This is a genomic window from Bradyrhizobium sp. Ses1 (genome assembly GCF_059512365.1).
On sequence record NZ_JCAMOQ010000009.1, the window covers coordinates 57275 to 112970 of the forward strand.

At 63.4% G+C, this 55696-nt stretch carries 59 protein-coding genes (2 of these 59 cut by a window edge); 35 read left to right on the top strand and 24 right to left on the bottom strand.

The window, feature by feature from the left end:
- The 5 genes in view from AC5ZG5_RS13440 to AC5ZG5_RS13460 are tightly spaced (at most 37 nt apart) and all read left to right on the top strand, a layout consistent with a single transcriptional unit that may run on beyond the window.
- Nucleotides 1-260: the end of an ABC transporter ATP-binding protein gene (locus AC5ZG5_RS13440; protein WP_456642622.1), read on the top strand. It extends 547 nt beyond the left edge of the window; 260 of the gene's 807 nt are visible here — the last part of the coding sequence; its start codon lies off the left edge, out of view; its stop codon occupies nt 258-260.
- A gap of 8 nt (nt 261-268) precedes the next feature.
- Nucleotides 269-1069 carry an ABC transporter permease gene (locus tag AC5ZG5_RS13445; RefSeq protein ID WP_456642621.1) on the top strand — a complete coding sequence of 267 codons (801 nt, stop codon included), beginning with the start codon at nt 269-271 and terminating at the stop codon, nt 1067-1069.
- 11 nt (nt 1070-1080) lie between these two features.
- Nucleotides 1081-1746, top strand: a complete 666-nt coding sequence (locus tag AC5ZG5_RS13450; RefSeq protein WP_456642620.1) for a polysaccharide deacetylase family protein — start codon at nt 1081-1083, stop codon at nt 1744-1746.
- Nucleotides 1743-2612, top strand: coding sequence for a fumarylacetoacetate hydrolase family protein (locus AC5ZG5_RS13455; RefSeq protein ID WP_456642619.1), 870 nt, complete (start codon nt 1743-1745; stop codon nt 2610-2612). Before AC5ZG5_RS13450 ends, AC5ZG5_RS13455 begins: the two co-directional genes overlap by 4 nt.
- Before the next feature lie 37 nt (nt 2613-2649).
- A complete protein-coding gene (locus AC5ZG5_RS13460; protein WP_130224984.1) occupies nt 2650-3696 on the top strand; it encodes a uroporphyrinogen decarboxylase family protein in 1047 nt (348 codons plus the stop codon).
- A 163-nt stretch (nt 3697-3859) separates the two neighbouring features.
- Here the strand turns inward: AC5ZG5_RS13460 and AC5ZG5_RS13465 are convergent, their stop codons facing one another.
- From AC5ZG5_RS13465 to AC5ZG5_RS13500, 8 genes are all read right to left on the bottom strand, one after another.
- Nucleotides 3860-4732 (bottom strand): DUF2778 domain-containing protein, encoded by an 873-nt coding sequence (locus AC5ZG5_RS13465; protein ID WP_456642618.1) that lies wholly within the window; start codon nt 4730-4732, stop codon nt 3860-3862.
- Between the two features lie 313 nt (nt 4733-5045).
- A complete protein-coding gene (locus AC5ZG5_RS13470; protein ID WP_496138687.1) occupies nt 5046-5747 on the bottom strand; it encodes a branched-chain amino acid ABC transporter ATP-binding protein in 702 nt (233 codons plus the stop codon).
- On the bottom strand, nt 5740-6474 hold the full coding sequence (locus AC5ZG5_RS13475; protein WP_130576801.1) for an ABC transporter ATP-binding protein: 735 nt from the start codon (nt 6472-6474) through the stop codon (nt 5740-5742). The genes AC5ZG5_RS13470 and AC5ZG5_RS13475 overlap by 8 nt, the downstream gene beginning before the upstream one ends.
- Nucleotides 6461-7555, bottom strand: a complete 1095-nt coding sequence (locus AC5ZG5_RS13480) for a branched-chain amino acid ABC transporter permease (RefSeq protein WP_456642616.1) — start codon at nt 7553-7555, stop codon at nt 6461-6463. Before AC5ZG5_RS13480 ends, AC5ZG5_RS13475 begins: the two co-directional genes overlap by 14 nt.
- A 7-nt stretch (nt 7556-7562) precedes the next feature.
- Nucleotides 7563-8783, bottom strand: a complete 1221-nt coding sequence (locus AC5ZG5_RS13485) for a substrate-binding protein (protein ID WP_208821288.1) — start codon at nt 8781-8783, stop codon at nt 7563-7565.
- Nucleotides 8784-8787: 4 nt separating this feature from the next.
- Nucleotides 8788-9645, bottom strand: a complete 858-nt coding sequence (locus AC5ZG5_RS13490; RefSeq protein ID WP_456642615.1) for a branched-chain amino acid ABC transporter permease — start codon at nt 9643-9645, stop codon at nt 8788-8790.
- Between the two features lie 36 nt (nt 9646-9681).
- On the bottom strand, nt 9682-11196 hold the full coding sequence (locus tag AC5ZG5_RS13495) for an amidase (RefSeq protein WP_456642614.1): 1515 nt from the start codon (nt 11194-11196) through the stop codon (nt 9682-9684).
- A gap of 158 nt (nt 11197-11354) precedes the next feature.
- Nucleotides 11355-12533 carry a substrate-binding domain-containing protein gene (locus tag AC5ZG5_RS13500; RefSeq protein WP_456642613.1) on the bottom strand — a complete coding sequence of 393 codons (1179 nt, stop codon included), beginning with the start codon at nt 12531-12533 and terminating at the stop codon, nt 11355-11357.
- Nucleotides 12534-12719: 186 nt separating this feature from the next.
- Here AC5ZG5_RS13500 and AC5ZG5_RS13505 point away from each other — a divergent pair, with 186 nt between their 5' ends.
- Complete coding sequence (locus tag AC5ZG5_RS13505; protein WP_456642657.1) at nt 12720-13163, top strand: MarR family winged helix-turn-helix transcriptional regulator; 444 nt, start codon at nt 12720-12722, stop codon at nt 13161-13163.
- A gap of 146 nt (nt 13164-13309) precedes the next feature.
- Here the strand turns inward: AC5ZG5_RS13505 and AC5ZG5_RS13510 are convergent, their stop codons facing one another.
- From AC5ZG5_RS13510 to AC5ZG5_RS13525, 4 genes are all read right to left on the bottom strand, one after another.
- On the bottom strand, nt 13310-13735 hold the full coding sequence (locus AC5ZG5_RS13510) for a DOPA 4,5-dioxygenase family protein (RefSeq protein ID WP_245474619.1): 426 nt from the start codon (nt 13733-13735) through the stop codon (nt 13310-13312).
- Between the two features lie 243 nt (nt 13736-13978).
- Complete coding sequence (locus tag AC5ZG5_RS13515; RefSeq protein ID WP_456642656.1) at nt 13979-15118, bottom strand: PepSY-associated TM helix domain-containing protein; 1140 nt, start codon at nt 15116-15118, stop codon at nt 13979-13981.
- Nucleotides 15119-15130: 12 nt separating this feature from the next.
- Complete coding sequence (locus AC5ZG5_RS13520) at nt 15131-17389, bottom strand: TonB-dependent siderophore receptor (RefSeq protein WP_456642612.1); 2259 nt, start codon at nt 17387-17389, stop codon at nt 15131-15133.
- Between the two features lie 174 nt (nt 17390-17563).
- Complete coding sequence (locus AC5ZG5_RS13525) at nt 17564-18796, bottom strand: amidohydrolase family protein (RefSeq protein ID WP_456642611.1); 1233 nt, start codon at nt 18794-18796, stop codon at nt 17564-17566.
- A 179-nt stretch (nt 18797-18975) separates the two neighbouring features.
- On the opposite strand from AC5ZG5_RS13525, the gene AC5ZG5_RS13530 reads away from it, so the two are divergent.
- From AC5ZG5_RS13530 to AC5ZG5_RS13540, 3 genes are all read left to right on the top strand, one after another.
- Nucleotides 18976-19845, top strand: coding sequence for a S1C family serine protease (locus tag AC5ZG5_RS13530; protein ID WP_456642610.1), 870 nt, complete (start codon nt 18976-18978; stop codon nt 19843-19845).
- Nucleotides 19842-20216, top strand: a complete 375-nt coding sequence (locus AC5ZG5_RS13535) for a response regulator transcription factor (RefSeq protein WP_130224997.1) — start codon at nt 19842-19844, stop codon at nt 20214-20216. The genes AC5ZG5_RS13530 and AC5ZG5_RS13535 overlap by 4 nt, the downstream gene beginning before the upstream one ends.
- Before the next feature lie 1150 nt (nt 20217-21366).
- Nucleotides 21367-21741 (top strand): YkvA family protein, encoded by a 375-nt coding sequence (locus tag AC5ZG5_RS13540; protein WP_130229612.1) that lies wholly within the window; start codon nt 21367-21369, stop codon nt 21739-21741.
- Here AC5ZG5_RS13540 and AC5ZG5_RS13545 read toward each other — a convergent pair.
- Nucleotides 21738-24176 carry a TonB-dependent receptor gene (locus AC5ZG5_RS13545; RefSeq protein WP_456642609.1) on the bottom strand — a complete coding sequence of 813 codons (2439 nt, stop codon included), beginning with the start codon at nt 24174-24176 and terminating at the stop codon, nt 21738-21740. The two genes, AC5ZG5_RS13540 and AC5ZG5_RS13545, sit on opposite strands and share 4 nt — an antisense overlap.
- Before the next feature lie 506 nt (nt 24177-24682).
- On the opposite strand from AC5ZG5_RS13545, the gene AC5ZG5_RS13550 reads away from it, so the two are divergent.
- The 3 genes from AC5ZG5_RS13550 to AC5ZG5_RS13560 are packed head-to-tail and all read left to right on the top strand — an operon-like array spanning nt 24683 to nt 27469.
- A complete protein-coding gene (locus AC5ZG5_RS13550) occupies nt 24683-25309 on the top strand; it encodes a nitroreductase family protein (RefSeq protein WP_456642608.1) in 627 nt (208 codons plus the stop codon).
- Complete coding sequence (locus AC5ZG5_RS13555) at nt 25306-25896, top strand: cysteine dioxygenase family protein (protein WP_456642607.1); 591 nt, start codon at nt 25306-25308, stop codon at nt 25894-25896. The genes AC5ZG5_RS13550 and AC5ZG5_RS13555 overlap by 4 nt, the downstream gene beginning before the upstream one ends.
- Nucleotides 25853-27469, top strand: coding sequence for a rhodanese-like domain-containing protein (locus AC5ZG5_RS13560; RefSeq protein WP_456642606.1), 1617 nt, complete (start codon nt 25853-25855; stop codon nt 27467-27469). The genes AC5ZG5_RS13555 and AC5ZG5_RS13560 overlap by 44 nt, the downstream gene beginning before the upstream one ends.
- Before the next feature lie 236 nt (nt 27470-27705).
- Here AC5ZG5_RS13560 and AC5ZG5_RS13565 read toward each other — a convergent pair whose 3' ends face one another.
- Complete coding sequence (locus AC5ZG5_RS13565; protein ID WP_456642605.1) at nt 27706-29073, bottom strand: histidine kinase; 1368 nt, start codon at nt 29071-29073, stop codon at nt 27706-27708.
- A 192-nt stretch (nt 29074-29265) separates the two neighbouring features.
- On the opposite strand from AC5ZG5_RS13565, the gene AC5ZG5_RS13570 reads away from it, so the two are divergent.
- The 8 genes from AC5ZG5_RS13570 (at nt 29266) to AC5ZG5_RS13605 (ending at nt 35883) form a co-directional block, all read left to right on the top strand.
- Nucleotides 29266-29886, top strand: a complete 621-nt coding sequence (locus tag AC5ZG5_RS13570) for a response regulator transcription factor (protein ID WP_130229615.1) — start codon at nt 29266-29268, stop codon at nt 29884-29886.
- A gap of 87 nt (nt 29887-29973) precedes the next feature.
- On the top strand, nt 29974-30819 hold the full coding sequence (fghA, locus tag AC5ZG5_RS13575; RefSeq protein ID WP_456642604.1) for an S-formylglutathione hydrolase: 846 nt from the start codon (nt 29974-29976) through the stop codon (nt 30817-30819).
- 202 nt (nt 30820-31021) lie between these two features.
- Entirely contained in the window at nt 31022-32203 is a 1182-nt protein-coding gene (locus AC5ZG5_RS13580; RefSeq protein ID WP_456642603.1) for an ABC transporter substrate-binding protein, read from the top strand.
- Between the two features lie 14 nt (nt 32204-32217).
- Complete coding sequence (locus tag AC5ZG5_RS13585; RefSeq protein WP_456642602.1) at nt 32218-33189, top strand: YVTN family beta-propeller repeat protein; 972 nt, start codon at nt 32218-32220, stop codon at nt 33187-33189.
- A gap of 41 nt (nt 33190-33230) precedes the next feature.
- Complete coding sequence (locus tag AC5ZG5_RS13590) at nt 33231-34007, top strand: ABC transporter ATP-binding protein (RefSeq protein ID WP_456642655.1); 777 nt, start codon at nt 33231-33233, stop codon at nt 34005-34007.
- On the top strand, nt 34004-34852 hold the full coding sequence (locus tag AC5ZG5_RS13595) for an ABC transporter permease (RefSeq protein ID WP_130229619.1): 849 nt from the start codon (nt 34004-34006) through the stop codon (nt 34850-34852). The genes AC5ZG5_RS13590 and AC5ZG5_RS13595 overlap by 4 nt, the downstream gene beginning before the upstream one ends.
- Complete coding sequence (locus AC5ZG5_RS13600; protein ID WP_456642600.1) at nt 34849-35463, top strand: hypothetical protein; 615 nt, start codon at nt 34849-34851, stop codon at nt 35461-35463. Before AC5ZG5_RS13595 ends, AC5ZG5_RS13600 begins: the two co-directional genes overlap by 4 nt.
- 126 nt (nt 35464-35589) lie before the next feature.
- On the top strand, nt 35590-35883 hold the full coding sequence (locus AC5ZG5_RS13605; protein WP_028162629.1) for a copper-binding protein: 294 nt from the start codon (nt 35590-35592) through the stop codon (nt 35881-35883).
- A 67-nt stretch (nt 35884-35950) separates the two neighbouring features.
- Here the strand turns inward: AC5ZG5_RS13605 and AC5ZG5_RS13610 are convergent, their stop codons facing one another.
- Together AC5ZG5_RS13610 and AC5ZG5_RS13615 are read right to left on the bottom strand one after the other, a co-directional pair.
- Nucleotides 35951-36514: a PQQ-dependent catabolism-associated CXXCW motif protein gene (locus tag AC5ZG5_RS13610; protein ID WP_456642599.1), complete on the bottom strand. Its 564-nt coding sequence runs from the start codon at nt 36512-36514 to the stop codon at nt 35951-35953.
- On the bottom strand, nt 36511-37395 hold the full coding sequence (locus AC5ZG5_RS13615) for a substrate-binding domain-containing protein (protein WP_130229622.1): 885 nt from the start codon (nt 37393-37395) through the stop codon (nt 36511-36513). Before AC5ZG5_RS13615 ends, AC5ZG5_RS13610 begins: the two co-directional genes overlap by 4 nt.
- A 163-nt stretch (nt 37396-37558) precedes the next feature.
- Here AC5ZG5_RS13615 and AC5ZG5_RS13620 point away from each other — a divergent pair, with 163 nt between their 5' ends.
- Both AC5ZG5_RS13620 and AC5ZG5_RS13625 read left to right on the top strand, forming a co-directional pair.
- On the top strand, nt 37559-38485 hold the full coding sequence (locus tag AC5ZG5_RS13620) for a quinoprotein relay system zinc metallohydrolase 2 (protein ID WP_456642598.1): 927 nt from the start codon (nt 37559-37561) through the stop codon (nt 38483-38485).
- A 59-nt stretch (nt 38486-38544) separates the two neighbouring features.
- Nucleotides 38545-39375: a quinoprotein dehydrogenase-associated SoxYZ-like carrier gene (locus tag AC5ZG5_RS13625; protein ID WP_456642597.1), complete on the top strand. Its 831-nt coding sequence runs from the start codon at nt 38545-38547 to the stop codon at nt 39373-39375.
- A 6-nt stretch (nt 39376-39381) separates the two neighbouring features.
- On the opposite strand, the gene AC5ZG5_RS13630 is transcribed toward AC5ZG5_RS13625, so the two are convergent.
- Nucleotides 39382-39741 (bottom strand): hypothetical protein, encoded by a 360-nt coding sequence (locus AC5ZG5_RS13630; protein WP_028162634.1) that lies wholly within the window; start codon nt 39739-39741, stop codon nt 39382-39384.
- Between the two features lie 84 nt (nt 39742-39825).
- On the opposite strand from AC5ZG5_RS13630, the gene AC5ZG5_RS13635 reads away from it, so the two are divergent.
- The 4 genes from AC5ZG5_RS13635 to AC5ZG5_RS13650 are packed head-to-tail and all read left to right on the top strand — an operon-like array spanning nt 39826 to nt 42651.
- Nucleotides 39826-40803: an ABC transporter substrate-binding protein gene (locus AC5ZG5_RS13635; RefSeq protein ID WP_456642596.1), complete on the top strand. Its 978-nt coding sequence runs from the start codon at nt 39826-39828 to the stop codon at nt 40801-40803.
- Nucleotides 40804-40806: 3 nt separating this feature from the next.
- The gene (locus tag AC5ZG5_RS13640; protein ID WP_028162636.1) at nt 40807-41544 is read left to right on the top strand and encodes an ABC transporter permease; all 738 of its coding nucleotides are present in this window, start codon (nt 40807-40809) and stop codon (nt 41542-41544) included.
- Nucleotides 41534-42244 (top strand): ABC transporter ATP-binding protein, encoded by a 711-nt coding sequence (locus tag AC5ZG5_RS13645; protein WP_456642595.1) that lies wholly within the window; start codon nt 41534-41536, stop codon nt 42242-42244. The genes AC5ZG5_RS13640 and AC5ZG5_RS13645 overlap by 11 nt, the downstream gene beginning before the upstream one ends.
- Before the next feature lie 53 nt (nt 42245-42297).
- Nucleotides 42298-42651 (top strand): hypothetical protein, encoded by a 354-nt coding sequence (locus tag AC5ZG5_RS13650; protein WP_130225911.1) that lies wholly within the window; start codon nt 42298-42300, stop codon nt 42649-42651.
- A gap of 2 nt (nt 42652-42653) precedes the next feature.
- Here AC5ZG5_RS13650 and AC5ZG5_RS13655 read toward each other — a convergent pair whose 3' ends face one another.
- Complete coding sequence (locus AC5ZG5_RS13655; RefSeq protein WP_130225910.1) at nt 42654-42890, bottom strand: hypothetical protein; 237 nt, start codon at nt 42888-42890, stop codon at nt 42654-42656.
- A gap of 106 nt (nt 42891-42996) precedes the next feature.
- Nucleotides 42997-43830, bottom strand: coding sequence for a DUF6662 family protein (locus tag AC5ZG5_RS13660; RefSeq protein ID WP_456642594.1), 834 nt, complete (start codon nt 43828-43830; stop codon nt 42997-42999).
- A 209-nt stretch (nt 43831-44039) separates the two neighbouring features.
- Between AC5ZG5_RS13660 and AC5ZG5_RS13665 the strand changes: the two genes are divergently transcribed.
- Nucleotides 44040-44348 carry an EthD family reductase gene (locus AC5ZG5_RS13665; RefSeq protein WP_028162641.1) on the top strand — a complete coding sequence of 103 codons (309 nt, stop codon included), beginning with the start codon at nt 44040-44042 and terminating at the stop codon, nt 44346-44348.
- 99 nt (nt 44349-44447) lie between these two features.
- On the opposite strand, the gene pqqA is transcribed toward AC5ZG5_RS13665, so the two are convergent.
- Together pqqA and AC5ZG5_RS13675 are read right to left on the bottom strand one after the other, a co-directional pair.
- Complete coding sequence (gene pqqA, locus AC5ZG5_RS13670) at nt 44448-44528, bottom strand: pyrroloquinoline quinone precursor peptide PqqA (protein ID WP_035689484.1); 81 nt, start codon at nt 44526-44528, stop codon at nt 44448-44450.
- Nucleotides 44529-44783: 255 nt separating this feature from the next.
- Nucleotides 44784-45110 (bottom strand): hypothetical protein, encoded by a 327-nt coding sequence (locus AC5ZG5_RS13675; protein WP_028162642.1) that lies wholly within the window; start codon nt 45108-45110, stop codon nt 44784-44786.
- Between the two features lie 158 nt (nt 45111-45268).
- Here AC5ZG5_RS13675 and AC5ZG5_RS13680 point away from each other — a divergent pair, with 158 nt between their 5' ends.
- Nucleotides 45269-45508, top strand: coding sequence for a hypothetical protein (locus tag AC5ZG5_RS13680; RefSeq protein ID WP_456642593.1), 240 nt, complete (start codon nt 45269-45271; stop codon nt 45506-45508).
- 69 nt (nt 45509-45577) lie between these two features.
- Here AC5ZG5_RS13680 and lanM read toward each other — a convergent pair whose 3' ends face one another.
- Together lanM and AC5ZG5_RS13690 are read right to left on the bottom strand one after the other, a co-directional pair.
- Nucleotides 45578-45976, bottom strand: a complete 399-nt coding sequence (lanM, locus tag AC5ZG5_RS13685; protein ID WP_456642592.1) for a lanmodulin LanM — start codon at nt 45974-45976, stop codon at nt 45578-45580.
- A gap of 98 nt (nt 45977-46074) precedes the next feature.
- On the bottom strand, nt 46075-47052 hold the full coding sequence (locus AC5ZG5_RS13690) for a helix-turn-helix domain-containing protein (protein ID WP_456642591.1): 978 nt from the start codon (nt 47050-47052) through the stop codon (nt 46075-46077).
- A 375-nt stretch (nt 47053-47427) separates the two neighbouring features.
- Between AC5ZG5_RS13690 and xoxF5 the strand changes: the two genes are divergently transcribed.
- From xoxF5 to AC5ZG5_RS13725, 7 genes are all read left to right on the top strand, one after another.
- Nucleotides 47428-49233, top strand: coding sequence for a lanthanide-dependent methanol dehydrogenase XoxF5 (gene xoxF5, locus AC5ZG5_RS13695; RefSeq protein ID WP_456642590.1), 1806 nt, complete (start codon nt 47428-47430; stop codon nt 49231-49233).
- A 102-nt stretch (nt 49234-49335) separates the two neighbouring features.
- Complete coding sequence (locus tag AC5ZG5_RS13700; RefSeq protein ID WP_456642654.1) at nt 49336-49824, top strand: c-type cytochrome, methanol metabolism-related; 489 nt, start codon at nt 49336-49338, stop codon at nt 49822-49824.
- A 44-nt stretch (nt 49825-49868) separates the two neighbouring features.
- Entirely contained in the window at nt 49869-50978 is a 1110-nt protein-coding gene (locus AC5ZG5_RS13705; RefSeq protein WP_028162648.1) for an S-(hydroxymethyl)glutathione dehydrogenase/class III alcohol dehydrogenase, read from the top strand.
- A gap of 137 nt (nt 50979-51115) precedes the next feature.
- A complete protein-coding gene (gene gfa / locus AC5ZG5_RS13710) occupies nt 51116-51679 on the top strand; it encodes an S-(hydroxymethyl)glutathione synthase (protein WP_456642589.1) in 564 nt (187 codons plus the stop codon).
- A 529-nt stretch (nt 51680-52208) separates the two neighbouring features.
- On the top strand, nt 52209-52661 hold the full coding sequence (locus AC5ZG5_RS13715; RefSeq protein WP_130225903.1) for a (2Fe-2S)-binding protein: 453 nt from the start codon (nt 52209-52211) through the stop codon (nt 52659-52661).
- 1 nt (nt 52662) lies between these two features.
- Nucleotides 52663-54981 (top strand): xanthine dehydrogenase family protein molybdopterin-binding subunit, encoded by a 2319-nt coding sequence (locus AC5ZG5_RS13720; RefSeq protein WP_456642588.1) that lies wholly within the window; start codon nt 52663-52665, stop codon nt 54979-54981.
- Nucleotides 54982-55036: 55 nt separating this feature from the next.
- On the top strand, nt 55037-55300 hold the full coding sequence (locus AC5ZG5_RS13725; RefSeq protein ID WP_028162652.1) for a hypothetical protein: 264 nt from the start codon (nt 55037-55039) through the stop codon (nt 55298-55300).
- A 69-nt stretch (nt 55301-55369) separates the two neighbouring features.
- Here the strand turns inward: AC5ZG5_RS13725 and AC5ZG5_RS13730 are convergent, their stop codons facing one another.
- On the bottom strand, nt 55370-55696 hold the end of the coding sequence (locus AC5ZG5_RS13730; RefSeq protein WP_456642587.1) for a methanol/ethanol family PQQ-dependent dehydrogenase. 1401 nt of this gene lie beyond the right edge of the window; 327 of the gene's 1728 nt are visible here — the last part of the coding sequence; the start codon falls outside the window, past its right edge; the stop codon is at nt 55370-55372.

Consider the following 55696-nt stretch of genomic DNA (forward strand, 5'->3'; position numbering starts at 1 on the left):
AGCAGACCCGCATGACCATGGGCGACGAGCTGCTGCGCATCTGGTCGGCGACCGGCAAGACCGTGGTGTTCGTCACCCACAGCCTGACCGAAGCGGTCTACCTCGCCGACGAAGTGATCGTGATGTCGGCTCGGCCCGGCCGCATCGTCGACCATCTGCAGGTGCCGCTGCCGCGGCCGCGCACCTATGAGATGCTGAGCGGCGATGCCTTCGGCACGCTGCGCGACCGCATCTGGCGGCACATCCGCAAATCGGCGTGAGGCTTGCGATGAGCGCGAAGACGCTGCGGCATCTGATCGTGATCGGCCTGATCGCGCTGTGGGAAATCCTGCCGCGCACCGGTCTTATTCCGGAACTGTTCCTGCCGTCGCTGTCCTCGACGCTCAGGGCCGGATGGAACGAGGCGCCGGAATATGGCCACGCGCTGGCGGTGACGCTCTATGAGGTCGCGATCTCGATGGCGTTCGCCTGCGGCGGCGGCATCCTGCTCGGCGCCATCGTCGGCAGCCTGCCGCGGCCACGCGTGCTGATCATGCCGATGGTCTCGAGCCTCTATGCGGTGCCGCTCGTGATCCTCTATCCCGTGTTCACGGTGTGGCTCGGCATCGGCACGGAATCCAAGATCGCCTTCGCCTCGATCTACGGTTTCCTGCCGACGATGCTCGCAACCGCGGCCGGCATCCAAACCATCGACCCGCAGCTCATACTTGCCGCGCGCAGCATGGGCGCAACGATGAGTCAGCGCCTCGTCCGTGTCATCATTCCCGCCGCGATCCCGACCGTGCTGTCGGGCCTGCGCGTCGGCGGCGCGCTTGTGATCGTCGGCGTGGTGGTGTCAGAGATGCTGATTTCGTCCGCCGGCATCGGCTACCTGATTTCGCGCTACCGCACCATCCTGGACAGCCCGCATGTGTTCGCCGGCGTGCTGCTGGTGCTGTTCATGGCGATGGCTTTCAATGCCTTGATCAAGTGGATCGAGCGCAAGGCTGCGATCTGGCAGACCGGCACCCGCGCCGACCAGAGCGCTGCCGACGACGTCGGGTCCGGCGCCGTGCAGCCGGCGACGTAAAGGATGCCAGCGTGTTCGACCTGACATTGAGTTTCGACAATGGCCCCGAGCCGGAGGTCACGCCGCGCGTGCTCGACATCCTGCGCGAGCGCAACATCAAGACGACGTTCTTCGTGATCGGCGAGAAGCTCCGCGATCCCGCGCGGCGCAAGCTTGCGGCCCGCGCTCATGACGACGGCCACTGGATCGGCAACCACACCTTCACCCACAGCATTCCGCTCGGCCAGCAGGCGGATGCGGATACGGCGGCGAACGAGATCGGCCGCACGCAGGCGGCGATCGGTGACCTCGCCCATGCGCAGCGCTGGTTCCGGCCGTTTGGCGGCGGCGGCAATCTCGACGGCCGCCTGCTCAAGCCATCCGTCGTCGACTACCTCACCCACAACAAACATAGCTGTGTGCTTTGGAATGCGATCCCGCGCGACTGGGACGATCCGGACGGCTGGGTCGACCGCGCGCACAATCAATGCCGTTCGCAGCCCTGGACGCTGATGGTGTTGCACGATCTGCCGACCGGCGCGATGGACCATCTCGAGGATTTCCTCGATCGCGCCGCCGCCCACGGCGCCGGCTTCCGCCAGGAATTTCCGCCCGACTGCGTCCCGATCCGCTCGGGCGAAATCGTGTCGCCTATCGACGCCTACGTTTCCTCCATCGAAGAAAGTGTCAAATCATGAAGATCGCAAGTTTCAAGGCGGCTGGTGTCGCGAGCTATGGCATCGTCACCGATTCCGGCGTGATCGACACCGGCAAGCGACTGAAGAACTTTCCGACGCTGAAGGCGCTGCTTGCGGAGGGCTCGCTCGACGAATTGAAGAAGCTGCAGGGCGAGCGCGCCGACTACGCGCTCAAGGATGTCGAGCTGCTGCCGACCCTGCCCGATCCCGACAAGATCCTTTGCATCGGCGTCAACTACGCCACGCATCTTGCCGAGAGCGGCCATCCGACACCGCCGCATCCGATGATCTTCACCCGCTTCGCCAACAGCCAGGTCGGCGCGGGCCAGCCGATGATCCGGCCGCTGGAGTCCGAGCGTTTCGATTATGAAGGCGAGATGGCCGTCATCATCGGCAAGGCCGGCCGAAGGATTTCGCGCGAGGCTGCGCTTTCGCATGTGGCGGGCTATGCCTGCTACAATGACGGCAGCATCCGCGACTGGCAGCGCCACACCTCGCAATTTGCGCCGGGCAAGAACTTCGTCGGTACCGGCGCATTCGGCCCCTGGATGGTGACGACGGACGAGCTTCGCGACGTCAGCAAGCAGAGCATCGCCACCCGCCTCAACGGCGTCGAGGTGCAGGCCGCGCCGATCTCGGACCTCGTGTTCGACGTCCCTGCCTTGATCGCCTATTGCTCGACCTTCACCGAGCTTGCACCCGGCGACGTCATCGTCACCGGCACCACCGGCGGCGTCGGTGCCTATCGCAACCCGCCGCTCTGGATGAAGGGTGGCGACGTGGTCGAGGTCGAGATTTCCGGCATCGGCGTGCTGCGCAATCCCGTGAAGGACGAAGCTGCGGCCGCGGCAACTCGCGCGGCGTGACGCGATTCGCTGAACCAAGAACAACAAGGAGACTATCATGAACCTCCCGACGCATCTCTTGCCGACCACCGTCGTCGGCAGCTACCCGCAGCCGGAATGGCTGGTCGATCGCGCCATGCTGTCGAAAGTCGTGCCGCGCACCCGCCTGCACGCGATGTGGCGGTTGCCGGCCGAGCATTTGGAAGAAGCGCAGGACGATGCAACCATCGTCGCCATCAGAGACATGGAGCGCGCCGGCATCGATATCGTGACCGACGGCGAAATCCGCCGCGAAAGCTATTCCAACCGCTTTGCCACCGCGCTCGAAGGCATCGATGACGAAAATCCGGCCATCATCACCGCCCGCACCGGCAGTACGCAGACGCCGGTGCCGCGCGTGGTCGGCCCGGTGAAACGCACGCGCGCGGTCGAGCTGCACGACATGCAGTTCCTGCGGCAGAACACCGACCGCGCGGCCAAGATCACCCTGCCCGGCCCGTTCACCATGAGCCAGCAGGCCAAGAACGAGTTCTACAAGGATGACGAGGAACTCGCGATGGCGTTCGCCGAAGCCGTCAACGCCGAGGCGCTCGACCTGCAAAAGGCCGGCGCCGACGTGATCCAGCTCGACGAGCCCTGGGTGCGCAACAATCCAGACCTCGCCAAGCGCTATGCCGTGAAGGCGATCAACCGCGCGCTGCAAGGAATCACGGTGCCCACCGTCGTCCATCTCTGCTTCGGCTATGCCGCGGTCGTGCCGGGCTCGAACAAGCCCGCGGGCTATTCCTTCCTTGGCGAGCTCAACGACACCACGGCCGACCAGATCTCGATCGAAGCCGCGCAGCCCAAGCTCGACCTCGGCGTACTTAAGGAGCTGTCGTCGAAGAAAATCATGCTTGGTGTGCTCGACCTCGGCAATCCCGAGATCGAGTCCGTGGAGACGGTCGCCGGACGCATCCGGAGCGGCCTGAAGCAGGTGCCCGCCGAACGGCTGGTGGTCGCGCCCGATTGCGGCATGAAATACATGCCGCGGCACGTCGCGTTCGGAAAGCTGAAGGCGATGTGCGACGCCGCCGCGCTGGTGCGGAAGGAGATCGGCGGTTAAGTCGAGTTGCATCCACGTCGGATGCTGCGCCCCCTCTCCCGCTTGCGGTGGAGGGCCGGGGTGGGGGTATCTCCGCGATTGACTCTGTCCGAATGTGTGGAGAGAGCCCTCACCCGGCGCTCACGCGCCGACCTCTCCCGCAAGCGGGCGAGGTGGAAGGAACTTACGACTGCGACGCTGAGCGCGTGGCTGCGGCCTGCGGCGGGCGGTCGTTGAGCCGGACCACGACGACGATGCGCTTGATCTCGCCGTTGCGGTAGGCCTTCAGGAAATGGTCGTAGTTCTTGATCGAGACGCAGCCGTTGGAATCGCCGTTCGGGCCGAGCATGTAAGGGTGGGCCAGGAGGCCGGCGCGGCCGAACGTATCCGTACCATCGACCGGGGTCATGCGCAGCGCCGGCACGCCATGGAACAGCTTCTCGCGCGGCTTCATCTCGTAGATGCCGGGCGGCGTCGCACCAGCGTTGCGGGTATTCACGCGGGAGGGGTCGTCCATCAGGCCGCCGAGACCCGAATGCGCCTCGAGCTTGGTGCCGTCAGGCATGTAAACGGTGCGCGCCGTGATGTCATAGACGGCGGTGGTGCTGTCGTAGCCAAGCGTGGTCAGGCTCGGCCCGGTGCCGGGAAGGATTCCGCCATTCGGCTCGAGGGACGCCAGTTGAACCCGTCCTGGCACCCAGTCGGTGATCTTCTGCCAAATGGAGCGTTCCTCCGCCTGCGCCACAGGTGCCGGCGCGGGGGGTAGATCGTTCCTTGCCTGCAGGTTGGCATCGACCGGACGCGACCGCGGCAGCGGAATCGCGGCGACTGCGGGGGGCGGCGCCGGGCTCGGCGGGCTGGCTTGCGCGGGTTCGTCGGTCTGGGTGTCCCGAAGCTGCTCGGTCAGCGAACCCTGGATATGGGCGAATTCCGCGTTGAAATCGTTGCGGCTGCCACGAAGCATCGGGCGCGAGGGGTAGTAGATGAAGGCGGAATCGAGCGTCGAGCGCGCCCCGAACCGATCGTTGAAGGAAATCGCGGCGGACGTGTTCGCCAAGGCCGAACCCCGCAGCAAATCCAAGGGGTTAATCTCTGCGATCCAGGCGGCAAGGGCAGACGCCAACGCGAACGAGGCGACAGAAAATGTCGCCTTGCCCACCCATCGAGCACCACCCCGCGGGCGCTCGGCTGCACCTGTCCCAATACGACCCATCTAACCCCGTTCGGCGCATCGGAGCCTCTGACGGGCTCCAGATAAGGATTCACCGAGTTGACTTTGGATATCACGGAACAAGACTTGGGCACAATCGAGACCAAATGGCCGGTCACCCCCGAAAAGTGATGACAGAAAGGCCCGCGCAAGTCTCCCTTTAGGGAGCCAGATACCGCAGCAGTTCCGGGTCGTCCCTGACTGCGGCGGCCGGGCCCTGCAGCGCGACGCGGCCGCGGTCGAGGACATAGGCGTAGTCGGCCACCCGCAGCGCAAGGTCGAGATGCTGCTCGACGATGACGACCGCAATGTCCTTTGCCAGCTCGATCAGGCGCTCGGTGATCTCCTCGATCACGCCGATCCACACGCCCTCGGTCGGCTCGTCCAACAGCAGCAGTTTCGGATCGCCAAGCATCGCGCGGCCGATCGCCAGCATCTTGCGCTCGCCGCCCGATAGTGTGCCGGCGGGCTGATCGAGGCGTTGAGCCAGCTTCGGGAAGATCGCCAGTACCCGGTCGATGGCCGTGGCGTCGTGACTATAGAGTGCGCCGACCGCGAGATTGTCGCGCACCGACAACCGCGCGAACACCGAATACTCCTGCGGCACATAGCCGATGCCGAGCCGCACGCGCTCTTCGGTCGGGCGGCGGCCGATATCCTTGCCGTCGAACTTGAGCTCGCCCCTGGACAGGCCGAGTTCGCCGACGATGGTCTTCATCAGCGTGGTCTTGCCGGCGCCGTTGCGGCCGAGCACGGCGACGCCGCCGCGCCAGGGAATGCCCATATTGACGTCGAACAGGACCTGGCTGCGGCCGTAGCCGGCGTCGAGATTGATGATATCGAGGAATTGGCTGTCAGGCACGGCGCAGATAGATCTCCTGTACATCCGGGCTGGCCTGGATCTCGGCGACGGTGCCGCTCTCCAGCACCCTGCCCTGGTCGAGCACGGTGAGCCGATCGCAGATGTCGCGGATGAAATCGAGGTCATGCTCGACGATCACGAGCGAGCAATGCGACTTGATCGGCTGCAACAATTCGCCGGTGACCCGCCGCTCCTCCAGGCTCATGCCGCCGGTCGGCTCGTCGAGCAGCAGCAGCCGCGGCTTGCCGGCGAGCGCCATCGCGATCTCCAGCCATTGCTGCTGGCCGTGCGACAGCGTCGCCGCCGCGTCATGGGCGCGATCGGCGAGCCGGAATTGCGTGAGCATCGCCATGACCTGGTCGTGCAATATGCCGCGGGTGCGCGACAGCACGAGGTCGAGCAGCGAGCATTGCGCCTGCAGCGCCAGCAGGATGTTGTCGTAAAGCGTCAGCGACGGCAGCACGCTGGTGATCTGGAACTTCAGGCTCATGCCGGCGCGGGCGCGCTCGGTCGGCGACAGCGCGGTGATGTCGCTGCCGGCAAAGTGCACGGTACCTTCGGTCGGCGTTTCGGCGCCGGCGACGCATTTCATCAGCGTGCTCTTGCCCGAGCCGTTCGGGCCGATCAGGCCGTGAAATTCGTTCTCGGAGACCGTCAACCCCGCTCCGTCGAGCGCGGTCAACTTGCCGAACACCTTCTTGATGCCGGTGGCTTCAAGGAGCGGCATGGCTGCTTCCCTTCGCCCTTCCGCCGAAGCTGCCGACGCGCTCGCGCTCACCCAGCACGAAGCTGATCAGGCCGAGCGGGCGGAACAGGATCACCAGGAGCAGCAACACGCCGAGGATGATCGGCCAGATGTCGCGGTAATTGTCCGATAGCCAGAAGCTGACGCCCTCGATGATCACGGTACCGATGACGGCACCGATCAGCGTACCCGATCCGCCAAAGAGGACGTAGAGCACGACCTGGGTCGAGATCACGACGCCCAGCATGTTGGGCCAGACGAAACCCTCGTGAAATGCATAGAGCCCGCCGGCCAACCCTGCGATGGTGCCGCCGACGGTAAAGACGATCGCCTTCAGATGCTGCGCCTTGTACCCGAAGAAGGCGATGCGCTGCTCGTTCTCGCGCAGACCTGCGAGCGCCAGACCGAATTGCGAGCGCACCAGGAATCGGCACAGGAGATAGACGACCAGCAGGATGCCGAGCGCGAGGTAGTAGTAGACCGGCCCCTCCGTAATGTCGGTGCTGCCGAGCGACATCGGCGGGATCGAAGGAATGCCGTTCTGCCCGCCGAGATAGTACCAGCCGCGCGCCAAGCGATCGGCGGCATAGGATCCGGTGAGCGTACCGAGCGCAACAAAGATCATGCTCGACGGATTCCGGCCGAGCAACAGGAAGCAGCCGAGCAGGAGCGAAAATATCAACCCGATCAGCATCGCCGCAGGCAGCACCAGAAGGATCGAAGTGACGTTGAGGTCGCGCGCCAGCAGAGCCACGCCGTAGCCGGCCGAGCCGAAGAACAGGGCCTGGCCAAAGCTCATGATGCCGGCATAGCCCCAGACCAGGTCGAACGACAGCGCAAACAGCGCGAGGATGATGACGCGGGTAGCGAAGACGGTCAGATAGTCCTGCAGTACCAGCGGCAGGAACACTGCGACCAGCAGCGCCAGGATTTCCACGATCGGCAGGATCCTGCGCGGCGTTCTGGCCTGTGACGCCAGCGCGGCGGTCGCGCCGTGCTCGGCCATCGCGATGTCCGGCTGTTCGTCGATCGCCGTACGAACCGCCTGCTCGGTTGCGCCCATACTTGACTCAGCATTCCTTGGGGTCGACGAGCCCGCTGCTGCGGGCCACGATCTCGTACACACCGCCTTTGGCGACCGCGGTGTACATGTTCATCTTGCAGTGCCGCTTGCCCGGCACCATCTCGGCGGGCCCGCCCGGCCCTTCCGCGATCTTGGCATGATCCAGCGCAGCCGCAACGGAATCGCGATCAACCTTGCCGGCCTCCTTCACGGCGGCTGCCCACAGCTTCAGGCCGCGATAGGTGCCGGTCGCGGCGCTGCCGGCGGCGAACAGGAAATTGCCGGGGAAATCCTTCTCGTAGGTCGCCTGGATCTTGGCGCTGACCGGATCGTCCTTGGTCAGCACCTTGAAATAGTCGAGGCAGCTCGCGAGGCCTTCGATCTCGTTGGCCTGATTGATGTTGAGCGTGTTCTCGTCATAGTAGACGCAGGACAGCCGGCCGCCATTCTTCAGGAAGCCAGCTTCATAGAGCTGCTTGAAGAACGGACCGACGCCGGGCGGGATCACCGTGTTGAAGACGACGTCGACCTTGTTGGAGACGATGCGGTTGACGGTGGCGCTGAAATCGACCTGGTCGAGCGGGTAATATTCCTCGAAGATCACCTCGCCGCCATTGGCTTCGATCACCTTGCGCGCATAGACGTTCAGTGTATGCGGCCAGACGTAATTGGCGCTCGGCAGCGCGAAGCGCTTGCCGCCGTTCTTGATCAGCCAGGGGATGAACTCGTCGCATTGCTGCGCCGGCGTCGGCCCGGTGCAGAACAGATAGGGCGTGCACTCCTTGCCCTCGTAGAGTTGCGGGTAGATGTAGAGCGTCTTGCCGCGGGCGACGATCGGGTCCTTGATCGCGTTGCGCATCGAGCTCGTGATGCCGCCGAGCACGAGATCGACCTTGTCACGCTGGATCAATTTGCGGACGTTGCCGACCGCGACCGATTCGTTGGACGCAGTGTCCTCGATGAAGAGCTCGATCGGACGACCGAGCAGGCCGCCGGCATCGTTGATCTCCTTGACCACCATCTTGGCCGTGTTGGCATCGGCGTTGCCGGCATAGGCGATCGGGCCGGTGAGGTCGGTGGCGATGCCGACCTTGATCGGGCCTTCGGCGGCATTGGCCCATTCGGGACGGATCACCCAGCTTCCTACGCCGGTCGCGATCGCGGTGGAGGCAAAGGCAAAGTTCTGCAGGAAACGACGCCGGCTTAACTTCAAGTGATCGCTACGCATGAGACTAGACCCCTTTTCCCGAAAGCAGGCCTTGCGGCCGGAATTTGATGAAAACAATGGCGAGAACGAACACGAGGATGTCGGCGATCACGGGCGCCATCACCCATGGCAGCGCCGCGCTCAGCGTGCCGATCACGGCTGCGCCCGCGACCGGGCCGATGAACGAGCCGACGCCGCCGACCATGACCGCGACAAAGCCCTGGATCAGGAAGCGGATGCCGAGATCGGCGAACAGGCTGAACACCGGCACCAGCAGCGCGCCGGCGAGCCCTGCAAGCGCCGCACCGAAGGCAAAGGTGGTGCCGTACATCGCAGCGGTGGAAATGCCGGAGGCCCGCGCCAGCGCCGGATTCTCCAGCGTGGCACGCACCCGCAGGCCGAACGTGGTGCGCGACAGCAAGAGATAGCAGCCGATCATCACCAGGATCGTGATCACGATGATGGTGAAGCGCCATGCCGAGATGTGGACGGTGCCGAGATCGATCGAGCCGCCGATCGGCTCGGGCACCGAGAGATAGAGCCCGCCGATCAGGCCGCGCACGCATTCGCGGATGATCAGGCCGAGCGCATAGGTGCCGAGCATCGCGACGATCGGCGCCGCGTAGAAGCGCCGGATGATCAGCGCCTCGAGCACGAAGCCGAGCGCGCCGACCAGAAACGGCGCGGCCGCCATGCCGACCCAGACTGGGATGCCATGGCTATAGGCTAGATAGGTGATGTAGGCACCGAGCAGGACGAACTCGCCTTGCGCGAAATTGAAGATGCCCATCATGCTGGCGATGATCCCGAGCCCCAGCACGACCAGGACGATGATCGCGCCGAAGCTCAGGATTTCGAAAGCGGCGACGAATGCACTACCCATGCATCGCGATCCGGCCGAAGTGCAACGATAACTTCCTCACATCTTCTTCCAGTCGCCGGACTGCTCGAAGGCATGCGCGGCGCGGTAGATAGTGGATTCCTCGAAGTGGCGGCCGACCAGCATCAAGCCGACCGGCAGGCCATCGACCATGCCGCACGGCAGCGACATCGCCGGATGATGGGAGATGTCGAACGGCGCGGTGTTGGAGATCATCTCGAACGCGCGCGCGACATAATCCTCGCGGCCCGGATTGGCCGGCGGCAGCGGCGTCGCCTTCATCGGCGTGGTCGGCAGCAGCAGCAGATCGTAATCCTTGAATGCCGCGTCATAGGCGGCCGTCAGCCGGCGCGAGATATTTACAGCCTTGCCGTAATAGCGCGGGCCGAACGTGTTGTTGATGTAGGTGCCGAACAGCAGCAACAGCTTGGTAGTTTCGGAAAGCGAGTCCGCCTGCCGTCGCCAGCCGCGGTGGAAATCCATCAGCGAGGTCGAGTAGAGGTCGGAGCGGCTGAGGCCATAGCCGTCGCCATACATCATGGTCTGCGTCATGCCCTCGGTGCCGATCGGCATCCAGATCGCGGGGCCGAGCAGATGCATCGGAATGGAAACGTCGCTGATGGATGCGCCGAGGTCCTTGAAGCGCTTCGCCGCCTCGCGAACGCTTTCGTTCACCGCGGGCTCCGCTCCGGCCTGCTCGAACCCTTCCTTGAGCACACCGATCTTCAATCCCTTCACACCCTTGCCGAGCGCCTTGGTATATTCATCGACCTTGGGCGCCTTGATGCGGGGATCGTAGCCGTCGTCGCCAGCGAGCACTTCGAGCAACAAGGCATTGTCTTCCACTGTGGCCGTCATCGGCCCGGTGTGATCGACGAAGACCTCGATCGGCATCACGCCGGTGTAGGGCACGAGCCCCCAGGTCGGCTTCATGCCATAGGTGCCGCAGAACGAGGACGGCATGCGGATCGAGCCGCCCTGGTCGCCGCCGATCGCCATGTCGACCTCGCCAAGCGCCACCACGACGCCGCTGCCCGATGACGATCCGCCGGCCGAATAGCCCATCTTATAGGGGTTATGCACCGGCCCGGTGGAATTGGTGTGGCTGCCGCCGGAAATGCAGAAGGATTCGCAATGCACTTTGCCGGCGATCTCCGCGCCGGCATCCAGCATGCGCGTCACGATCGTCGCATCGAAATCGGGCACATAACCTTCGAGCGTCGACGAGCCGTTCATCATGGGCACGCCGGCCAGCATGATGTTGTCCTTCAGCGCGACCTTCTTGCCCTTAAGCTTGCCGGAATCTGCGCCCTTCACCGTCGCCTTGCGGTACCAGGCGTTGCGCGGATTCTCCTCTGGGCTCGGCCGATAGCCGGGCGTGCGAGGATATTTTACGGGCGGTACCTCATCGGGCATCGCGGCGACGAGGTTGTAGGCGTCGACCGAACTTTGCATCAGCCCGCGGAACGAAGCGACGTCTTCGTCGGAAAGCGCGAGGCCGCATTGCGCGGCGACCGCGCGAAGTTGCGTTGGGGTCGGAAGCACGACGGACAAGACACTCTCCCTGGAAGCTTGATGATGGCGCGCGGCCGCGGAATGCATGCGAAGACGCGGCCCCACCCGAGGCCGCCCGGGTATTACAGACGGAAATATTTTCCTTTTCAAGAATTATTTTGCAGAACTGCGCGCGCGGACGCAACCCCTTGCGGGCGTCAGATCGTCTTGATCAGCTTGAAATCGAGGCCGTCGGCTTCGGCGAGATACATCGGCATCTCCGCGCGGCCGCTGCGAATGGTGATCGGCCCGCGGGCGCCGGTATAGACGATGTTGCGTCCCGCAGTGAGCAGCGGTTTGAACGCCAGCGAGCCCGCGCGCTCGGCCGCCGCCTGCAGGAAGCGCAGACCCTCGTAGTTGGATTGCGCGACCGAACCGATCGGCGGTGCGGTGGAGCCGAACGTGGCGTGATACTGACTGAGAAAATCATCATTGGCGCGCGAGCCGATGCCGATGAAATAGCCGGACGCGCAGAACAGGTTCTCGGTGTTGTCGGCGCCGATACCCAGCAGCACGGTCTCGTCCATCGCGCCGGCCAGCCTGAGCGTCGTTGCCGCCAGGCCGCTCTCGGCAAAAGCGCGGTTGAAGGTGATGCTGTCGGTGCCGATCAGCGAGATCAGTACGACATCGGGACGCGCGGCACGGATGCGGTCGAGATGGGCGGAATGATTGTCCTCGCCGACGGGGACGAACTCCTCGCCGACCACCTGCCCGCCGGACTCGGCGATATATTTCTTCACCGCACGATGCGATTGCCACGGCCAGACATAGTCGCTACCGATCAGATACCAGCGCGAGGCCTTCTTGACATCGGCGAGCCAGTGGATCGCGGGCCGGCTCTGCCAGCGCGGCGTCTCGCCGATCGCCATCACCCCCGGCGTGCGCTCGCCGCCCTCATAGACCGGCGTGTAGATATAGGGCACCCGGCCGCCGGTGACCTTGCGCAGCGCGACGCGGACCGCGCTGATATGCGAGCCCATGATCACGTCGACCTCGTCAAGGGCGACCGCCTCGGCGGCACGGCGGACGACATCCTCGATCGGGCCGCCGGCATCCAGCATCGTCAATTCGATCTCGCGGCCCAAAATGCCGCCGCGACGATTGATCTCGGAGACCGCGAGCAACACCGCGTTGGTGGTGGCCGGCCCCCAGATTCCCGGCGAGCCGGAGAAGGTGAGGAAGTTCGCGACCCTCAATTTGTTGTGGGCGCCACCTCGCTTGCTGAAGCCGACATCAGCGGGATGCCAGGACGGATCGGTCGTTGGCGACGACAGGCCTCTGAACACGAAGGGCGGCATGGGGGCGCCGCCGCTGTTGACGCTGACTGTTGAGAGCACGCCCACTCCTGTCCGACACTTCGCCCCTTGTCGCGCGGTGCATCGATGCACGGCGCCGCCGGTTGTCCCACCCGTTCGACAAATATCCTAGGCGAAAATATTGAAACTTCAACAATTGCCATGCATATAGAACGGGCAATCAGCGCCAGTCATTCGCTCATCAGGGTCAAAACAAAGTCTTCAATCGTGGCCAAACCGCCAAGCCAAGATACCCCGCTCACTGAACATCTCGCCTACCTGCTCGCGCAAGCCAACCGGGAAATCAACCGGCAGCTTGAATCGCGGCTGGCCAAGGAGGGAGTGCCGGTCGAGCAGTGGCGAATCCTGAAGGTCCTGTTCGACGGCAACGGACGTTCGATGGGCGAACTCGCCGAAGCCGTGCTACTCAACCACCCGACGCTGACCAAGATCGTCGACCGCATGGTGTCGGATGCCCTGGTCTACCGCGTCCAGGATCCGAAGGACCGCCGCAAGGTGCTGATGTTCTGCTCCGAGCGCGGAAAAATTCTGTGCCAGCGATTGAACTCGCTCGCGATGAGCCAGGAAGCGCATATCGTCGAGAACTACGGCAACAAGTCCACCAACGAATTGAAGCGGCTGCTGGAAAGTCTGATCGACAGCGCGAATTGAGTTGTGAACTTGTAAGGTGGGCAAAGGCGCGTCAGCGCCGTGCCCACCATCAAGCGCTCCGCTCGTAACGGTGGGCACGCTTCCGCCGCCGCGTGTTGATAGGCTTCAGCCAGAAGTCGCTTTGCCCACCCTACAACCGAGGCGGTTCACGGCCGAAGATGCGGCGTCGTATTCGGCGCGGGCGCCTGCTCGAGTTCGCTCTCTTCCGGCAGCTTCTCGCCGTGCACGGTGAGCGGGCGGCCGATCCAAAGCGGATCGACGAGATGATCGCGGCGCGGATTGCTCGTGTTCGGATGCACGAGGATGCTGAGGCTGCCGTGGTTGAGCATCAGCCACGGCACGAACTCGGCAAAGACCTCCGCGGCGAAAGCCACCTGGTACATGGCCTGATCGTGCGGCCCGACCTTGACGTCGTGCCATCGGCCGAGCGTGACCGAAAAGCGCTCGCCGATCCATGTCCTCAAGCGCTCGGCCTCCGGCCTCGTTGTCGCCGGATCGTAGTAGATATGGGCGTGATAGCTCGCGATCTCGCCGGCCGACCGCGCCATGGCACCTTCCTGCAAATCGCTCATTCGATTCACCTCGCCTGTTCAGGCGGAGTTATCTAAGCGTTCTTCGGTTCCAGCGCCATGGCCGGACGCGCAGCCACGTCCACAGGCATATGATCACCGGCACGGCGACAGTCACCCATGAGAGGTAGCGGCCGAAATCGCCCCACATCAGTGCAGCCAAAAGCCCGATCAACGTCAACACGGCGACAAGGATCGGCGCGCCGAATACGCTGAGCCAACGGGGCGAGCGGTCAGCGCGACTGGTCATCGCGACGCGAGCGCCATGGGACCTTCCGCCCGCGCAGCAGCGGCATGCGCCTTCCTGCTGCGGCGCGCGAACCAGAGATAGAGACCGCTGCCGATGACCACGATCGTCAGCACATCGAGCGCCGCCCAGATGATCTTCAGCGGCATCCCGCCATAATCGCCGAAATGCAGCGGCTGCGAGACCAAGAGCGCCTGGAGATAGGCCGGCAGCGCGCGGGTATCGGCAACCGCCGCAGTCTCGCCGTCGAGCAGCACCGGTTTCAACAGGCGCGAGGTCAGCGGCGTGTCGCCGCGCATGAAGGCGGCAAAATGATGCGACGAGGTGAAGGGCGTGCCGGGATATGCGATGAACGCGATCGACATACCCGGCGCAGCCTCGGTCGCCTGCGCAACAACATCGTCCAGCGACGCGAGATGCGCCGGCGGCGGCTTGCCGGCATAGGGCGCCACCATGGCGGCGAGCTCGGTCGACTTCCACTGCGCCAGCATCAGTTCCGCCCAGGTGTTGACGACGCCGGTCAAGCCGACCACGAGCGCCCAGGCGATGGTGACGACGCCGATCAGATTATGCCAGTCGAGCCAACCGACGCGACGCGAGCTGTTCTTGCGAATTGTCGCAAAGCTCAAACGGCGCGTGAACGGCCAGTACAATACGATGCCTGAAACGATCGCGACCGCGAACAACAGCCCCATGCCGCCGAGGAACAGCTTGCCGGCCTGGCCCGCGAACATATCGGTGTGCAGCTTCAGCACGATCAGCATCGGGCCGGTGCCGACCGGGCCAAGCAGCTTGGTCGAAACCGCGTCGAAGGCGCGCACCGTCGCATTGTCCGGCTTGCCGTCAACGGCATCGTTGGTGAAAGCCATCACGAGCCCGGGCTCATCCTTGTCCCAGGAGATGTACTGCATCACCCGGCCGGGATCAGCGGCGAGCGCAGCTTCAACGATCCGCTGCGGAGGCACCGGCCGCTGGCCGGCAGCAGCTTGCGGCTGCGGCGCATAACCAAGCGCCTCGTCGATCTCGTGGTGAAAGATCAGCGGCAGGCCGGTAAGACACAACAGCAGCAGGAACAGGGTCGAGACCAGGCTGGTCCAGGTGTGGACGAGCGACCAGAGCCTGACAGTGCGTGCCTTCAGCGTCGTACTCCTCTACCATTTGTAGGAAAGGCTCGCCGTGATCCGGCGTCGATCACCGTAGAAGCAGGCGGTCGACGATGAGCAGCTTGCGACATAGATCTTGTCGGAGATATTGACGACATTCAAGGCGGCCCGCCAGTTCTGCCATTCATAGTGAACCGTCGCGTCGCCAAGGAAGACGGCTGGCACAGTCAGCGTGTTGGCAGTGTCCGCAAAGGATTCACCAACGTAACGCAGACCGCCGCCAAATCCAAACCCGCGCAGCGGCCCATCCTGGAACGTATAGTCCGCCCAGGTCGACGCCACCTGCTGTGGCGTGTTGGTCGGCGCCTTGCCGATCAAAGCAGGGTTCAGGTCCTTGCTGATGAATAGATTGTAGGTGGTGAAGGAGCCGGTCACCTTGAGACCCGGCATGACATTGGCCACAATTTCGGCTTCGACGCCGCGCGAGGTGACCTCACCATTTTGGGTCTGCAGCAGCGTGTTGTTCGGATCTGTCGTCAGCGCATTCTGGCGTTTCAGATCGAACAAGGCGACGCCGAAATGGCCGTTGAAGCCAAGAGGCTGGACCTTCAAGCCGATCTCGGTCTGCTCGCCGGTTTCGGGCAAGAGCAACTGGTTCGCGGCGTTGCGGCCGACAATCGGATTGTAGCTGGTCGCATAAGCGACATAGGGTGCGACCCCGCTGTCGAAATTATAGATCAGGCCGACACGGCCGCTGAACCGGCTGTCGTCACGGTTCTGATCCGGGCCGATACGATTGTCGTTGTTGGTTGAAACCCAATCGTTGCGGCCGCTCAGCACAAGCGTAAAGCGGTCGAGCTTGACCTGATCCTGTATATAGGCGCCGAGCTGCTTCTGGGTCAGCGTCGCATCCTGGTAAGGAGCTCCGTTGAAGGCTGCAGTCGGCGTGTAGACCGGGTTGAGCAGGTTGAGCGGCGTCGCAGAACCAAAACCTTGCCAATCAGCCAGGCTGTAATGCTTCAGGTCGAGACCGAACAGCATGGTGTGGCGAAGCGGCCCGGTGGCGAAACGATATTCGAGCTGGCTGTCGAGATCAGCCTGGTTGGCGATGCCCCGGGTCACGAAGTTGCCGCGCGCGAGATTGGCTGCGGCAGGCGTGGTGGCATAGCCGAGGCCGTATAGCGTCGCCAGAGTGACGTCGACATGGGCGAAGCGTGCATTCTGCCGGAACGTGACGCTGTCGGAGAGATTGCGCTCGAACTGATAGCCGAGCATTTCCTGTTCGCGCTTGAAGGTATCCATGCTGGGATCGCTGGCGAACAGGCTAGTCGGAATACGGCCGAACGGCGCGTCGACGACGGTGCCGACGTAAGGCAGAAAGTTCTGGCTGCGCGTCTGGTTATACGAGGCTGATGCGAGCACGGTGAAACTGGTGTCGGCATCGGGCTTCCACGTCACCGACGGCGCAATGAAGTAATTGTTGTTGGGGGTGAAGTCGACCTGGGTACCGCCATTTTGGACCTGGCCTACCACGCGATAGAATAATTGGCCGTTATTGGCCTGCGTTTGCACCGGCCCACCGAAGTCGAAAGCAACATAGGCGTTGCCGAAATTGTTGACGCCGGTTTCAAGATAGCGCATCGGTTCGGCCGGCGGCATCTTGCTGATGGCATTCACAATGCCGCTCGGACTTGAGCCGCCGTAAAGCACCGCTGAAGGCCCGCGCAGGACTTCGACCCGCTCCAGGTTGAACGGCTGCAGCTTCCAGCTCGCGTAAGATGTGTAGAACAGTTGCAGGCCATCGAGGAACAGGCCGATATCGTCGGACTTGAAGCCGCGGATCAGGAACCAGTCGTTGCGGACATCCGCGCCGAAGGTACCAGCCACGACTCCCGGCGCGTAGCGCAGGATCTCGTCGAGCTTGCCCGGCTTCTGGTCGCGGATCTGCTCGCTGCCGATCACCGAGATCGCCTGCGGCGTTTCCATGATCGGCGTGTTGGTCTTGGTGCCAGCCATGCTGCGCCCGGCAACATAACCATCGATCGGGCCGCGCGGATTCTCAACTACGGTCGTATTGCCGCGTGACGGCTGCACGTGGCGCGGCGGCGTGATCTGCGTGGCGCGCTGAACGCGGCGCTGCGCCACAGGCTGCGCGCGACGGCGCGCTTCTGGCGCCTGGACCGTGACCGGCGGTAGCGGTTGCGTCGTTTGCGAAGAACTCGATTGCGCGAATGTTGCCTGGGGCAACAATACCAAAGACGATACCGTCGCCGACGCGGCGACAGCCAACCCACGAAGAACCTTCAATCCACCACCCCGACTGCAGCTTGCCCCCTGCGCGCCGGGAATGACCACGGCGCGCCAGCGGGATCACGCTTAGGCGAGGAGTGGAGGCCACCGCCAATAGAACACCTCTAGAACTTTCAAGAATCATTCCAAGAATGATTCTTGAAATACAAGCGTCGATTGCATCGAGAAACATCATCGCTTGAGCTGCGCGACATCGCGCATGTACGCGAGATCGATCATGCGTCCGTGGCTGACGACTGCGGCCGGAGGCGTGTGAAAGCGAAGCACGTCGGTAACATCAGGATGATCAAGCACGACGAGGTTGGCAGAATACCCCACCTCGATACCGTACTTCGCCAGATTGATTGCCGCTGCCGGTCGTGACGTGATCATATCGTACAGCGTATTGATGTCCCGCTCCTTCGTCATCCACAACAGATGCGCGGCAAGGAACGCCACCTCCGGCATGTTGTTCCGGCCGAATGGATAGTAGGCATCGGAAATATCGTCCTGCCCGAGGCAGACATTGACGCCCCCTTGCAGGAGCTCCTTGACCCGCGCATGCAACGGGCCGGTATGAGGGTCGCTGACGATGCTGACGCGCGCCTGCCGCAACAGCTCGGTCAATTCTCCGAAATAGGATTCGGGATAGAGGGCCATCGCCCGGCAATGATGCGCCAGCGCGCGTCCCTGGTAGCCGCGCAAGATCGCCTGGCGCGCCATCGATTCCAGCGTCTTCATGTTGGGATCGCCGATGTCGTCCAGCAACATCGAGATGTCGGCGTTGAACTCGGCGGCGAGATCGAAACAAAAATCGATGTGGGCCTGCATGTCGTCGGCATTGGATTCGATCCAGGGAATACCGCCGACGACGTCAGCGCCCATCACCATCGCCTCCCGCATCAATCGGTCGGCACCCGGCTCGCGCGCAAGCCCGTCCTGCGCGAATGCCACGACCTGGAGATCGACGATACCGCGGAATTCCTCGCGGACCGCCAGCAGTGCCTTGACGCCCTCGAGCCGCGCCTTGGTGTCGACATCGGCAAAGGCACGGATGTGCAGATTGCCATGCAGCGCCGCCAGCGCGACCGCGCGCCTGGCGTTCGGGATGATCCAGGACGTATCGTATGTCTCCTTCACCGCGGCGGCGAGATCGATCGCCTTCGCGGCCTCGCTCATGCCGCCGCCGTGATAGGCCTCAAGCGCTGCTTCCGTCATCATCGGCAGCGTCCACACCTTGCAAAGATGCAGATGTGCGTTGACGTAAGGCGGCGTCACCAGGTTTCCACCGGCGTCCAGCGTCAGGCGGGCATCGCCGCCGAGGCGCGGCGCTATCTCGGCAATGACACCGTCCGAAATCGCGATGTCCGCAAGCGCGTCGCCCTGGCCCCGCAAGCGGGCATTTCGGATCAGGAGGTCAGTCATATCGGGAATTCCAGTCAGGAAGGAGAATTGAGAAGCTGGGCCTCGTATCGAGGGCCGCAATGCACATCTGATGCAACAAGGATACCGTTCCGGCGCGGCGGTTCACGCCTGCCCACCCGGGCAGTTTCCAACGGCGCAGGAGCGTGCCCAGATCGGAGAAAATCCAACGGAGTTTTACCATGTCCGATCCCTCAGTGCTTGCCACATTCTCCGGCGCGATGGCCGATATCGTCGCCCGCGCCGCACCTGCCGTCGTCTCCGTGCACTCGCACCGCTCGCGCGCCTCGGGCTTTGTCTGGAAAGCGGGCCTGGTCGTCACCGCCGACGAGGCGCTTGCAGAAGAAGGCGAGGTCATCGTCCGCTTTGCCGACGGAACGGAGCGGCCTGCAACCATCGCCGGACGCGATCACACCACCGATGTCGCGTTGTTGCGGGTCGAGACCTCCAACATCGCGCCGACCAAACTTTCATCGGCGGTACCGGCGCTCGGATCATTGGCGCTGGTCGTCGCCGCCGAGCGTGGCGTGCCCGCGGCGGCGCTCAGCCTGATATCGCTGGTCGGCGGCACCTGGCGGAGCCTGCGCGGCGGCGACATCGATGCGCGGATCGAGCTCGACGTCCGCCTGGGGCCCAGTCACGAGGGTGGGCTTGCGCTCAATGGCTCCGGCGATGCCATCGGCATGGCCGTGCTCGGCGCGCGGCGCGTCCTTGTCATCCCGGCCGCGACCATCGCGCGCGTGGCGAGCCGGCTGGAGACCCATGGCCGGATCGCGCGCGGCTATCTCGGGCTCGGCCTGCAGCCGGTCAAGCTCGACGACGGCATCGGCGCGATGGTGATGAGCGTCGACAAGGCCGGCCCCTCGGCAGCCGCCGGCATCCGCCAAGGCGACGTGATCGTCGGCTGGAACGACGAGAAGATTTCCGGCGTGCGGGCCCTGCTCAGGGCGCTCGGGCCCGACAGCGTCGGCGCCACCGTCGACGTCGCGGTGCGGCGTGGCGGCGAGCCGGTGCGGGTCAAGCTGACGGTCGGGGAAAGGCCGGAGACGTGAGCGAACAGACCTCGCCTCCCCTCGTCGTCGCCATCGACGTCGGCGATCCCGCGCTTGCGGACCGGCTCGCCTCGCTGCTCGGCGGCGTCGCAGGCTTGCGCCTTGCCGCGCCGGGCGAAGCGGCGAGCATCGCGCTGGTCTCAAGGGATCAGCCAGCGGGCGAACGATCGGAGATCGAGCTGACGCCGCGCGAGCGCGACGTGCTGGCGCTGATGGCCGAGGGCGCCTCGAACAAGGCGATTGCGCGGCAGCTCGGGATATCCGTGCACACCGCCAAATTCCACGTCAGCTCGCTGCTCGACAAGCTCGACGCCACCGGCCGCACCGATGCGGTGGCGCATGCGGCGCGGCGCGGGGTGATCCATCTGTAAGGAGATGCGCGGGTCCCCTCCACGCGGAGGCGTGGATTGCTTCGCGGAGCCTGTCATCGGGCGGCGATTTCGCGCCGATCCGGTGGCTCGCAATGAGCGCGCGGACAGTTCTGATTCAAATGTCAAACAGCTCTCCGCTGTCATCGTCCGGCTCGATCGGGCGATCCAGCAGGCCTGTAGGATGGGTAGAGCGGAGCGAAACCCATCGCGAAGGAGCAAGCGGCACGAATGATGGGTTTCGCTCCGCTCTACCCATCCTACGTCTGATTCAAACGGCGGATGTGAGTTCGCGTTCTCGCGGCGCGCTGCGCCCGAGGTTTGCGTGACCGTTACCCTCCTCGATATCAGAGGGCGCAGGGAAAGCCGGGTGCTGGTTGCACCCGTGGGTCCCGTGCAACAAAAAGCACGGGGGTAGGACCACAGGTTCAACCGAAGCATTCCGGCTTTCCCTGCGCGATGGTTTACGGCTTACTTCGTGCTCTCCCCGGTGACCGGCTCTTTTGCCACCGTCACTTCGCAAGAAGCTTAGCGCCAGCGTCGGGGCGCCAGGACCACACGACTTCGCCGTCCGCGAATATCACGCTCGTCAGTCGTAACACCCGCGTCCACCGCATCTCACCGCAACGTTCGTGACGATCGCGACCCGCCCCTCATCCGCCGTGAGACGCGCGGAGTTAAATCACTGATTTGCCCGACGGCGAAAGTGGAATGTTTTTCGCGCGAGGGCTGGACAGACTTTTGGTGATTTGCCCGTCGAGGCTGGGCAAGTATTCAATCAGCCTTGAACGGCGCAGAAATGCATTCGCCGTTGCGGGCGATTGCACGTAGAAAATTCCATCCTCATTGCCATGCGCGTCGCGCAAAGAAAGGACGTTCTACGAGGACGCGCCCGCGGCGAATACTTGCCCAGCCTCGTCGGGTTGATTTGTCGCACCCAAACCAGCCACATCATCATTGCGAGCGAAGCGAAGCAATCCATAGCGTCGCACGCGGAGGAATGGATTGCTTCGCGGAGGAGTCTGTCATCGGGCGCGCGTTCGCGCGATCCGTTGGCTCGCAATGACGGCGGAGTTTGAGGCGCAGGAGGCAGTGGGTTACGCTCAACTTCCCTGCGAACGGCCCTCAAGCGGGAGAGGTGGAAAGAGAGCAGATGCTGGAGGCCATCAAAACCTGGGCGCGCACGCTCAAGCGCGACAGTCGCGCTGTCTATCTGGCCGCCCGCGACCCGCGGGTGCCGTGGTACGCGAAGCTACTCGCCATTGCGGTTGCGGGATATGCGCTCTCGCCGATCGACCTCATTCCCGACTTCATTCCGGTGATCGGCTATCTCGACGATCTCGTGCTGGTGCCGCTCGGCATCTGGCTCGTGATCTCGCTGGTTCCGAAGGAGATCATGGTCGAGTGCCGTGCCAAGGCGAGTGAAGCCTCGCCTCCGGCCAGTCGTGCCGCGATGGCCGTCATCATCCTCGTCTGGATCAGTGCGGCGCTGGCGCTTGGCTGGGCCGCCTACAGGTATTGGGGTTAGAACGTCGCCCGAACTCCCGCATAGAAGGCGCGCGGCCGGGCCGGGCTGACCGAGCGCGGATCGGTGAACGCTACCCCGCCAGCGGCGAAATTGGGCACCTGGTCCGTCTCGAAGAAGGTGCCGTAGGTCGCGTATCGGCTATCGAGGAGGTTATCGATACGACCATAGATCTGGACGTTCTTGGTGAGCTGGTAGGAGGCATGGGCATTGAACACAGCGTAGGACGCCAGCTTCGGCGCCTGGTTGGAGTCGTCGCCGACAAAATACTGGCCGCTGACGTAGATCGCGTCCGCGCCGACCTTGAACTGATCGGTGAGCGCATAGTCGAAGCCGGCCTTGATGCGATGGCGAGGAACCGCAGGAACCTGGTTGCCGGGCAGGATCTGCACATTGCCGTTTTCATCGGCGAAGGGACTGTTGGAGCCGACCTGCAGCGCATCCAGGAACCGCGCGTCGATGAAGGCATAGCTCGCATACATCTGCAGCGCGGATGATTTCACCTGGATTTCGGCCTCGACGCCCTGTCGTCGCGTCGAACCGACATTCTGGAAATAGCCGAAGCCCTGCAGCACCGGGCTTGGGATCGCGAGAATGTCGTTGTTGTTGGTGGTGCGGAAGCCGCCGACCTTCCAGGACAGCGTGCCGATGTTCAATTCCTTGGTGCCGCGCAGGCCGGCCTCGACGGTGCGCGACACCACCTGTTGCAGTGGCGGATCGGAGACCAGGAAGGCGCCAACGATGCAGGGGCGCGCGGGATCGGCGCAGCCCAGCTCCAGCGGCGTCGGCGCGCGATTGGCTTCGGAGTAGCCGGCATAGGCGGTCAGCTCCGGTGTGATCTTGTAGGTGCCGCCGATGATCGGGTTGAAGCGGTCATAGATACTGTAGCCGTTCAGGGCGGTGCCGATCTGGTCCTCAAGCCTGATGCGCGCATCGTTATAGCGGCCGCCCGCCGTGATCGAGAACGCATTCGTGACGTCGAAGGTGTCGAGCGCATAGATGCCGGTATACTGATTGGTGGTGCGCAGCGAGACCGGGCCGATCGAGACGGGATCGCCGGACTGGCCGAGAAAGATGCCGCTGCCGCTGACGACGTAGTTCTGGCCGATGGTGCCGAGCTCCGCACTCGCGGTGAAGTTCGAGACGCTGGTGTCGAAGCTGGCACCGATCGTGAAGCGGTTGTCATGGCCGAAGAGTTGATCCGTGTTCATCGCCGCCAGTTGCATGCCCCCCGTGGTCGATTTCGTCGTGGTGCGGTCGTTCTCGCCAAGCACCGCGCCCGCCGGAAACGGATTGGCGAGCTGGACGCCGTTCAGGCCGTTTGCCGGGACATCATCGCTATTGAAGCACAATAATCCGGCATCGGCCTCGCAGGGCTCTGTCGCTGTGGGGTTACCGTCTTGCGTTTTCTGCTTGTAGAAGCGCAGATGCGCGGCTCCCTCGATGGTCCAGGTCGGGGTCGCCTCCACCTTTCCTGTCAGGTTGAAGTAGCCGACCTTATTGGCCGTGGTTTGCGGTGTGGTGTAGGTCGCGCCCCAATATCGCTGCAGCAGTTCGACAGGCACGGTCGCCGCGGCGCCGAACTTGTTGTCGGCAAGGCCGATATTGAGATGGAATTCGCTGACGTCGTTCTTGTGGGCGACATCGCCGTAGAAGCGGCGGACGTCGGAAGGGGAGAAGTTGCGAAAGCCGTTGTCGTGCAGACCTTCCAGCGCGCCATAGACGGCAAAATTGTCGATCTGCTTGCCCCATTGTGCCGCGCCCTGGATGCGGCCGAACGAGCCGCCCATGGTGTTGATCTCGGCGCCCTGATAGGAAAAGCCGTCCTTCATCTGGACGACGACTGCGCCGCCCAGCGCGTTGAGACCGAAGGCTGGATTGTTGGTCACAACATCGATGGACCTGACCGCACTGGTTGGAATCAGGTCCCAGTTGACGGTGTCACCGAAGGCTTCGTTGATCCGTACCCCGTTCTGGTAGACCGCAAGGCCCTGCGGCGTGCCTGCCACCGGAGACGCCACGAAGCCGCGGAACTGGACATCCGGCTGGAAGGGATTGCCGGCGACCTCATTGACGATGACGCCCGGCACGCGCTGGTCGAGCGCGGTCGTGATATTGAGCGAATCGGTTCGCGCGATTTCCCTGCTGTCGACGACATTGACGGCCGCCGGAATCTTGTCCGCTTCGACCGCGGCGGCCGAATCCGAGGTCGGCGTCGGCGCGGTCGGGACATAAACGACCCTTGGCGCTCTTGTCCGCGCGCGCACGGGAGCCGTCGTAGGACGGCCGCGCCTGGCGCGGTCTGCAGGCGTCACCTCCACCGGCGGCAATGTCTCGACCTGCTGGCCCCCGCTCTGGGCGAATCCGGTCTCGTTCCCGACGACAACGACAGCACCCGTCGCAATCGATGCGACAAGCAGCACCCGCACGCCCGCCATTTACCACCCGTTCCACCCACCGTCCGGCCGTTGTCGCCGGTTCGAGCGATACTAGAGCGCAGGACGAGCCATACGCTACCTGTAAGTGTTCCCGAAAGTTTCGGGAAAATTCCCGGCGCGTCGCGGCCGGCATCCATCGGCGCGCTTGCCGGCTATTCCAGATCGAGTTCAATCAGGAAAATCGATCCCGGAGTCGTCCCAGGACGCGATCGGCTGAACCCAAATGCGGGCATCTGCCTGAAATGAATGGGTTGCGGAGCACCCGATGTGAAAATGACTTTCTCAATATCGACGCCCGCCCGGCGCAATTTTACCAAAATCGATTCATTGCCGAATTGGCCGTGTCGTGGGCTGGTTCGGGCGTGATATCCGAGGGATACCGACGCGCCATCGCGTCGAAGGAGACATGCGACGCGCGATGCCTCCCTATTGTCTCGTCGCCGCAACGGCATCATCCGACATCGGCGCGAACGACTTCAGCGTGGCGAGAGCCAGGGAGATATAAAGTGACCTTTCACAAGCCGGTTCCTACGGCCCGCGTGCCCGAACATCCAGCGGAGCGCATCTTTGTCGACCGCTGGTCGCCGCGCGGATTCGCACAGGACGAGATTTCCGAAGCGGAATTGTACACCTTCTTCGAGGCCGCGCGTTGGGCGCCATCCGCCTATAATTCCCAGCCGTGGCGTTTCCTCTACGCCTTGCGCGGGCAGCCGGAGTTCGAATTGTTTCTCGCGCCGCTGATCGAGTTCAACCGCGGCTGGGCGCAGCACGCTGCGGCGTTGATTTACCTGGTGTCGAGCAAAGAGTTCACGCCGCCCGGCAAGACCGCATCTCAATTCTCACGTACCCATTCTTTCGATTCCGGCGCGGCCTGGGCCAACTTCGCCAACCAGGCCGCGCTTGCTGGATGGGCGGCACACGGCATGAGCGGGTTCGACGTTGATGCAGCCCGTACAACGCTGGGGGTGCCCGACGGCTTTGCGGTCGAAATCGCCATTGCGATCGGCCGCAAGGGTGACGGCGCGCAGTTGCCGCCCGCCCTGCTCCAACGCGAGCAGCCGAGCAATCGCGCCCCCCTCGGCGAATTTGTGCAGCAGGGCGTTTTTCCAGAACGATTCGGGGCCGCACGATGAGCGGCATCTCCAGCCTGAGATCCTTCGTCGCAGATACCGCCCGCATTGTCGAAAGCGAGCAGAGCGAAAGCTCCATCCTGACGCAGCTCGGCCCCAAGCTGGCGGCACTGGTGAGCGCGGACGACTGGCTTCCGCTGGCCTTTGCGGTCGCCGATGGCAAAGCCTATCAGCAGTATCTGCTATATGCCGATCCCCTTGACCGCTTCTCGATTGTGAGCTTCGTCTGGGGACCTGGGCAGGGTACGCCGATCCACGATCACCGCGTCTGGGGATTGGTCGGCGTACTGCGTGGAGAGGAAGTTTCGGTGAGCTATGAACGGCGGCCGGATGGCTCGCTGCAGGCCGGACCACCCGTGCGGCTGCCGAGAGGCGCCGTAGCCGCGGTGTCGCCGCAGATCGGTGACATCCATGCGATTTCGAACGGCCTGCCGGACGCCCCCTCGATCAGCATCCATGTCTATGGCGGCAACATCGGGACGATACGACGCTCTACATTCGACCGGCAGACGGGGTTGGCCCGCGAATTCATCTCTGGATACTCCAATGAAGCCATTCCCAATCTCTGGCACGCAGCCGAAGCGCTCTGATACGGCGCCACTCATTGCTCCCACCGAATTGCGCCGGCGCTGGCGGGCCGGCGAGGAGGTGGCGCTGCTCGACGTGCGCGAGGAAGGCCCCTACTCGCTGGCGCATCCGTTCTTCGCCGTCTCCCTGCCGCTTTCGCAGATCGAGCTGCGTGTTCTCGATCTGATCCCGCGGCTCGGCGCCCCCATTGTCGTGTACGACGACGGCGAAGGATATGCCGAGCGGGCGGCGACACGCGTTTCGGCGCTTGGCTATACGGATGTCTCGATCCTCGACGGCGGCCTCGGAGCTTATCGGGCGGTCGGCGAGGTCTTTCGCGACGTCAATGTCCCGAGCAAGGCGTTCGGCGAGCTCGTCGAGGCGATCCGCCACACGCCGTCCCTGTCGGCGAACGAGGTCAAGGCCCTGATCGAGACGGAGCCCGATCTGGTCGTGCTCGACGCCCGGCGGTTCGAGGAATACCGGACCATGAGCATTCCGCGCGGCGTCAGCGTCCCCGGCGGTGAACTCGCGTTTCGCGCGAGGGAAATCGCGCCCGCGCCCGGCACCACCATCATCGTCAATTGCGCCGGCCGGACACGCAGCATCATCGGCACGCAGTCGTTGATCAATGCCGGGCTTCCCAACAAAATCTTCGCGCTGCGAAACGGCACGATCGGCTGGACCTTGGCCGGACATCAGGTCGAACGTGACAGGACCGACCGGTTCCTGGAGCGCCCCGAAGCGACTTATTCCACAGCACTCGCCAGCGCGACGCAATGGGCCGAGCGCGTTGGTGTTCCGGCCCTCGACCGCGCCACATTCGATCGCTTTCTCGCGCAAGCGAACGAACGCACGCTCTATTTGCTCGATGTGCGGACGCCGGAGGAATACGAGCGCGGACATCCGCCCGGGTTCGCCTCCGCACCTGGCGGGCAGCTCGTGCAGGCGACGGACGAATGGGTTGCCGTGCGCGGATCGCGGCTCGTGCTGTTCGATGACGACGGCGTTCGCGCACGCATGGCCGCATCCTGGTTGATCCAGATGGGCTGGGAGGCTCACATCGTCGGGCCGGAGGTGATTGGGGCGACCGAGGCCGGCACTCGGCCACCGCGCCGTCCCGTGCCGGCAGCCTCGGTCCCTACGATCGACGTGGCGGACCTGATCGCAAATCCCGATAGCTGGACCGTCATTGATCTCGCGCGCAGCCCCGCTTACGCCGCGGGCCATATCCCCGGGGCGCATTTCGTGCTGGCCTCGCGCTTCACCGAAGATTTGCCGCGGCTACCCGGCGAAGGAGCGATCGTTCTCACCAGCGCCGACGGCGACGAAGCCCTGTTCGCGCTTGCGGATGCGACCGCTTCGACGCAGCGCAAAGTAACCGTGCTGAAAGGCGGAACGCGCGCCTGGACCGGCAGCAATCAGCCGCTGGAGCAGGACCGGCATTCCTGGATCTCGCACCCTGATGATGTCTACAAGCGCCCGTATGAGGGGACAGACAATGCGGCGGCCGCGATGCAGGCCTATATCGATTGGGAGCTGCACCTTGTCGCCCAGCTCGCAAACGATTCAGTGTCCAACTTTCACGTCGTGTAGGTCTCACGTCGTCTGGGGCGGCACAACCAGCTACAGTATGATGTCATTAGGTTGAATCGGCCTGGCCGCAAGTTCACCTCTCCCGAAGGGAGAGGTCGCGCCGAAGGCGCGGGTGAGGGGCTACGGTCCCTCGATAGAGCAGATCCCCTCACCCGGCGCTATGCGCCGACCTCTCCCTATGGGAGAGGTGAAGAGCAGCACCCTTGGCGGATACAATTCGACCTCATCTCGTGGAACTAGGCGCGCGCTGCCGTAGGGATCAGCGCTTCCACCGTGACGCCGTCAGCGGATGAAACCGTCAGCGAGCCGCCCAATGCCAACAGGCGTTCGCGCATGCCGGTGAGGCCGAAGCCGAACTGGTGATCGGGGCTGAGGCCACGGCCGTTGTCGCGGACCCGAACCCGCGCACAACAGCGATTTCCCCGCACGCTGTCCGGCTGCTCCGCCGGCTCGACGGTGACCGTGACCGCGGTCGCGCCGGCATGGCGGAAAGCATTGGTCAGCGCTTCCTGGACGACGCGGTAGATCGTGAGATCGGCCGTCTCCCCGGTCTCGCCGAGTGCAGGAGAAATGGTTGTTTCGATCGCGACCTCCGGATGCGATTCCTTCCACAGGCGGAACAGGGCAGAGAGCGCCTCGTGAAGTCCGAGCTCGGCGAGCCCGACCGGCCGCAGCTTCTCCAATATCCGGCGCGTGAACTGCTGCAGCGCATTGACCTGCTCCAGCATCGCCCCGCCGTGCTTTCGCACCTGGTCCGGACTTGCCTCGCGCGCATCAGGTAACCGCATCAACGCGCTTGCGTGAGCGCGCAGCGCGAACAAATGCGGGCCGAGTTCGTCGTGCAATTCGCGCGCGATCTCCTTGCGCTCGCGGTCCTGCAGCGAAAACGCGCGTTCGGCAAGCTGCCGCTTGTCCTCGATCGCCTCGCCGAGCGTGGTCGCGAGGTGGTTGAGCTGGCCACAGATCGCAGCCAGCTCCGGCGCGCCGCCCGGCGTCACCCGAACATCGTATTGCCCGGCCTCGATCTTCGCCATGGCTTGCGACAGCTCTTCGAGCGGCGCCAGCGCACGGCCGACAACGCTTCTGATGATCAGGAAAAGCACGACGACGATCGCGGAACCGATCGCCAGCTGGGTGACGATGCCGTCCCAGATCTCCGCCATCTCGTCATTCGGATGCGAGGTGATCACGAGCGATTCCGATTTGCCGCGGATCGAGATCGGCACGCTAACGGACGTTGTCTCCGGATGGACGAGCGCGACGAACCAGGCCGGCGGCGATCGCGCTTCCTCGCGGCTGTCGGTCGCCTCGTCCTGCCCGGACTTTGCGGTCGCGCCGTCCTGCCGCATGATGCTGACGTGACGCAGCCGGCTCAGATCGCGAACGATCTGGTCGAGCCGGGCGTCAGGATCCGGCGCCTCGTTCAATCCGGCAACGATCGTGGTCACGAATTCCCGCGCCAAACGAATGACGCTCTGGTCCTCGGCCTGGACCCGGGGCCCTGCCTCGACGACAAGCCGGGCGATGTTGATGGCGAGACCGAGCGCGAGGACGAGCGCCAGCAGCAGGTTGATTCGCCCGCGCAAGGAAAGTTTCTGCCACATCGCCTTTGCCCACGATCACCCGCGTTCGGTTCCTCAATCAAGAGGAGCGTTGACAGACAAATACCGCGTCTGTCTAATCGAAGGGTACAGCAATCGCGCTGGAGATGCATGAGCCAGCCTGCGGGCGAGCCGCGCTCGTGCATTCTGATGCGGTGCAGCAACGGACTGACGCAGCTATCCGGGACTTCGAGCATGCGCGTGCTGATCGTTGACGACCATCCGATCGTCGCTTCCGGCTGCCGCACCGTGTTCGCCGACGAGCCGGAGATCGAATTGCTTGAGGCATGCGACGCGGAAAGCGGCGAGCGCGTCTTTGTCGCCGAACGTCCCGACATCTCCGTGGTCGACATCAACTTGCCGACCGTCTCCGGCTTCGAACTGGCGCGGCGGATGCTGGCGCGAGACTATTCGGCGCGCATCATCATGTTCAGCATGAACGACGATCCGGTGTTCGCCGCCCGCGCCATCGAGATTGGCGCCAAGGGTTATGTGGCGAAGACTGGCGATCCCAACGATCTCGTCGAGGCGATCCGCGAAGTCGGCAATGGCGGCGTCTATCTGCCGCCCGCGATCGCGCGGCGCGTGGCCTTTGCCGGCCCCGCCGCGGCGCAGAGCCCGCTGTCGAAGCTCAATCCGCGCGAGATGGAGATCCTGCGCCTATTGAGTGCCGGCAAGACGCTCTCCGAGATCGCCTGGCTGGTTCATTCTTCCTACAAGACCGTCGCCAACACCTCCTCGATCATGCGCCAGAAACTGGGCGTGCGCACCTCAGCCGAACTGGTGCGGTTGGCGATCGAGAGCGGCGTCGCCTGAAGATCGCGCACGCATGATGCGGAATTGCAGGCAGCGGTTTTCCGAAAAGATTATGCGCAGACATAGAAGAGCGCCGGAGTGCTGGAGATGACGATTCAGACCGTTTCGACCAACAAATCCCATGGCGGCATCCAGGGCGTGTACAAGCATGCCAGCCGCGAAACCAAGACCGACATGACCTTTTCGGTTTATGTCCCCCCGCATCCGGCGGGCGCGAAGCTGCCGGTGGTGTACTATCTCTCCGGCCTGACCTGCACCCATGCCAATGTCACCGAAAAGGGCGAATACCGCGACACCTGCGCCGATCTCGGCCTGATCTTCGTGGCGCCCGACACGAGCCCGCGCGGCGAGGGCGTACCCGGGGATCCCGCCGGCGCCTATGACTTCGGGCTTGGCGCCGGTTTCTATGTCGACGCCACGCAGGAGCCGTTTGCGCAGAACTACCGGATGTGGAGCTATGTGACGCAGGAATTGCCGCAACTCGTTGCCGCGAATTTCCCGGTCGATCCCGTGCGGCAGTCGATCATGGGCCACTCCATGGGCGGACATGGCGCGCTGACCGTGGCGCTGCGTCATCCCAACCGCTATCGCGCCGCGAGCGCTTTTGCGCCGATCGTTGCGCCGTCACAGGTGCCCTGGGGCATCAAGGCGCTCGGCGGCTATCTCGGCGATGACAGAAGCGCATGGCGCAAGCATGACGCGGTGGCGCTGATCGACGACGGCGCCCGGTTTTCCGACCTCTTGGTGGACGTCGGCGATGCCGACTCCTTCCTTGCTGAACAGCTTCGCCCGGAACTGCTGCAACAGGCCTGCGCGCAGGCAAATATCCCGCTCCTGCTCCGACGCCAGGAAGGCTACGACCATAGCTATTATTTCATCTCCACCTTCATGAGCGATCACTTGCGCTGGCACGCCGCGCGGCTGACGGCCTGAACCATCTCCATTGCGGCCACGGGTACGGCGGCATTCGACATCATTGCCGCGACGGCAGACCGCGCTCTCATGATCGTGATCGGGCGGAATCGAGGACGTCGCAACGACAAAATGCGGGGTTGCAAGCCAGGACAATTCAGTCATCTTGCAGCCCACAAGTAGCTCCATCGCCGGTCAAGGCGAGGAGGCGTTCGGAGGAAACATGGTCCGATGGCTGGTCGCCGCAATCGGTCTGATCGCAATGACGGTGCCCGTGCGTGCCGCCGAGCCGATCGAGATCGGCATCGGCTATCTCGGCCGCGCCGGCGTGCAGCAGACACTGTCGCTGGTCGAGCAGCCCGCCGAGAATGACGGCATCGCCGGCGCGCGGCTTGCGGTCGAGGACAACAACACCACCGGAAAATTCCTCAACCAGCGCTTTAACCTGGAAGAGGTCCGTCTCAAGGAAGGCGAGGACGCAGCGAAGGCCGCGACTGCGCTCGCCGATCGCAATGGCTTCATCATCGCCGATCTTCCACCGGATGCGCTGCTGCAGGCGGCGGACGCACTGCGCGATCGTGGCACGGTGCTCTTGAACGCCGGCGCGATCGACGACCGGCTGCGTGAGCAGGACTGCCGCGCCAACGTGATCCACGTCGCGCCGACGCGCTCGATGCTGGCGGATGCGCTGGCGCAATATCTGGTGTGGAAGCAATGGAAGCGCTGGTTCCTCGTGGTCGGCTCACACGACAAGGACAAGCTCTATGCCGATGCGCTGCGCCGCGCGGCGACGCGGTTCGGCGCCAAGATCGTGCAGGAGAAGATCTTCGAGGACACCGGCGGCGCCCGCCGCACCGACAGCGGCGTGACGCTGATCCAGCGGCAGATGCCGGTCTTCACCCAGCAGATTCCGGCCTATGACGTGCTGGTTGCCGCTGATGAAAGCGAGGTCTTCGCGTCCTATCTGCCCTATCGCACCTGGGACCCGCGGCCGGTCGCGGGCTCGGCCGGGCTCGTGCCGACGAGCTGGGACGCAGCGCAGGATCAGTGGGGCGCGGTCCAGATCCAGAACCGCTTCGTGAAACTGAATTCGCGGCGCATGACCGCGCTCGACATGCAGGCCTGGACCGCCGCGCGCATGATCGGCGAAGCCGCCTCGCGCGCGAACTCGGGCGACCCGAAGAAGCTGCTTGCTTTCCTCAAGGGACCGGATTTCTCGGTGGCGGCGTTCAAGGGCACGCGGCTGACGCTGCGCGACTGGAACCTGCAGCTTCGCCAGCCGATTCTTCTGGTCGATGGACGCATGGTCGTCTCGGTGTCGCCGCAGGAAGGTTTCCTGCACCAGGTCTCCGAGCTCGACACGCTCGGCGTCGACCGTCCCGAGACGAAATGCAAGCTGCAATGAGGGAGAGATCGCGCATGTGGCGCCGCTGTCTGCTTTCCGGAACGGTCCTTTGGCTCACGGCCGCCGCCCCCGCTTTCGCCTTCATGGCTTACGTCTCGAACGAGAAGGGCAACACTGTTTCGGTGATTGACACCGATAGCTGGACGGTGACGAAAACCATCAAGGTCGGCCAGCGGCCGCGCGGCATCGAATTCAGCCGCGACGGCAAGTTCGTGATGGTCGCGGTCGGCGACGACGACACCATCCAGGTGATCGACGCCAAGAAGCAGGAGGTGGTGGATACCCTACCCTCCGGTCCCGATCCGGAACTGTTCACCCAGGATGCCGCGGGCAAGATCATGTACGTCGCCAACGAGAACGACAATACGGTGACCGTGATCGATCTCGAAAAGCGCGCCCGCATCGGCGACGTCCAGGTCGGCGTCGAGCCGGAGGGCATGACGATCAGCCCTGACGGCAAGATCCTGATCAACACCTCCGAGACCACCAACATGGCGCATTTCATCGATACGTCGACGCGCCAGATCGTCGCCAACGTGCTGGTCGACGCCCGGCCGCGCTTTGCCGAGTTCAAGCATGACGGCTCGGAATTGTGGGTCTCGTCCGAGATCGGCGGCACGGTGTCGATCGTCGATCCCGTCAAGCACGTGGTGAGCGGCAAGGTCACCTTCAACATTCCCGGCCTGCGCAGCGAGGCGATCCAGCCGGTCGGCATCGGCATGACCAAGGACGACAAGACCGCCTTCGTCGCGCTCGGCCCCGCCAACCGCATCGCGGTGGTCGACGCCATCAATCACAAGGTGATCAAATATCTCCTGGTCGGGCAGCGCGTCTGGCACATGGCGTTCACGCCGGACGAGAAATACCTGCTGGTGACCAATGGCGTGTCCAACGACGTCTCCGTCATCGACGTCGCCGCGCAAAAGGTGATCAAGACCATCCAGGTCGGCGAACTTCCCTGGGGCGTTACGATTGCACCGCAATGACAGCAGCCGAGATACCCATCGCTGACAAATCATCGCCGGACATGTCGGCCCGGCACGATCCTGCCGGCGTTGCCGCTCTGTCGATCGACGGCGTCAGCCATTCCTATGGCGCGCGCCGCGCGCTGATCGATGTGAGCTTTGACGTCGCGCCGGCGAGCTTCACCGCGCTGCTCGGCCTGAACGGCGCCGGCAAGAGCACGCTGTTCTCGCTGATCACCCGATTGTTCGGCATCCAGGCAGGTCGCATCGGCATTTTCGGCCACGACATCAGCCGCGCGCCGGGCGAGGCGCTGCGGCTGCTCGGCGTCGTATTCCAGCCGCGCACGCTCGACCTCGATCTGTCGGTGACGCAGAACCTGCTCTATCACGCCGCCCTGCACGGCATCGGCCGGCGCGAGGCGCGGCTGCGCTCAGGCGAGGTGCTGGCGCGTATTGCGCTCTCCGACCGCGCCGGCAGCAAGGTGCGCGATCTCTCCGGCGGCCAGATGCGCCGGCTGGAGATCGCGCGTGCACTGCTGCACCGGCCGCGCCTGTTGCTGCTGGACGAGGCGACGGTCGGCCTCGACGTCAAGGCCCGTTCAGACATCCTTAACCACGTCCGACAGCTCGTCTCCGAGCAAGGCATCGGCGTGCTCTGGGCCACGCATTTGTTCGACGAGATCACGGCAAGCGATGACCTCGTGGTGCTGCACCAGGGCAAGGTGCTGGCGCGCGGCCAGGTCTCACGCGTGATCGCGGACACTGGCGCGCAGGACATCAACACCGCCTTCATGCGCCTGACCGGGGCTGCAGGGAAAGCCGGGAGCGAGGCATCATGAGCTCCATCACCGTCACGCCGTCACGGCGCGGTTTTTCGTTCGGCGAATACCTCACCTGCCTGAACGGCATCGTGTGGCGCGAGGCGCTGCGCTTTCTGCATCAGCGCGAACGCTTCGTCTCGGCGCTGGTCAGGCCGCTGGTATGGCTGTTCATCTTCGCCGCCGGCTTCCGCCAGGTGCTGGGCATCTCGATCATTCCGCCCTACGAGACCTACATCCTCTACGAGGTCTATATCGCGCCGGGACTGATGGCGATGATCCAGCTTTTCAACGGCATGCAATCCTCGCTCTCGATGGTCTATGACCGCGAGATGGGCAATATGCGCACGCTGCTGGTGAGCCCGCTGCCGCGCGGCTACCTGTTATTCTGCAAACTGCTGGCGGGCACGGCGGTCTCGCTGTTGCAGGTCTATGCCTTCCTCGTCATCGCATGGCTCTGGGACATCACGCCGCCGCCGATCGGCTATCTCACCGTGCTGCCGGCGCTGGTGCTGTCAGGGCTGATGTTGGGGGCGCTCGGCATGCTGATCTCCTCGGGGATCAAGCAGCTCGAGAATTTTGCCGGCGTCATGAACTTCGTGATCTTTCCAATGTTCTTTGCCTCATCCGCGCTGTATCCGCTGTGGCGGGTGCAGGAAGGCAGCCCGATGCTTTACTATGTCTGCCAGTTCAATCCATTCACCCACGCGGTCGAATTGATCCGCTTTGCGTTGTATGGCCAGATCAACTGGATTTCGCTCGGCGTCGTCGCCGGCTGCACGGCGGTCTTCATGATCGGCGCGATCCTGGCCTATGATCCCTCGCGCGGATTGGCGCGGCGCGGGCCTGCGGGAGGGGAGACATGATCGGGCGAACTGCGGTCGCAGCATTGCTTTTCCTCGTGGCCTCGGACGGCGCCGGTCGTGCCGCAGATCCGCGCTATCCCGACTGGCCCTGCGCGCAGGCCAAAGTGCCGGAGATTTCGCTCGCGGCGGTCTGGGCGGGACCGCCGCTCGACGACGTCCAGAACAAATGGAAAGAGGACCCCAAGATCAGCGCGCTGGTGGAGAAGCTGGCCGCGCGGCGCACGCCGCTTGATGATGCCGAAAAGGCGATCACTGACTTCCTTGCGGCTTCCGCGTCCGACAAGACCACCGCCGGCAAGCTGCTGTTCGCCGGCTTGTTCGATTCGCTTAACGCCCAGCGTTCCTCGGTCATGAACGGCATCGAGCGGGTGACACGCAAGCAACGCGAGGCGGCCGAGAAGGTCCGCGCCGATACGCTCGCGCTGCAGGCGCTGCAGAACGCGTCCTCGCCCGATCAGGCCAAGGTCGACGAACTCAGTAACCAGCTCCTGTGGGAAACACGGATCTTCGAGGACCGCCAACGTGTGGTCAGATTTGTCTGCGAAGTACCGACAACAATCGACCAGCGCCTGTTCGCGCTTGGCCGTACGATCCAGCAAGAGATGGAGTAGCGCCGGTTCCGGCGCAAAAAGGTCAGTACAGCTCACCTTTTGTCCGGTTCCGCCGACTAAATGCCGGAACCAAATGTGATTCCAGCGTCTTGTCGCTCAAGCCATCTCGAAACCCGGAGAGTTTTGATGAGAACAACGACGATCATCTTGGCGGGCGCGACGGCCCTCGGAATCTTTGCAACCGCGGCTTCGGCTCAACAAAACATGACGGGAACCATCACCAAGATCGACCGGCTGAATAGCACCATCTCGATCCAGCAAACGCAGAGCGGCACGGTCGGCGCAGGCAGCGGCGCAATACAGGAATTCAAGGTGACCGACACCAACAAGCTTGAACCCTTCCACGCCGGCGACAAGGTGAACTTCTCCGCCTCCGAAGGCGGCAGCACCAAGACCATCACCGACCTGAAGAAGCAGTAGTGTCATCACACTGAACCTCGGCCCTCGCGGCCGAGGTTCAGCTTCGCCTGAGCGAAGTAGTCGCAGGTTATTTCTCTTCACCCGTCCGCGGCTCCGGCTTGGCTTCGACGAGTGGTAGGCCTGCGTGCTCCCATCCATCGGATCCCAGGGGATACCAGGCGATGTTGGAATAGCCGTAAGTTTGCGCGCGCCTGGCTGCATTCCACGACATCCAGCAATTTTCCTGGCAATAGATCACGAGCAGCGCCGCCTTGTTGCCATCCGAGGCGCGCTCAAGGCCGTGGCGAAGATAGTCTTCGGTGACGTCAGCGAGTTTTCCGTAGCCGGTGTCGGGCAGCCAGATGCTGCCGGGGATGTTGTGCCGCGGCTTGTCACGCCACACCGTGCCTTCCGGCAGGTTGGCGGGCTTAGGCGGACGCGGCAGCACGTCGACGAAAGCGCCGGTCTTGTGACGCCAGATCGCCTCCGCTTCCGCGGTGGAGAGCACGCGTGCACCGGCAAGCGTCGCGGGCACCGGCGCGCGATAATTCTCCGTGCGGTAGTCTTGCGGCTCGGCGACCTGCTGCTGCGCGTGGGCCGCGACGACGAGCGACGCGGCGGCAACGACTAGGCTCGTGAGCCACCGCCTCATGGCGATTTCGCCGCCGTGTCCGGGCCGATCGGCCGATCGTTCTCGTCCAGGAGCGGCACGCCGTAGTCGAGCAGGATCTTGTTGATCTCGCCCTGGTTCTCCTGGATCAGGCGGTTGAGCTGGCGTTTCCAGTTCTGGTCAGCCGGGCGCACGCCCATGCCGATCCGATAGATGAGCTTTGGGCCCGTCGTCTCCTTCACCAGCGGCGTAACGTGCAGCGGCGGATTAGCCTCCTTGGCATAGAAGCCGGCCATAGGCCCCCACAACACGCCCGCGTCGATCTCGCCCTTGGCGAGATCTTTCATCATCGCCTCCGCGGAAGAGTCGATGCGCGTATCGATCATCAATGGATAGGGTTTTGCAGTCGCCATCAGGCCGGCCGCGGCCATATTGGTGCCGGGCGGCGTGCCGGCGACGATGCCGATATGCTTGCCCTTCAGCCGCTCGTCCTCGAGCGTGGTCACATCGTCGAGGCCGCTGCCTTGCTTCGTCACCAGTGCATAGGCGGTGCGATAATAGGGATTGGTGCCCTGGGCCAGCTCGTCGCCCTGCGGGAAGCCCATGATGACGTCGCAGCGATGCGAGCCGAGCGTCATCCGCACGAAGCCGGTCGCCTGCGGAAAATAGGTGAACTCAAGCTTCTTCTGCAGTTTCTGAGCAAACAGCTCGGCGAGCTTGTTCTCAAAGCCTTCGCCCTTCTCGTTGGAGAACGGCAAGTTCCGCGGGTCGGCACAGACGCGCAGAACCTTGGGATCGATCAATTCGATCGAGAGATCGCCGCTTTCATTGGTCTGCGCGCAAGCGGCACCATGCCCGATTGCCATCGTGGCTATCGCAAGCAGCGCCGGCAACAAGCGGCGATATTGTCCGGCACCCGCCATCGCGCTTCCTCCTCTTTCTTGTTTGGGGCTAACCATAGATTGCCCGGCGCGTCACGGCGTGCAACAGATTCGTGACGATCTCGCCGGCGTGCTGCAGCGCAAACAGGCGTGACGTGAGTGCGAAACGACAGATGTCGCTTCGCGCATGAACTTGGGCGGAAACATGGCTCGCATCGTCTCGCTGATCGCGCTTGTCGCTGCACTCTGCCTATCGACCCTAGCGCGGGCGCAGGAGCAAGAATTGCCTGTGAGCGAAGTCGCGCCGGGAATATTCGTGCATCTCGGCGAGATCGCCCTGATGACCGGCGAGAACGAAGGCGCCATCGCCAACATCGGATTCGTCGTCGGCGACAGCGCCGTCGCGGTGATCGACACCGGCGGCAGCGTCCGCGAGGGACGGCGACTGTTGGCCGCCATCCGCGCCCGCACCGACGAGCCGGTCCGCTATGTCATCAACACCCACGCCCATCCCGATCATGCCTTCGGCAACGCGGCGTTTGCGGGGGATGGAACCGTTTTCGTCGGCCACAGGAAGCTTCCCGACGCGCTGACCGCGCGCGGCCCATTCTATCTCGAGGCCTTCCGCCGGACGATGGGCGCGAAACTGATGGACGACGTGCGCATCGTGCCGCCCACGACGCTCGTCGATGGCAGCCTCGCGCTCGATCTCGGTGGACGATCGCTTACACTAAGGGCATGGCCGACCGCGCATAGCGATAATGACCTCACCGTGTTCGATGAGAAGACCCGGACCTTGTTCGCCGGCGACCTCGTATTCGTCACCCATATCCCTGTTGTCGACGGCAGCATCAAAGGCTGGCTCGCCATCCTCGGCGAACTTGCCGCCCTGCCCGCTCAGCGTGTAGTTCCCGGTCACGGGCCCGTGAGCGAATGGCCGGCAGCCCTGGCCGATGAGCGCCACTATCTCGAGACGCTGGCCGCCGACGTGCGTGCGCTGATCGCGAAGGGCAAGCCGATCACCGCTGCTGCCGAAACTGCCGCGGCATCGGAGCGGCCGCGCTGGAAACTGTTCGACGACTATAACGCCCGGAACGCAACTGCAGCATTTTCGCAATTGGAGTGGGAATAGGTTTGGCGAGGCCATATAGTACAGGCGTTGCTTCCATCCTCGCCGCGGGGAGAACGACCATGTCCGGAGCACCTTTCCGTCTCGTCTATATCGCCGGCCTCCTGGGCATCATCGCATTTGGCGCGCGCCTTGCGCCCGCGGTGAGCGCGGAGGCCTACGATCCCTGGCCCGGCCTGGTCCAGGACATCTTCAACAATCGCCCGATGAGCGACGGCAGCAACGTGATCGCGCTCGAGATGCCGGCTCGTGCGGAGGATGCCGCCATCGTGCCGGTAACGCTGCGCAGCAAGCTCGCGCCCGACGACACCCGCCGCGTGCGGACGATCACCCTCGTCATCGACCAGAACCCGGCGCCGATGGCCGCCAAGTTCGCGCTTGGGCCGGACGCCAACGTCACGGAAATCTCGACCCGCGTGCGCATCAACAACTACACCGACGTCCATGCCGTAGCCGAACTCACCGACGGCAAGCTCTATGTGGTGAAGACTTACGTGAAGGCGTCCGGCGGCTGCGCTGCGCCCGCACTCAAGAACGCCGAGGAGGCCAAGGCCAGGCTCGGCCAGATCCGATATCGGCAGCTTTCGAAAGCTGGTGAAGGCTCCACAAGCGGAGCCCGGGAGGCGCAGGTCATGATCGGCCATCCCAACAATTCCGGCCTGCAGATGGACCAGGTGACGCAGCTCTATATTCCCGCCTTCTATGTCGACCGGCTGCAGCTCTGGCAGGACGACAGCCTGGTGCTGAAGATGGAAGGCGGAATCTCGATCTCCGAGGACCCCAATATCCGCTTCACCTATGTCTCGAATGGCGCCAAGCGTTTCCGCGCCGAGGCCAAGGACACCGACGGCCACTTGTTCGAGCACGAATGGAAGATCGATTCGGATAGTTGAAGGGTTTCAGAAGCACCTGACTTCTGCTTCGGCCTGGGCGCGGCGGAGATCGTTGAGGGCATTGGCCGCCTGTTCGGACGTGCGGAAGGGCGAGCCCATATCGCCCCTCACCTGGGACAGGCTGAGCACCGTCTCAGCGGTGACATAGCGGTCATAGGGAATCAGCGATGCGACCACGTCGATCGAGCACGAGCATTGCTCGATGGCGTGCCGTGTCTCGCCATTCGCCTTCAGGCAGCCGAACACGTATTCCGCGCGGGCGGCGGTCGGATAATCGTTGACCTCCTCGCCGCGCGCGATCGCCGCGGTTGCCGCGAATACGATCAAAGCGGCGACAATAGGTCGTACCGGTCCCGCAATCGTCATGACGATCCTCTCGCTTTCAATGGCGCAAGCTATGCTATGACTACGCGATAGAAAAGAACACGTTCGAGGAAACGGCTCAACAAAATGAGTGCCATCATTCGCACGCTGGCGGCTGCCGCGGTTCTTGCGGTAACGCCGTTCGCCGCCTTTGGCGCAGACACGATCCGCGTTGCAGTGCAGAAAACCGGCACCTTTGCCTGGGAACTGGCGGTGATCCGCGCGCATGGCCTCGACAAGAAGGCCAACCTCACAATCGCGGCCACCGAGCTCGCAAGCCCGGAGGCGGGCAAGATCGCGCTCCGCGCCGGCAATGCCGACGTCATGGTCTCCGATTGGCTGTGGGTGTCTCGCGAGCGGACGCTCGGCGCCAGGCTCGCCTTCTATCCCTATTCGAGCGCGCTGGGCGCAGTGATGGTGCCGACCTCCTCGCCGATCCGTTCGCTCACCGATCTCCGGGGGCGCAAGCTTGCCGTTGCCGGCGGACCGATCGACAAAAGTTGGCTGCTGCTGCAGGCGTCGCTGAAGCAGGACGGTCTCGACCTGAAGTCGGCGGCGACCATCGTCTATGGCGCGCCACCGCTGCTTGCAGCCAAGGCCGTGGGCGGTGAGGTCGATGCCGTCGTCAACTACTGGAATTTCTGCGCCGCGCTGGAAGCCAAGGGCTTTCGCCGCGTCGCCGGCATCGAGGATATCCTGCCGAAACTCGGCGCCAAGGGTCGCATCGCGATGGTCGGCTATGTCTTCGACGAAGGCTGGGCCAACGCGAACCGGGATGCGGTCGAGCGTTTCATCACGATGACCCGTGCTGCCAAGGAGATCCTCACGAAGTCCGACGACGAATGGGAGAAGATCGCGCGCCTGACCGGTGCCCCGGACGCCGCAACGCTGCACGCCTATCGCGACCGCTATCGCGAAGGCATTCCGCGCCGCCCGATCGCGGACGAAGAGGCCGACGCACGGGTGCTCTACCGGGTGCTCGCCAAGATCGGCGGCAGCGAGCTGGTGGGATCGGCAACCGAGCTTGACCCCGGCACGTTCTATCACGCGATTCCGGGAGATTGAGCCGTGGTGCGCCTTCTCTCCTTCCTCCTGTTCCTTGCGACGTGGTGGCTCGCAGCGCTCCTGACCGGTGACGTGAAGCTCCCGGCGCCGCCGGCGGTGCTGGCGGTGATCCTAAGAGAAGCGGCATCCGGCGCGCTGTTCATCAATCTCGGCGTGACGCTCGCGCGAGTCGCCCTGTCCTTCACGCTCGCAATGGCGCTGGGCGCCGCCATCGGCTACCTGATGGGCCGGGTCAAGCTCGCCGACAGGATCGGCGATCCCTGGCTGATCCTGCTGCTCAATCTGCCCGCACTTGTCGTCATCGTGCTCGCCTATATCTGGGCGGGGCTCACCGAGGTCGCCGCGATTGCGGCGATCGCCGTCAACAAGCTTCCGACCGCGGTCGTTACGCTGCGCGAGGGCGCGCGGGCGCTCGACCGCTCGCTGGACGAGATGGCAAGCGTGTTCGCGATCCCGCGCGGAAGAGCGTTCCGGCACGTGATCCTGCCGCAGCTTGGGCCCTATATCGCGGCTGCCGCGCGATCGGGGCTCTCGCTGGTCTGGAAGATCGTGCTGGTTGCGGAATATCTCGGACGTCCGAACGGCGTCGGCTTCGAGATCGGCGTCGCCTTTCAGTTGTTCGATATTCCGCTGCTGCTCGCCTATTCGCTGACCTTTGCCGCGGTCGTACTGGTGATCGAGACGGTGCTGGTGCAGCCATTCGAACTTCGCGCATCCCGGTGGCGGCCCCGTGCAGCTTGAGGTCGACATCACCGGTAAGCATTTCGAGAGTGCGGCGGGCGAGCGGCACGACGTGCTCGCGGGCGTCAAGTTCTCGCTTCACGGCGGCGAAGTCGGCGTGTTCGTCGGCCCCTCCGGCTGCGGCAAGAGCACAATGCTGAAGATCCTGGCCGGCCTCGACCACGACTATCAGGGAAAGGTCTCGCGTCCAACAGCGGCGCGGCTCGGGATGGTGTTTCAGGAGCCGCGGCTTTTGCCGTGGCGGTCGGTCGAGGACAATATCCGGCTCGCTGCGCCACATATTGACGAGAAACGGCTCTCGGAACTGTTCGCCATCCTGGAACTGACGGAGCATCGCAGCCATTTCCCCGGCGAGCTCTCGCTTGGCCTCGCGCGCCGCGTCGCGCTTGCGCGAGCCTTCGCGATCGAGCCGGATTTCCTCATTCTCGACGAGCCACTGGCTTCACTCGACGATGCGCTCGCCGCTCACCTGCGCGAGCAGATCGCAACGCTGGTGGAAAGCCGCTCGATGATGACGCTGCTGGTCACGCATAATCTCGACGATGCCGTTTATCTTGGCGACCGGCTGTTCCTGCTGTCGGCGCGGCCAGCCAGGATTCTGCAGGAAGTGCCGATCCCGACACCGCGCGCGCGACGGAGCGCTGCCGAGATCAACCACATCAAGGCCGACCTGGTGCGGCGGCGGCTTGCAAAGATATGAGACGTGGTCTTCATATTGAGAAAATTATATCGAGAAAAGATTGGGAGCTCACGATGCCGCGCCGATTGATTGCTGTCGCCCTCCTGCTGCTCGCACTGCCCAGCGAACTCAGCGCGCAGACCAAAGGTAAAGGCATCAGGCTCTGGAATCTCACGACGTCGACCATCTCCGGCTTCCAACTTTCGCCGGTCGGTAAGAACGATTGGGGTCCCAATCAGACCCTGAATGACAAGGACAAGGAGGTCGACCACGACGAGCGGCTGCGCCTCGTTGGCGTCGAGCCCGGACGCTACGACGCCAAGGTGAGTTATGCCGGCGCCAGGCAGTGCTTCGTCCGCGACATCGAGATCAAGGCCGACGCGGTGTTCTCGATCTCTGACAAGGATCTGAAGGACTGCAACAAATAGGCTCAGCCCGCGATCGGAGCCGCCGTCTTTTCCGCTCGATCATTGCTGTGCGGATATTCGCAGCGCCATTTGACCGCGGTCCACTTCGGATGCTCGCCGATCCATTGCGCAATGTAGGGCGGAGCCGCCATCGCACATTGCCGCAGCGAACCGTTGAAGGAGAACACCAGATGGGTCTCCTCGCAGGTGGCGGGCGACAGCACGGCACAGACGGTCACGATGAGATCGATCGGATTCATGCCTCAAATCCCTGGTGCTTCGGTGAAGTAACAGCACAGCAAGCTACGTGGGCGGCGAGGCCAGGTTTCGCCTCACCGTGAAAGCCGGAACCACTGCGGGAGGTTCCTAGAAATTCATGCCAAACACAAGCCGCGCCTGATGGCGCTCGAAATTGACCAGATCGAGCGCCGCAGCCGATCCGGCAGGACGCCCCCAGGCCTGCACGCTCCAGGCCGCGGTCAGCCGCGCACGTTCCGAGAGCTGGAGATAGGCGACCGGACCGATGAACAAGGCCTGCCCCTCGAACTCGTTCAGCCCGATCCCGTCATAATGGCGGAGATAGCGCGCCTCGCCGCCAACGAAAACGCCGGGCCTGATCTGCGCCATCAGCCCGACGGCCGCGCCAACCGTCGCCTCCTGTTCCGCAGCGCGCGAGGCAAGAAAACGCGTCCATTCCGGCTGATAGATGAAATTGAGTGCCGCGATCAGGAAGTTCGGTACCAACTCGCGATCGAAGGCCAACCTCAATTCAGTGCCGAAATTGCGGATGCGATCGGCTGTGGTCTCGTCGATCCGGTCGGAGTGGCTTTCCACTGCGAGGGTCAGGCCGAACGGCGCCGTCTCGCGGTCGAGAAATCGGTAACGGACATCCAAAGAAAGACCTTGCCAGGTCAATTGACGCCGATCTTCAAAGCCGGGAATGCCATAGATCTGGTGCGCCACAAAGGCGCCGCCGAGCTCGATGCGGATGTCGCGGGCCGGCACGAATTCGAGTTCGAACTCCTGGGCAACGGCACGATAGCTGCCACCATTCCTGGAAAAGCTTCCCGTGGTCTCGGTCTGGAATTCGCGCTCGCCGACATGCCCGACGTCGGTGCCGATCAGGAAGCCGAACAGATGCTCGGTATCGATTTCATCGGCACACGCGCCGACGGCAGCAAGCAGTGCGAAAAAGCACACGGCAGCCGCCCGGAGCATCGTTGCGCGAAAAGACATTCTCGTCCCGAGAGCGAATCGAAAGCGTCAGCAGCGCTGACAAGAACATTCCTATCACAACGTCCAGTCGAGCGGCAGCGATTGGAAGCTTGATTGCAAGGACCATTTCGGCTGCAATGCAAGACCCGGGAAGGGCCCGCGGAAGAACAATCGCTTCAGGGAGAATAAACCGAATGGCACGAGTTCTGGTACTTTATAAAACGCCGAAAAACGCCGAGGCCTTCGACAAGTATTACGCATCGGTGCACATTCCGCTGGCCAAGAAGATCCCGGGACTGAAGAAATACGACATCAGCACGGCTCCGCTCAGGACGCCAGCGGGCGAGAGCAACGTCCACCTTGCGGCAACGCTGTATTTCGACTCGCTCGACGCGCTGAAGGCAGGCATGGGATCGGCGGAAGGAAAGGCGGCAGGCGCGGATCTCGCCAACTTTGCCGATGGCGGCGCCGATCTCTACATTTTCGATACGAAGGAAGTTTAAGGGCGTCTCACACAGAGGCCCAACAAATGTGAGCCTGACGAATTCGCCTGCCGCGGCTTGCGCAGATAGCGCTGCGCGAGCCGGGCAGGCGCTTGACGCTTACTTGCGTGATGCGCAGGCGTACATGTTGATTTCCATGCCGACCTGCACTTCGACGATCTTCGGAGTCTTCCAGCTCATTCGATCCTCCCAAATGGCTTGGCGCGAGGTTCACGCCAAGGTCGAACCTATGGCCAGCTCACGCGTGGCGCAAGTGGACAAGATCGACCAGCGAGCGCATCCGTGCCGCAGTTGAGCGCCGATAGTTCCCTCCTGGACAAACAAGTTCCCTCTTGGGCAAAGCCTGTCACGCTGGGCACACACTCGCACGCGAGTGCTTCAACGATCGATCGCACGACACAGCGTGAGGCGTGACGCCGTTCAAGAGCAACGCGCTCAGCAATCGTTGTCTTTGTTCGCCATCTGGCCTTCGGACTTCTTTCCTTCGGCTTGCTGTGCTGCCGTGGGCTCGCCCTGCATCTGCCGCTGCACATCCTGCGAGGACGTGGCGACATCTCCGGTAGCCCTATTCATCGTGCTGGTCGGCGGATGCTCCTTGTCGCTCGCCATGCCCGTTGTGGTCTGGCTGCTGGTCGATGCCGGGCCAGAACCCGCATCCTTATTGGCGCTTTGGCCTTGGGTATTGCAGGGACCTGCCAGCGCGGCGCCGGCGCTCAGCACCAGGATGGAGCAACCCGCAAAGATGGTGCGTCTTGTGCTCATGTCTCGTCTCCTTCTCGAATCGGCGCGTGCCCCTGCACGCCGGGATCACGGAAGAACCGAAGCACGCGTCCCAGGTTCCGGGTGGCGAGGTGAAATCCGATGCTGTTCACTGCCGCCGTTCACGCCGCATCAGTTGCAAGCGCTTTTCGAGGGCTCGCATGAGAACGTCATCCCGCCTCTTACTCGTTCCATTCATCATGATCGCTGTTGCGTCGCCAGCCGCCGCCGAGGAACGGCCTCAGCCTGGGCGGACGCAGATGCCGGCGACGCTGACCGGGAAGGAACGGCTCGGCAAGAAATGGATGGACGAGCAGCGGATCGATAATCGCAACGTTCCGCCCGACAAGCGCGGCTCCAGGCCGCGGCCCGCAGCCTGCTCGCACGGGCCTGCCAGCTAGAGAGCATGGTCCGGAAAAGTGGAAACCGGTTTTCCGAAAAGACCATGCTCAAACAAAGACACTGTCATCCTATCGCAATAGCCGCAGCAGGGCGCGACCGGCGGGCGACTGCAGTTCCTTGGCGTCAAGCGTTCCATCCTTGTCCGGATTGGCCGCGTTGAAGCGCTGCTCCACGACCGCAAGATATTCATCCTGCGTCAGCGTTCCGTCGTGGTCAGGATCGGCAGCCCCCAGTTCCTTGGCGCTGAGGCGGCCGCGCAATTCTCGCGCATCGAGCGTGCCGTCATGATCCCGGTCCAGTCTGGCAAACAGCGCCGATGCCGCCTTCTTCACCTCGGCCAGATCGAGGGTGCCATCATTGTCGGTGTCGAATGCCTTGATCGGGTCGGCGCGTTTGGGCGCGGCCAGAGCCGGCGCCGTAAGCAGCGCAGCAGCCGATATCAAGATAACAAGACCACGCAATTTCATCTCTCATCTCCCTTGGCAGAACCTGCACGGCAAGGGCGGCAGAGAAGCTTGCGTAGATAGCGGAGCGCACGCCAGCCGCCCACGGCGCGCTTTACGATCTAGTCCGAGGTTGCGGAAAATTCCGCGGAGCCGACCTGCTGCTGCCGGTGGACGGCTGACGGCACGATGCCGAAATACTTCCGGAACACGCGGCTGAAATGCGAGGAGCTGGAAAAGCCCCAGGAGAATGCGACGTCGGTGATGGTCTTGCCGGGCTGCGCTTCCAGCTCCTCACGGCAATGCTGCAGCCGCGCGCGCCAGATATAGTCGCTCACGGTCATGCCGCGCTCGCTGAACAGCATGTGGAGATAGCGCTTGGTGCAGCCTAGCGCGGTCGAGATCTGGTCGATGCAGAGATCCGGATCGCGCAGGTGTTCGCGGATGAAGAACTGGGCTCGGATGTAGGTCGCCTCCGCACCGCCATGGTTGAACGTCGTTTCGGCTTCACGCAGCGGCAACAGCAACAGATCGATCAACGAATCGGCGACGCCCATCGCATTGTAGGGAGACAGCCGGCTCGCCTCGGAAAAGGCCGCATGCACGAAATCGTAGGCGATGCGGCCGGTGCCGCTGCGGGCGGAGAGCTTGCAGGCCGGCATCCGTGCCGAACGGAAACCACGTTCCTGCAACAGCGCCTTCGGCACGATCACGACCTCATGTCGCGTCAGCGACGGGCTGATGATGGTGTGCGGGCTGGAAACGTCATAGGCGAGGCAATCGCCGGGAACGAGCTCGAAATGGCGGCCATCCTGCTCGAAATAGGAGACCCCGTGGGTCTGGAACAGGATCTTGATGTAGGGATGATCGCTCAGTTTCGAGCGCGCATTCACATGCGCGATACGGTGCTGACTCACCTCGATCTGGCACAGTTTCAGCCGCGAGACTGTGGTGTAGTTGACCCGTGCCTCGAGCGAGGAGGCGTCCATCGGATCGACATCAAACCGGCCGCATAGATCGGTCAGTGCGTCTGTCCAACATTGAACCTGCTTCTTCGGCGTCAATCCGGAGGTAGTGAGCGAACGGACGGTATCGGGCATATCCAGCCACCGATTCGAGATGAAAGCGTGACTGCTCGCCGCAAGAGGCTTTGGTCACCGTGAAGTACCGTTACCTCAATCTTAATGCGGTCTTTGACCCCTGAGCAGCGTTCCTCCTGACAACCTTGAGGTTTAATCCTCGACTTTACTTCAAGTGCCGTCAAGGAAAATCAGCCTCCTACGCCCGCGACCGGGGCCACGCCCGCGCGCCACCGCGCTGCACCGCAAGCAAAAAAGTTCTTCGAGTTTCACTTCTGAGCAAGCCGCCCTTCTCTCTTGGGCAAGTCGCGCATCGACGAAGGGGATAGGAGGAGGAACCAAAAAAATGGGCCGTTTCGATTGAAAGCGGAAGGTCATCATTGGGAGGAAATCACTATGCGCAAGGTGCTAATCGCGACCTCTATCGGCGCCGTGGCGGCGCTCGGCGGAGGTGCTGCCAGTGCCAACGAAGAACTCAGCAAAATGACGCAGAACCCGAAGGACTGGGTTATGCCCGCGGGTGACTATGCCAATACGCGCTACTCAAAGCTGAATCAGATCAACGCCTCGAACGTTGGAAAGTTGCAGGTCGCCTGGACATTTTCGACCGGCGTGCTGCGTGGCCATGAGGGCGGGCCGCTGATCATCGGCAACATGATGTACGTGCACACGCCCTTCCCGAACAAGGTCTATGCTCTTGACCTGTCGCAGGACAACAAGATTGTCTGGAGGTACGAGCCGAAGCAGGATCCGAACGTGATCCCGGTGATGTGCTGCGACACGGTGAATCGTGGCGTGGCCTATGGCGACGGCAAGATCTTCCTGCACCAGGCCGACACCTCGCTGGTGGCACTCGACGCCAAGACCGGCAAGGTGGAGTGGACGGCCAAGAACGGCGATCCTGGCAAGGGCGAGACCGGCACATCCGCGCCGCTGGTCGTGAAGGACAAGGTGCTGGTCGGCATCTCCGGCGGTGAGTTCGGCGTGCAATGCCACGTGACCGCCTACGACACGAAGAGCGGCAAGCAGGTCTGGCGCGCCTATTCCGAAGGGCCAGATGACCAGATCAAGATCGATCCCGAGAAGACCACCGCTCTTGGCAAGCCGGTCGGCAAGGATTCGAGCCTCAAGACCTGGCAGGGCGACCAGTGGAAGACCGGCGGCGGCTGCACCTGGGGCTGGTTGTCGTATGACCCGACGCTCGACCTCGTCTATTACGGTTCGGGCAATCCCTCGACCTGGAACCCGAAGCAGCGTCCGGGCGACAACAAGTGGTCGATGACCATCTTCGCGCGCAGTCCGGATAACGGCATGGCCAAGTGGGTCTATCAGATGACGCCCCATGACGAATGGGACTATGACGGCGTCAACGAGATGATCCTGACCGACCAGCCCTTCAACGGTCAGGAGCGCAAGCTGCTGACGCACTTCGATCGTAACGGCTTGGCCTATACGCTCGATCGCACCAACGGCGAACTGCTCGTCGCCGAGAAGTATGACCCGAAGGTCAACTGGACCACCGGCGTCGACATGAACAAGAGCTCGCCGACCTACGGCCGGCCGAAGGTTGTCGACCAATTCTCGACCGACAAGCAGGGCGAGGATGTCAACGTCAAGGGCATCTGCCCGGCCGCGCTCGGCACCAAGGACGAGCAGCCGGCAGCCTACTCGCCGGAGACGCAACTGTTCTACGTGCCGACCAACCACGTCTGCATGGACTATGAACCGTTCAAGGTGAGCTACACCGCGGGCCAGCCCTATGTCGGCGCGACGCTCTCGATGTATCCGCCTCCCGGCGAAACCCACATGGGCAACTTCATCGCCTGGGACAACAAGACCGGAAAGATCGTCTGGTCGAACAAGGAGCAGTTCTCGGTCTGGTCAGGCGCGCTTGCGACCGCCGGCGGCGTGGTGTTCTACGGCACGCTCGAAGGTTATCTCAAGGCGGTCGATGCCAAGACCGGCAAGGAGCTCTACAAGTTCAAGACTCCCTCCGGCATCATCGGCAACGTCACGACCTATGAGCAGGGCGGCAAGCAGTATGTGGCCATACTCTCGGGCGTCGGCGGCTGGGCAGGCATCGGCCTTGCTGCAGGGCTGACCGATCCGACTGCCGGTCTCGGCGCAGTCGGCGGCTATGCGGCGCTGAGCAACTATACCGCCCTCGGCGGAACGCTCACCGTGTTCTCCCTCCCGCAGTGAGCCGAACGTCGTTCCGGCGCGTGGACCATCCACGCGCCGGTTTTGCCTGTATCTGATCTCGAGGACATGCTCTTGCGTAAAAGCTGGTTTGTGGTTGCGGCGATGATCGTCGCCGTATCTGGAGGATTCGCCTTCGCCGACGATGCGGTCGATCCGGCCGCCGTGAAGGAAGAGAACGGCAAATATCTGGACAAGGAGGGTAACCCGACCTTCAAGGTCGCAGCCGACGGGTCGGTGGATTGGTACACCTACTCCGGATATCGGCGGTATCATTCCGAATGCCATGTCTGCCATGGCCCGGACGGCATGGGTTCGACCTATGCACCGGCATTGGCGAGTTCGCTGAAGACCATGAGTTACGCCGATTTCCTCGGCGTCGTCGCCAGCGGGCGCAAGAACGTCAGTACCGCACAGGAAAATGTCATGCCGGCGTTCGGTGACAATCCAAACGTCGCCTGCTACATGGACGACCTCTATGTCTACCTGCGCGCCCGCGCCAATGACGCGGTGGGGCGCGTACGCCCCGCAAAGCATGAAGAGAAGCCCGCCGCCTATAAGCAGGCGGAAGAGTCTTGCATGGGCAAGAACTGAAGCTGCGGAGCGCGGGCGACAACACGCTTTACGGAGAGATCAACATGAAGACACGCGCTGCCGTCGCATTCGAAGCCAAGAAGCCGCTTGAGATCGTCGAGCTCGACCTGGAAGGCCCGAAGGCCGGTGAAGTCCTGGTCGAGATCAAGGCGACCGGCATCTGTCATACCGATGCCTACACGCTTGACGGCTTCGACAGCGAGGGAATCTTCCCTTCCATCCTCGGTCATGAGGGCGCCGGCATCGTCCGCGAGGTCGGTGCAGGCGTGACCTCGGTGAAGCCGGGCGATCACGTGATCCCGCTCTACACGCCCGAATGCAGGCAGTGCAAAAGCTGCCTGAGCCAGAAGACCAACCTCTGCACCGCGATCCGCGCCACCCAGGGCAAGGGCGTGATGCCGGATGGCACCTCGCGCTTCAGCTACAAGGGCCAGACCATCTACCACTACATGGGTTGCTCGACCTTCTCGAACTACACGGTGCTACCGGAGATCGCGGTGGCGAAGATCCGCGAGGACGCTCCGTTCGACAAGAGCTGCTATGTCGGCTGCGGCGTGACCACCGGCGTCGGCGCCGTGGTCAACACCGCCAAGGTCACGCCAGGCTCCAACGTCGTGGTGTTCGGCCTCGGCGGTATCGGGCTCAACGTGATCCAGGGCGCCAAGATGGTCGGCGCGGACAAGATCATCGGCGTTGACATCAACGACTCCAAGGAAGATTGGGGCCGCCGCTTCGGCATGACGCATTTCGTCAATCCGACGAAAGTCGGCGGCGATATCGTCCAGCACCTGGTCGGCCTCACCGATGGCGGCGCCGATTACACCTTCGACTGCACCGGCAACACCAATGTGATGCGCCAGGCGCTGGAAGCCTGCCACCGCGGCTGGGGCGTCTCCGTGATCATCGGCGTTGCGGAATCCGGCAAGGAGATCGCGACCCGGCCGTTCCAGCTCGTCACCGGACGGGTCTGGAAGGGCACGGCCTTCGGCGGCGCGCGCGGCCGCACCGACACGCCGAAGATCGTCGACTGGTACATGAACGGAAAGATCCAGATCGATCCGATGATCACCCACGTGCTCAAGCTCGAGGACATCAACAAGGGATTCGACTTGATGCACGAGGGCAAGTCGATCCGTTCGGTCGTCGTCTACTAGGGCGTGATCCGAATCGGAGTGCCAGGTCGGCGGAAGCGGACCCGGCTCCCCGGAAGGGTCATGCTCCAGCAAAAGTGGAACGGGATCACGATGTCCCGTTCCAGAATCAACGTGTCAAACACCAGGAGGATTGACCCATGACTGTTCATCTCCACCCGTCGATTGACAACGGCGTCCAAAAAGGCTCGGGCAACTTTGCCGGTGGCACGCTGGTCTGCAAATGCTCGGACCGACCGGTGAAGGTCGAGATCAAGGGCGACGTTGCCCACAACCACGCCTGTGGCTGCACCAAATGCTGGAAGCCGGAAGGGGCGATGTTCTCTGTCGTTGCGGTGGTACCGAGACAGAACCTGACGGTCCTGGAAAACGGCGACAAGCTGCAGATCGTCGACCCCGCGGCCGTGATCCAACGCTATGCCTGCAAGGATTGCGGCACGCATATGTATGGGCGGATCGAGAACAAGGCGCATCCGTTCTACGGCCTTGACTTCATCCATCCCGAACTCTTCCAGGAAAGCGGCTCGGCGGCGCCGGGATTTGCTGCGTTCGTCTCGTCGGTGATCGAGTCCGGCGCCAAGCCGGAGGATATGCCGGCGATCCGCGGCCGGCTGAAGGAATTGGGACTCGAGCCCTATGACTGCCTGTCGCCGGCACTGATGGATGCGATCGCGACTCACGTGGCGAAATCCAAGGCTGCCTGATAGGGCCGCTTAACAAGGCTGCCTGATTTGCCCGCGCTCCCGCTGGCGGTGCTTGACCGCCAGCGGTGCCATCCGTGCCTGCACCGCAGCATTTTCCGCTGCACGCGCCCATCCTTCATATTGCTCCCGTAAATTAAGTCAGTTCCGCCTTTTCCCCATCCGCGTCTGCCTCGCGGCGGTGAATTTTTCGTCGGCCGCGTTTGCAAAAATATCCTGACGATCTAACATCACCGACTGTCGGCCCCGCTTTTGACAAACGGCAAATGCAGAACACCGGGCTGTGAAGTCACTGTCGCATCGGTTTCTGATAACATTTGTTTTTCCCGATGCGCGCGGGCGGCGCATTTCATTTGAACATAGCAAAGGAGCAGCCGGACACGGACTACCGATCGTGCAACGGGCTCCCCTTAAACATCTCCAAGGACCTGCCCGCCGCACGAGACCCAGAAGTGGTCGCGAGCGCAGGGAGAAATATGTTCTCGCTCGTGGCCTGCAGACATCAACAGCTTAAGAAGAGCGAGGGACGATCATGGTCAAGTTGAAGATTAATGGTCAGGAACAGAATTGGGATGGCGATCCCGATCTTCCGCTACTCTGGTTCATCCGTGACGAAGTCGGGCTCACCGGCACCAAATTCGGTTGCGGTCAGGCGCTGTGCGGCTCCTGCACCGTGATCATAGACAAGCAGGCGGTGCGCGCCTGCATCACCTCGGTGTCGGATGCGGCCGGCCGCGAGATCACCACCATCGAGGGCCTGCACCCGACCGGCGATCACCCGGTGCAGAAGGCCTGGCGGCAGGTCAACGTGCCGCAATGCGGCTATTGCCAGGCCGGCCAGATCATGCAGGCCGCCGCGCTGTTGGCGGACAATCCAAAACCGTCGCACGACCAAATCCGCGAAGCCATGTCCGGCAACATCTGCCGCTGCGGCTGCTACCAGCGGATCGAGAACGCGGTTCATCTCGCATCGACGGGGGTGTGACATGAATATCCTCACCAATCCCAGCAAGCTTCGCGGTTTCGAGAAGCACATCAAGATCGAGAACGTTTCGCGCCGCAGCATCCTGAAGACCTTAGGGCTGGCCGGCGGGTTCGTGCTCGCTGCACCCGTGATGATACGCCCGAGCTTTGCCTACGAGACCGGCGCGGGGAAGATGCCGCACGGCGTCGTGGTCGACCCGCGCGTCTTCGTCTCGATCGCGCCTGACGGCATCGTCACGATCGTCGCGCACCGCTCCGAGATGGGAACCGGTGTGCGCACCAGCCTGCCGCTGATCGTGGCCGAAGAGCTTGAAGCCGACTGGTCGCGCGTCCGCGTCCAGCAGGCGCATGGCGATGAGGTCAAGTTCGGCAACCAGGACACCGACGGCTCGCGCAGCACGCGGCACTATCTGATCCCGATGCGCCAGATCGGCGCCTCGGCTCGCACCATGCTGGAGCAGGCCGCGGCGAAACGCTGGGGCGTGCCAGCGGGCGAGGTGAAGGCCGCCAATCACGAAGTCGTCCACAGCGCAAGCGGGCGCAAGCTCGGCTTCGGCGATCTGGCGGCCGATGCGGCAAAGGAGTCGGTTCCAAGCATCGAAGGCCTGAAGCTCAAGAACCCGAAGGACTTCCGCTACCTCGGCAAGGGCGAGATCAGCATTGTCGACCTGCACGACATCACGACGGGTGCGGCCCGTTATGGCGCCGACGTGCGGCTGCCCGGCATGAAGTATGCCGTCATCGCGCGTCCGCCGGTGACCGGCGGCAAGCTCGCCTCCTTCGACCCCGCCGACGCGCTGAAGGTCTCCGGCGTCGAGAAGGTGATGGAAGTGAGGGGATGGCCGTGGCCGTCGAAATTCCAGCCGCTCGGCGGGGTGGCCGTGATCGCACGCAACACCGGCGCGGCGATCAAGGGCTGCAACGCGCTGAAGGTGACCTGGGAGGACGGCGCCAATGCCAAATACGACTCGGTCGCCTATCGTGCCGAGCTCGAGGCAGCCGCGCGCAAGCCAGGCCTCATCGTACGCAAGGAAGGCGACGTCGAGGCGGCGTTAAAGAGGGCCGACAAGGTCATCGTCGGCGAGTACTATCTGCCCCATTTCGCCCATGCCAGCATGGAACCGCCGGTTGCGGTCGCCAACGTCAAGGGCGACAAGGCGGAGGTCTGGGCCCCCGTGCAGAGCCCGGGCGGAACGCGCGAGGACGTCGCCAAGACGCTCGGCATTCCCGAGGAGAACGTGACCGTCAACGTCACGCTGCTCGGCGGCGGTTTCGGGCGCAAGTCGAAATGCGACTTCGCGCTTGAGGCCGTGCTGCTCTCGAAGGAGCTCGGGGTGCCCGTGAAGGTGCAGTGGACGCGCGAAGACGATGTGCGCCACGACTTCCTCCACACCGTCTCGGTCGAGCGGATCGAGGCCGGTCTCGACAAGAGTGGCAAGGTGATCGCCTGGCGCCATCGCAGCGTGGCTCCATCGATCGCCTCGACATTCGCCGCCGGGACCGTTCACCAGGCGCCGTTCGAGCTCGGCATGGGATTGATCGACAATCCGTTCGAGATCGCCAACCTGCAGTGCGAGAATCCGGAAGCGGCCGCACATACCCGCATCGGCTGGTTCCGTTCGGTCTCGAACATCCCGCGCGCGTTCGCGGTGCAGTCCATGGTCGCCGAAATCGCCCAAGCCACCAACCGCGATCCGAAGGATATGCTGCTGGAGCTGATCGGTTCGCCGCGAATCGTCAATCTGTCCTCGGTGAAGGATCCCTGGAACTACGGCGAGCCCTACGACAGCTACCCGATCGACACCGCGCGGCTGCGCAAGGTGGTCGAAGTGGTTGCCGACAAGGGCGGCTGGGGACGCTCGGTGCCCAAGGGCCATGGCCTCGGCATCGCGGTGCACAGGAGCTTCGTCAGCTACATCGCGACCATCATCGAGGTGGCGGTCGACGACAAGGGCAAGCTGACGGTGCCAAGGGTCGACACCGCGATCGACTGCGGCACCTATGTCAACCCCGAGCGTATCCAGTCGCAGATCGAGGGCGCGGCGATCATGGGCCTGAGCCTCGCCAAATATGGCGAGGTCACCTTCAAGGACGGCAAGGTGCAGCAGGGCAATTTCGACGATTACCCGGTAATCCGGATCGACGAATCCCCTGCCGTGACCAATGTCTACATCGTGCCGCCCGCCAGCCCCGATACGCCCCCGAGCGGCGTCGGCGAACCCGGCGTCCCGCCGTTCGCGCCGGCGCTGATCAACGCGATCTTCGCCGCGACCGGCAAACGCATCCGTGCGATGCCGATCGGCAAGCAACTGGAGGCATGACGCGGAACGCAAGCTCGCACCAACCGTTTCATCGGTCTGGAGAGGAGACAGATCGATGAAACACAATTTCCCGGCGCTCGCGGTGTCCCTACTGGCGGGCGCCTTTCTTTTGAATGCGCAGGCGGCGAACGCACAAGCGAACACGTCACCACCCGCGACTGCCACGCGGCCGGCGAAGACGCCCGCGGAGCAGAATTCCCTGCCGAACAACGCCCCACCGGCCACCACCAACCAGACCACAGGAGAAGCCAGCCGCGATCCGACGGTCAAGAAGATGAACGAGGACGAGAAGGCGAAGGTCGACAACAAAGGCAAGTAATTTCCTGTTCCTAATAAAGAACGGCGGACCTTTCGGTCCGCCGCTTTGTCCCCCCGCTCCGCCGCGGCGCTATTTCTTGACCGCGAACACCCAGACGACGCCGCCCTGGGGAACGTTGTTCTCCACGCCGACATTCTGGGTGGCCAAGGCATCCTGGATGCGCTGCGCGTCGACGCCCCAGCCCGACTGGATCGCGATATATTGCGTGCCGTCGACCTCATAGGACATCGGCATGCCCATGATGCCGGAATTGGTCTTCTGCTCCCACAGCAGCTCGCCACTCTTGGCATCGAAGGCGCGGAAGTTGCGATCGTTGGTGCCTCCGGCAAAGACCAGATCACCCGCGGTCGCGAGCACCGAACCGAACAGTTGCGATTTCGGGAAGGTGTGCGACCA

Coding starts and splice junctions, on each gene's coding strand:
- AC5ZG5_RS13445 (WP_456642621.1), top strand. CDS start 269: ATGAGCGCGAAGACGCTGCGGCATCTGATCGTGATCGGCCTGATCGCG.
- AC5ZG5_RS13455 (WP_456642619.1), top strand. CDS start 1,743: ATGAAGATCGCAAGTTTCAAGGCGGCTGGTGTCGCGAGCTATGGCATC.
- AC5ZG5_RS13460 (WP_130224984.1), top strand. CDS start 2,650: ATGAACCTCCCGACGCATCTCTTGCCGACCACCGTCGTCGGCAGCTAC.
- AC5ZG5_RS13475 (WP_130576801.1), bottom strand. CDS start 6,474: ATGCCGCTCCTTGAAGCCACCGGCATCAAGAAGGTGTTCGGCAAGTTG.
- AC5ZG5_RS13480 (WP_456642616.1), bottom strand. CDS start 7,555: ATGGGCGCAACCGAGCAGGCGGTTCGTACGGCGATCGACGAACAGCCG.
- AC5ZG5_RS13485 (WP_208821288.1), bottom strand. CDS start 8,783: ATGCGTAGCGATCACTTGAAGTTAAGCCGGCGTCGTTTCCTGCAGAAC.
- AC5ZG5_RS13490 (WP_456642615.1), bottom strand. CDS start 9,645: ATGGGTAGTGCATTCGTCGCCGCTTTCGAAATCCTGAGCTTCGGCGCG.
- AC5ZG5_RS13510 (WP_245474619.1), bottom strand. CDS start 13,735: ATGAGCGATTTGCAGGAAGGTGCCATGGCGCGGTCGGCCGGCGAGATC.
- AC5ZG5_RS13525 (WP_456642611.1), bottom strand. CDS start 18,796: ATGACTGACCTCCTGATCCGAAATGCCCGCTTGCGGGGCCAGGGCGAC.
- AC5ZG5_RS13530 (WP_456642610.1), top strand. CDS start 18,976: ATGTCCGATCCCTCAGTGCTTGCCACATTCTCCGGCGCGATGGCCGAT.
- AC5ZG5_RS13540 (WP_130229612.1), top strand. CDS start 21,367: ATGCTGGAGGCCATCAAAACCTGGGCGCGCACGCTCAAGCGCGACAGT.
- AC5ZG5_RS13545 (WP_456642609.1), bottom strand. CDS start 24,176: ATGGCGGGCGTGCGGGTGCTGCTTGTCGCATCGATTGCGACGGGTGCT.
- AC5ZG5_RS13555 (WP_456642607.1), top strand. CDS start 25,306: ATGAGCGGCATCTCCAGCCTGAGATCCTTCGTCGCAGATACCGCCCGC.
- AC5ZG5_RS13560 (WP_456642606.1), top strand. CDS start 25,853: ATGAAGCCATTCCCAATCTCTGGCACGCAGCCGAAGCGCTCTGATACG.
- AC5ZG5_RS13565 (WP_456642605.1), bottom strand. CDS start 29,073: ATGTGGCAGAAACTTTCCTTGCGCGGGCGAATCAACCTGCTGCTGGCG.
- AC5ZG5_RS13570 (WP_130229615.1), top strand. CDS start 29,266: ATGCGCGTGCTGATCGTTGACGACCATCCGATCGTCGCTTCCGGCTGC.
- fghA (WP_456642604.1), top strand. CDS start 29,974: ATGACGATTCAGACCGTTTCGACCAACAAATCCCATGGCGGCATCCAG.
- AC5ZG5_RS13580 (WP_456642603.1), top strand. CDS start 31,022: ATGGTCCGATGGCTGGTCGCCGCAATCGGTCTGATCGCAATGACGGTG.
- AC5ZG5_RS13585 (WP_456642602.1), top strand. CDS start 32,218: ATGTGGCGCCGCTGTCTGCTTTCCGGAACGGTCCTTTGGCTCACGGCC.
- AC5ZG5_RS13590 (WP_456642655.1), top strand. CDS start 33,231: ATGTCGGCCCGGCACGATCCTGCCGGCGTTGCCGCTCTGTCGATCGAC.
- AC5ZG5_RS13595 (WP_130229619.1), top strand. CDS start 34,004: ATGAGCTCCATCACCGTCACGCCGTCACGGCGCGGTTTTTCGTTCGGC.
- AC5ZG5_RS13600 (WP_456642600.1), top strand. CDS start 34,849: ATGATCGGGCGAACTGCGGTCGCAGCATTGCTTTTCCTCGTGGCCTCG.
- AC5ZG5_RS13605 (WP_028162629.1), top strand. CDS start 35,590: ATGAGAACAACGACGATCATCTTGGCGGGCGCGACGGCCCTCGGAATC.
- AC5ZG5_RS13610 (WP_456642599.1), bottom strand. CDS start 36,514: ATGAGGCGGTGGCTCACGAGCCTAGTCGTTGCCGCCGCGTCGCTCGTC.
- AC5ZG5_RS13615 (WP_130229622.1), bottom strand. CDS start 37,395: ATGGCGGGTGCCGGACAATATCGCCGCTTGTTGCCGGCGCTGCTTGCG.
- AC5ZG5_RS13620 (WP_456642598.1), top strand. CDS start 37,559: ATGGCTCGCATCGTCTCGCTGATCGCGCTTGTCGCTGCACTCTGCCTA.
- AC5ZG5_RS13625 (WP_456642597.1), top strand. CDS start 38,545: ATGTCCGGAGCACCTTTCCGTCTCGTCTATATCGCCGGCCTCCTGGGC.
- AC5ZG5_RS13630 (WP_028162634.1), bottom strand. CDS start 39,741: ATGACGATTGCGGGACCGGTACGACCTATTGTCGCCGCTTTGATCGTA.
- AC5ZG5_RS13635 (WP_456642596.1), top strand. CDS start 39,826: ATGAGTGCCATCATTCGCACGCTGGCGGCTGCCGCGGTTCTTGCGGTA.
- AC5ZG5_RS13650 (WP_130225911.1), top strand. CDS start 42,298: ATGCCGCGCCGATTGATTGCTGTCGCCCTCCTGCTGCTCGCACTGCCC.
- AC5ZG5_RS13655 (WP_130225910.1), bottom strand. CDS start 42,890: ATGAATCCGATCGATCTCATCGTGACCGTCTGTGCCGTGCTGTCGCCC.
- AC5ZG5_RS13665 (WP_028162641.1), top strand. CDS start 44,040: ATGGCACGAGTTCTGGTACTTTATAAAACGCCGAAAAACGCCGAGGCC.
- pqqA (WP_035689484.1), bottom strand. CDS start 44,528: ATGAGCTGGAAGACTCCGAAGATCGTCGAAGTGCAGGTCGGCATGGAA.
- AC5ZG5_RS13675 (WP_028162642.1), bottom strand. CDS start 45,110: ATGAGCACAAGACGCACCATCTTTGCGGGTTGCTCCATCCTGGTGCTG.
- AC5ZG5_RS13680 (WP_456642593.1), top strand. CDS start 45,269: ATGAGAACGTCATCCCGCCTCTTACTCGTTCCATTCATCATGATCGCT.
- lanM (WP_456642592.1), bottom strand. CDS start 45,976: ATGAAATTGCGTGGTCTTGTTATCTTGATATCGGCTGCTGCGCTGCTT.
- AC5ZG5_RS13690 (WP_456642591.1), bottom strand. CDS start 47,052: ATGCCCGATACCGTCCGTTCGCTCACTACCTCCGGATTGACGCCGAAG.
- xoxF5 (WP_456642590.1), top strand. CDS start 47,428: ATGCGCAAGGTGCTAATCGCGACCTCTATCGGCGCCGTGGCGGCGCTC.
- AC5ZG5_RS13700 (WP_456642654.1), top strand. CDS start 49,336: ATGATCGTCGCCGTATCTGGAGGATTCGCCTTCGCCGACGATGCGGTC.
- AC5ZG5_RS13705 (WP_028162648.1), top strand. CDS start 49,869: ATGAAGACACGCGCTGCCGTCGCATTCGAAGCCAAGAAGCCGCTTGAG.
- gfa (WP_456642589.1), top strand. CDS start 51,116: ATGACTGTTCATCTCCACCCGTCGATTGACAACGGCGTCCAAAAAGGC.
- AC5ZG5_RS13715 (WP_130225903.1), top strand. CDS start 52,209: ATGGTCAAGTTGAAGATTAATGGTCAGGAACAGAATTGGGATGGCGAT.
- AC5ZG5_RS13720 (WP_456642588.1), top strand. CDS start 52,663: ATGAATATCCTCACCAATCCCAGCAAGCTTCGCGGTTTCGAGAAGCAC.
- AC5ZG5_RS13725 (WP_028162652.1), top strand. CDS start 55,037: ATGAAACACAATTTCCCGGCGCTCGCGGTGTCCCTACTGGCGGGCGCC.